The following is a 57,671-nucleotide window of genomic DNA, read 5'->3' on the forward strand; positions in this document are numbered from 1 at the left end:
ATCCTCTCTCCCTTCTCTCTTCGCCCCCCCCCCAACTGTCTACCCCCCCACTTTCGCGTACCACCAATCTTTGGACGTGCTTGTACTACCTACTTGCGATGTAGAACTTTGAACAGGTACAGGGGCAAGTAAGCATCGGGCGTCGCTAAAGTTCCTCCCAAGGTACAGGAGTTGTAGTATTTGTCTCCCAATCACTGCGCAGAATTGCATAGGCGACGGACGCGCGCGGCTCGGCGCCTTCTACCGGCCAGCCTTGGCGATAATAGGCTTCCTTAACCCAACCAGCTTTAAGAAAGGTGTGGCGCATAGCAAGGTTATCGTCCCGAGTCTGCCCTTCAAAACGATGAATCCTTGGTTTTTGCTCAAAAATCCATGATGTAGCTGCGTTAAGTACGTCTACTCCGAACCCTCGTCCTTGCCACTGGGAGGCTAGTCGTAGATCGAATACCGGGGTGTCATCGCACAGGTCCTCGAAACGAATGTAGCCGATACGACCGTGCTCAGAGTATTCAATCCAGTAAGAATCGCGTTCCTCGTTCTGAAAAGCTCCAGAATCGAGCGCTTCTTCAACCTGCTGGCGGGACACAATGGGAGCCATGTGGTATGGCCACTCGTGCCCGGTCAGAAAAGCTATCATCTCTTCTCTATTGATAACAGGGTCAATTCGCACCAATGAAATGGGTTCAGTGTTCATTGCGCTCTCGCCTTTCAAAGAAACATCTCTAGATGGTACTAGACAATCAGATTCACATATCTCAATGCTACTGTAAGGAGCAAGCAGTAGATCCAGCCCCCGTCATCTCACTCCATATCAACTATGCACAGACCTCAGCCCCAGCAGCACCAGTTGACCCATGAAATCATCCAGACCCTCACTGAGCGTGCAGCTCCCGGTGAGCGACTCCTTGAAATTCTTCAGGTAGGTACAAGCTCCATAGTTGCGCTCACAGAACACGTGGCTATCCGTATTGCGCGCGATAGTGATACCGCCCGCACCCTCATCAAGAAACAGCAACTCGTAGACGCCCTACCCGAGTTTTCATTCGCCCTACCCCGATCGGCAGGGCCTGCTATAGAACAGGACGGTATCGTAGCCGTCCCTACTATTCGCTTACGAGGTAAGCCTCACCCGGCGGGTAGTGGTGACCCAAAAGTGCTTGCGGCCCTTCTTGACGAGATTCAAGCAACCCCAGTAGAGCCTTTTTCCCATCTGCTGGCAGAACGCCACGCATTTTGCGTGCCTCCGACCCGCTCCAGATAGTAGCCTTTGATCTTTTGCACGGCCGTTCTCACAGGACGCTTACTCAAACTGTAGCTAAAGCAGAACAAGCATTACTGAAGCACACGCTCTAACCCCACCCATATGGCATAATGACCAGGTTAGACACACTGACTTTTCGAGGAGACCCCGTGGGTGTTGAGAGCGAACGTTTTGCCCGGTTGAGGCTACTTTTTAAGAACGAGGGCCTGCAGAAACTCCAGGACGCCACCGTCATGGTGCTGGGTCTTGGCGGCGTTGGTTCAGCCTGCGCTGAGGCACTGGCCCGCGGCGGTGTGGGCAACCTGATTGTGCTGGACCGCGACGTGGTTGAAGAAAGCAACATCAACCGGCAGGCCCTGGCCTTTACCTCCACCCTGGGTAAGGTTAAGGCCGAGGTCATGGAAGGCATGATTAAGGAGATTCAACCCGACTGCACCGTTACCGCCGAGCGGGTCTTTCTCACCCCCGATAACCTGGCTGAGACCCTGGATAAGTTCCCCCGCCCCGACTACGTCATTGACTGCATCGACACCATCACCCAGAAGCTGGCCGTCTACCAGTGGGCTGCCGAGCGGGGCCTGAACCTGGTAGCATCCATGGGCGCGGCGAACCGCCTTGACCCGACCATGCTCCAGTTCGCTAATATCCGCCGCACCTACAACTGTTCTATGTCGAAGGTGGTTCGCGCTGAGTGCCGCAAGCACCAGATTTACGGGCTTGAGGTGCTCTTTTCCACCGAGTTGCCCTTCAAGGTGGAGAAGGCCCCGGGTGCAAAGGCTAAGGGTGAGACTCTGGGGTCGATGAGCTATATGCCCCCGATTATGGGGCAGATGTTGGCGGGTAAGGTGATTCGCCAGCTGTCCGGCATGGAAGAGATCCCGGCACCTCCCTACCTGGGTTGCCAGGTGGAAGAGAAGGACGCCGCAGATCAGCGCCTGACGCAACCCCGCTAGCATGCTGCTCGATACCCACTTTCACTATGACTTCCTGGCCCCGGCGCTTCGGCCAGCATTTGACGAGGCGCTGCGGGCCCAAGGCGTCCAGGTGGTTGCCCAGACCCTTAAACCCTCAGCCTACCGGGAGCTCCGGCAGGTGGCTGACTCGGCTGCTCCCCTGCTATCTCTTGGTTTTCACCCCTGGCAGGTAGCTTCGCCTGCCCAGGTTGAGGATGAGCTTGAGATTTTTGAGGCTGAGGTGACGAGCACCCGGCTGATTGGTGAGATTGGTTTAGATTTTCTGCCCCGCCGTCTGGAGGCCTCCCCTGCTGACCTGCAGGTAGAGGTCCTACGCCGCATTGTGCGTGCGGTTCTCCAGGCTGCCGAGGGGCTACCGGCTGAGAAGCCCTATGTGCTGTCTGTGCACGCCGTCCGCGCAACAACTGCGCTACTTGATCTTTGTGAGGAGCTTGATGTGCCCAGCTCCCCTATCGTTCCGGTGGTTCACCGGTTTGGGGGAACGTGTGACGAGCTGACCCGGCTGGTGAGGGCAGGTGGGTGCATTTCGGTTCATCCGCAGATGGTTGAGAGCAAGCGCGGACGGGCGTACATCCGTCAGGTGCCCGCAGACCGCCTGCTTTTGGAGACGGACCTACCCGAGCAACCTACCGATGCGCTTGACGTCCAGCTTTTTGCGCAGGGTGTGGGCGGACGCCTGCGCCGCCTGGTCGAGCGCATTTCGGCTGAGCGCGGCGAGGACTTTGCCCCCATTCTGTTAGAGAATCAGAGGCGCCTCTACTCCTAGGGACCAGTTCTCTCTCATATTCCTTGGTCTTCACACATACAATAGCGATTTTTCTGGTCCCTACTGCTGAAAAAGTGCATACAAAAAGACCGTCTCTGTCAATCTATCGAACAGAAGCGGTCTTGGTGGTGGAGGTAAGGGGATTCGAACCCCTGACCTTCTGCATGCCATGCAGACGCGCTACCAACTGCGCCATACCCCCGTGGAGCTAAGGGGATTCGAACCCCTGACCTTCTGCATGCCATGCAGACGCGCTACCAACTGCGCCATAGCCCCTTATTCTTTTATCCCCCGCTCTCGCGGCGACTGTTCTATCTTATGGCACCCACAAGGGCTCATGCAAATCGAGAACCCACCAGCACCTATGAACTGCATCACATAATATTCACGGGCTGTTCATTCCCTGTTAACGAAAGGACGCCCAACCCTACTCCCCCGATATCGGGAAGGCGGGTGAGGCGTCCTCACAGAAGAATCTAGTCTTCGCGCTGGTTCATCAGATCCGCTTCGGGAGTGATGATCTCGAAGTCAGCTTCGGCGCCTTCGGTATCGACAGCACCGGCTTCGCTGTCTAGGCCCAGGTCGATGCGGGGGGCGTCGCCCCAGAGACGGTCAAGGGCGTAGAAGGCGCGGTCTTCTTCGTGCTGTACGTGTACCACGATGTCGCCAAAGTCCAGGAGCACCCAGCGGCCCTCTGCGCGGCCTTCGCGACGCAGGGGCTTGAGGCCCAGTTCTTCACGGAGCTTATCTTCAACCTCATCAACAATGGCGTTGACCAGGCGTTCGTTGTGGGCTGAGACAACCAAGAAGCCGTCAATCAAACCCATAATGTCAGAAGCGTCGACAGCCAGCAGGTTAGTACCCTGCATGTCGTCGGCCGCGCGTGCGGCTACCTTCAACGCTTCAATAGACTCTGCAGCTGCAGTCATTTCGCCCTTTCCGAGCAAATCATTCCCCAAACCTTTTGGGGTCTCATTCAACTAAATCTTTAACTGAAGAAAAGGAACCACACGGTGGCCAGCACAAGCACGAGAAGCAGGAGGCCCACGATGGCTACGATTGCGCCGCTGAATCGCCCTTCTGATGTTTCTGGGCTGTAGGTTGCCGCTGCTTCTTGTTCCACTTCGGCAAGGTCGCCGGAGGTGGCTTCGTCCGTCTGTTTGACAGTGCCTGCGAAGTTGAAGCGCTGAGCGCCTTCTTCCTGGTCGGGGCCGGGGGCCACCGCCGGGGGTTCAGGTGCAGACTCGGTGGTCTCTTCGTCCTCTTCTGCCTGCGGCTCGTAGGTGTACCCTTCGGGGGCCTCGGCAGTTTCTTCAGAACTATCAGAGTCTACCGCACCGGTGCTATCACTGGCTAGGGTGCTAGCGGCTGGGTCAGTCACATCGGCGCTGTCGATTTCAGTGAGGTCAAGGCCCTGAGCATCGACCGCGCGGACGGGGGCGGGCAGGTCCGGGGTGTGCTGGCCGGCGGTGAAGAGCTCGGTAACGGGCCCACTCTGGTTATCTTCGGCTAAATCCTCTTCGGCTTCTTCTTCGGGGTGGGTCGCCCTATATTTATCGTCCTTGGCCTGGGCGCGGGCGATGATAGCGGCAATCGCCTCAGGATTTGTGGTGACGACGGGTTCCTCAGCCTCAGGCTCTTCTACCTGCAGCTCATCAACGCTCACGAAATCACTTTCACCGGTGATTTCGCCAGCGGCAGCGGCGAAGTCTACCTGCTCGGTAGCTTCAGCCTGCTCGGAGTAGTCAGCGCCGAGAACCTGCCGGTCAATGTGGGCCAGGGGGTCTTCGACCACAGTGGCACGGGTGCTGTCGAAATCAACGTCGAGTTTCTCGCCCTCACCGGTGCTGATGCTGCCCATCTGCGACAGGTCAACCAGGGAGCGGGCTGCGTCCTGCTCTACCTCTACACCCTCGAGGGCCCCCATAAACATGGGCACCTCGGGCAGCTCTTCGTCCCCCCGCTGCATGGCGCGCAGGTATTCAGCAACCTCTTCGTAGTAGCGGCTCAGACGGCGCGGGCCCATGGGACGGGTCGGGGGCGGGATTTCTAGCCCGTCCTCTGTGACGTAGCTTTCGGTGAGGTAGGCGGGTGTCTCATCGTTCTGGCCGTCCGCGGCCTGATCGGGTCGTGTGCTCACAGTGTTTCCTTGAGTGGGATGCCTGGTTCTTGTGGTTAATGCTACCAAGCCAGACAGGTGGTGAAGGTTCTTAGCTGAGGTGGTCTTTGGTTTTATTTCAACCGGGGCAGGCCAGCTACGTAGCCGCCGCCCGGGGTGCCTGTGTCGTCGCCGATGTAGAGGTGGTATTTGTGGATGTACTGCACTACCCCGTCGGGTACCAGGTACCAGACAGGCAGGTCATTGCGAGCCCGGTCGCGGATGTCGGTCGATGAGATGGCCATAGCCGGAATCTCAATGACACGGACGCGCCCCTGCGCTTCTTCGGGCACGGTCAGTTCGTGGCCGGGGCGGGTGACCGCCACGAAGGTGGCGAGGTCCCACATCTTGTGGGCGTCCTTCCAGGTGGTAATTTGGCTCATGGCGTCGGCACCGGTGATGAAGAAGAGCTCGTCGTTGGGGCGCTCGGCTCGCAGGTCGGTGAGGGTGTCGATGGTGAAGGTGGGACCCTGGCGGTCAATGTCGACCCGGCTCACGGTGAAGCGGGGGTTGGAAGCGGTGGCAATCACCGTCATTAGGTAGCGGTGCTCGGGGGCGGTGACCTGTTTGTTGGCCTTCTGCCAGGGGTTACCTGTGGGCACGAAAATTACTTCGTCGAGGCTGAGCACAGCAGCGACTTCGCTGGCTGCAACCAGGTGCCCGTGGTGAATGGGGTCGAAGGTGCCACCCATGACCCCCACGCGGGTGGTGGCGGGGTCGGGTTCGGGGATACCGAGCTCACGTCGGATTTCATGGGCGGGACGAATCACGGGTCTCCTGCTCGCTTTTGTATGTACGGCTTCGGCGCGGGCCCGCTCCCCCGGTTACCGGGGTGGTGCGGGCACCGCGCCGAAGTGTGGTGGAGAAAAGTTTAACGCTTGTGCTTGCTCTGGTAGTCGCGCAGGGCCTCGGTCTCTTCGTGGGAGAGGTGGTCTGCTGCGTGGTCGGGGCGTACAACGCCGCGGCCTGAGAATGAGATGGTAATGAGGAAGAGAATACCGAAGACAATGAAGCCGATGATGGCGAACCAGTAGGTGGGCATGCCGAGTAGTTCGAGCTGGTGGCTACCTTCTTCTGAGGCAAGTACGGTGGCGCCTGATGCAAGTACAGATGAGAACATGTGTGTGTACCTTTCGAGGCTGGGCGGTGTGTGGCCGCGCCAGTGCGGTCAAGTATGGGTTTATTACCATGCTACCGGGTTTCGCGCTCTATGAGCGGGACTTTACCCGGTAGCAGGTGCGATTTTTCTGCTTTTAGTCGCGGCTGTGCCAGTCGCCGCGAACAATCCACTTGGTGGTGGTGAGCTGTTCTAGGCCCATGGGGCCGCGGGCGTGCAGTTTCTGGGTCGAGATGCCGACCTCAGCGCCCAGGCCGAACTGGCCGCCGTCCGTAAACCGGGTTGAGGCGTTCACGTACACTGCCGCGGAGTCAACGTCGCGAATAAATTTCTCGGCATTGGCGATGTCGTTGGTCAGAATCGCCTCGGAGTGGCCGGTGGAGTATTCGCGAATATGGGCGATAGCGGCGCGCACATCGGGCACGGTCTTCACCGCCAGGTCTAGAGAGCCGTATTCGGTTGCCCAGTCCTCCTCGGTTGCCTCTACCGCATCTACGCCCTCGGGCAGGATGGCGCGGGTGGTGGCGTCCGTATGCAGGGTCACCCCGGCCTTGACCAGGGCTGCAAGGACGCCCGGGGCGGCTTCCGCACCCTCGGCCAGGAGCAGGGTTTCTACGGTATTGCAGGTACCGGGCCGCTGGGTCTTGGCGTTGACCAGAATCTCAGCAGATTTTTCCGGGTCGGCGGTAACATCGAGGAAGATGTGGCAGTTGCCCTCGCCGGTCTCAATCACCGGCACCTTAGCGTTCTGCACCACTGACTGAATCAGGCTGTGCCCGCCGCGGGGAATCAGCACATCTATGTGACCGCGGGCCAGCATCAGGGCAGCAGCGCCCTCACGGCCAAACTCGTCCACCGACTGCACCGAGTCAATCGGCAGGCCGGTAGCGTGCAGGGCATCGCGGATAATACGAACAATCACCTGGTTGCTCTTGGCAGCAGCTGAACCACCGCGCAGCATCACCGCATTACCGGCCTTAATAGCTAGGCCAGCGATATCAACCGTTACGTTGGGGCGGGCCTCATAGATAGCGCCCACCACACCCAGGGGCACCCGCACCTGCTGCATCCGCAGGCCGTTCGGCAGGGTTGAACCACGCACCAGCTCCCCCACCGGGTCGGGCAGGGCAACCAGCTCACGCAGGGCGTCCGCAAGCTCAACTACCCGGTGCTCGGTCAAGCGCAGGCGGTCCAGCATGGCTTCGCTCATACCGGCTTCCCGCTCCCGTTCAAGATCCTGGGCGTTCTGCTCGATAATCACCGCCGAATGCTTTTCCAGGGAATCCGCCACGGCCAGCAGGGCCCGGTTCTTCCACCGGGTATCGGCCTTGGCCAGACGGCGGGAGGCGATACGGGCATCCACCGCCATATCGGTGACCTGCCGCATCACATCGTCACTCACGTGTACCTGCTCGCCCATGAGCATCTCCTTATGTATAGGGGTTTGAACAACCTTGAAACTATCCTACCGGCGCACCCGCGCAAGGGCCCAGTATTACTGGGGGCCGGTGATTACTACTGGGAGGGGGCCACCAGCGCAATATTATCGGCGTGCGCTACCGTACCGTCGTAGGTCTCCCCCATAGTTCGCTGAATCTGCTCGGTGTGCAGACCCACCATCTGGGCGGTCTCACCGGCAGTATAAGAACTCAGGGCATGAGCCAGCACCTCGCCGCCCTCATCAACAATCGCCACGGGGCTACCGCCCTCAAAGGAGCCCTGTACGCCCAGCACACCGGCTGCCAGCAGAGAACGGCGGCGGCGCAGGGCAGCAGCAGCACCCGCATCCACGGTAATTGAGCCCTCAATATCGGCCAGGTGCTCCAGCCAAAGGGTCTGCACCGGGCGGCGCTCGCCGGTGGCGTAGAACCAGGTGCCGACGTCCTCACCGGCAAAAGCCGCGCGAGCATTTGCCGCGCTGGTCACCAGGGCAGGAATTCCGGACGCCGCCGCCACCTGAGCAGCCTTCACCTTTGTGACCATGCCGCCGGAGCCAACCCCGGCGGCACCCACCGAACCGATGGACATATCAGCTAGCTCAGACGCATCACGCACACTACCTACTCGCTCGCCACCCTCGTCCGGGTGGCGAGTATAAAGAGCATCAACATCTGAGAGCAGCAACAGGGCGTCAGCCTTGACGGTGTGGGCCACGAGGGCCGCAATTCGGTCGTTATCGCCGAAACGGATTTCACGGGTGGCTACCGCATCGTTCTCGTTGATAATGGGCATGACCCCCAAATCGAGTAGGCGCTCTAGCTGGCGGTGGGCGTTCTGGTAGCGGTCCCGGGCCATGAGGTCTTCGGCGGTCAGCAGTACCTGGGAGACGGTAACGCCATAGCGGGTAAAGATATCGGTGTAGCGGCTCATCAGCAGGGACTGGCCGACGGACGCCGCCGCCTGCTGGGTTGCCAGATCTTTAGGACGGCGCGATAGGCCCAGCGGAGCCAGGCCAGCTGCAATAGCACCGGAGGACACAAAGACCAGCTCGATTGAGGGGTGCTCTTTTTTCTTCTTAGCCAGCACATCGGAGATAGTGGCAATGGCCAGCTCATCCAGGGAGTTTTCGATGGAGGTCAGGGACGAAGAGCCAACCTTCACCACGATCCGCTTAGCCCGTGGCATGTCGGAGCGTTCGATGATGGGGCTGCGGCGGTGCTTGCCGCGTGACTCGGCGCTGGCCTGGAAAGCGTCCTTCAAATCCAATTGATTAGCTCCCTTAAAGTGTCAACTTTAGCTTCTATGAATATACAGCAGAGTCGCCCCGGGAACACTACCCGGGGCGACTACTGACACATAATGAAACACTAGTAGAGCGAACTAATGTGCTCTAACCAACTCGCAACTTATTCTTCCTCCGCCGCGCGCTTGGCAGCCCGCTTTTCAGCCTTAGCTGCCCTGGCCTTGGCGGCGCGGGCCTCGTCGACAGACTCGGTCCAGATACCCGCCACGCGCTCAGCCTCAAGCTCGGCACGGGCCTCAGCCTTGGCGTCCATGCGCTCGTGGAACTCAGCCTTGCGCTGGGCGCGGGTGGGGCGAATGATTTCCTCAAGGCGGGCGTCGGTACCGCGAGGGGATGAGAGCAGCTCGGCACCGCCAACCATGGTGGGCTCCCAGTCAAAGACCACGGCATCCACTTCTTCACCGATCACTACGGCGTCACCGGCAACAGCACCGGCCTTGAAGAGCTCATCTTCAACGCCCAGGCGGTTGAGGCGGTCAGCCAGGTAGCCCACGGCTTCGTCGTTGTTGAAGTCGGTCTGCTTGATCCAGCGCTCGGGCTTCTCACCGATCACGCGGAAGAGGGGCTCAAGGTTGCGCTCTTCCTTGCGGATGATGAATTCCTGGCGCTTCTTGGAGCGGAAGCCCTTGGGCTTGACCACGGCAACGTCTTCTGCGGGGGCGCTCTTGCTCTTCTTGCGGGCCTTGCGGTCAGCTTCAACCAGCTCTGCCATGGCAAAGGTCAGCTGCTTAAGGCCCTCGTGGGAGGCCGTTGAGATTTCAAAGACCCGGTAGCCGCGCTCTTCAAACATGGGGCGGACGAACTCAGCCAGCTCGCGCGCTTCGGGCACGTCAATCTTGTTGAGCACGATAATCTGGGGGCGCTCGTTGAGGGGCACAGTGACGCCGGCGGTGGGGTCAACCTCGTAGTTTTCAAGTTCCCCACGAATCACGTCGAAGTCGCTGATGGGGTCGCGGTTGGGCTCTAGGGTGGCGCAGTCAATGACGTGCACCAGGGCGCTGGAGCGTTCCACGTGGCGCAGGAAGCGGTGGCCCAGGCCCTTACCTTCGGAGGCGCCTTCAATTAGGCCGGGAACGTCGGCTACGGTATAGCGGGTATCGCCAGCCTGCACCACACCCAGGTTGGGAATCAGTGTGGTGAAGGGGTAGTCAGCGATCTTGGGGCGGGCAGCTGAAATTGCTGCAATGAGGGAGGACTTACCGGCTGAGGGGTAGCCCACTAGGGCGATATCTGCGATGGACTTGAGTTCCAGCACGATATCGCGGGTTGAACCGGGAATACCGAGCAGGGCAAAGCCGGGGGCCTTGCGCTTGGTGGAGGCAAGGGCAGCGTTGCCCTTACCGCCGATACCGCCTTCAGCTGCAACGAATTCGTCACCGATGCGCACCAGGTCGGCCAGCACGTTGCCGTCGCGGTCCTTGACCACGGTGCCCTGAGGTACGGGCAGAATCAGATCTTGGCCGTTGAAGCCGTGGGACATGTCGCCACGCCCGATGTCGCCGTTAGGAGCGCTCTGGTGGGGGCTGTGGTGGTATTCGAGCAGGGTGGTGGTCTGGGCGTCTACGCGCAGGATAACGTCGCCGCCCTTACCGCCGTTACCACCGTTAGGGCCGCCGAGGGGCTTAAACTTCTCACGGCGAACCGAGACACAGCCGTGCCCACCGTGCCCACCGGTTACGTGTAGGACCACGCGATCTACAAATTCTGCCACGAGTGCAAGCTCCTTCAAAAAAAGTTTGGTTTGGTTATCTAGTCTACAGGGTCGCCCCGGTGCCGGTCCCCCTCTGGTTTACGAGCGGACGCCCGCGGGGCGGCTTTACGGAGGCGAGGTACGCAAAAGGGCGATTACGAGTTACCCCGTAATCGCCCTTCTACTGAGGTGAGGTGATTAGACCTTACTCAGCGGCTGCAAGGATGTTGACTACCTTGCGGCCCTTGCGGGTACCGAATTCGACCTTGCCTGCTGCCAGAGCGAACAGGGTGTCGTCGCCACCGCGGCCTACGTTGTTGCCGGGGTGGAAGTGGGTGCCGCGCTGACGAACGAGGATTTCGCCTGCGTTGACGGTCTCGCCGCCGTAGCGCTTAACACCGAGGTACTGGGGGTTTGAGTCACGGCCGTTACGGGTGGAGCTTGCGCCCTTCTTATGTGCCATTGATGCCTACCTTAGGTCAAAGAATGTTGGGATAAAACCAGTCTAAGCTGAACTTAAGCGTTGATCGCGGTGATCTTAACGGTGGTCAGTTCGGCGCGGAAGCCTTGACGCTTCTTGTAACCGGTCTTGTTCTTGTACTTCTGAATAACGATCTTGGGACCGCGGAGGTCTTCAATCTTTTCTGCGGTGACCTTGGCTGAAGCCAGGGACTTTGCATCAACGGTGACCTTGTCGCCGTCAACCAGCATCAGCACGGGCAGCTCAATGGTGCTACCGGGCTCGCCAGCGACGCGGTCAAGGGTAACCAGGTCTCCAACTGAGACCTTTTCCTGGCGGCCGCCAGCGCGGACAATTGCGTATGCCACTTGGGAACTCACTTCTTCTTGACGTCATTTTAATGGTTCAAAACGAATCTTCCTGAAAGGAACTCGGGCTCAACAGCAAGGTGGTGACCCGGTTTGCTCAGTGTGCACCGGGCGGTTTCAGGTTCTGTCGTTTTGAGATGGTGTGGCCTTATCCCGGGTGGAATATGCCTAGCTGAGTCCACGCTAACGCTTGCTTGTGGAAACAGCACCGACTCACCAGTCTACGTGGTGAGTCGGTGCTGAGCAAGATATGTGGTGAACCCCTCAGGGTGCAGTAAGGGGTATGGGCGACGGTGAATCAGGCTCGCGCTCGCTGCCGCCCCTCTCGCTGGTTCGCTTCGCTCACAAGCGATTCACGCCAGCCGCCGAGCCAGCAGCTTCGCTGCGAGCCTGATTCACCTATCATTACCTTCTTACTTACCGGCCCGCTTGATATCTGCTGCTGAGACGCCGACGCCGAGCATGACGGGGGCGTCATCACTGGATGCGGCGGGCTTAGTAACCTGGTCGATGCTGGCGACTACGGAGCTACCGGTTGCGGCCTGGACCTCTTCGGTGCGTACCTCGGTGGAGCCTGCACCTGAGCTGACGGCGCGGCGGGAGCGGCGCTTCTTGCGGGGCGCTTCGCTTGCGGCAGCTGAGGGGGCGGACGCTTCGGCGGGGGTTTCGCTGGGTGCTTCGACCTTCTTGCCAGGGGTGGCGACACCAGTGACGGCCGGGTCTGCTACGACCTCGATGGGGGCGACGTACTTGACGTCGGAGCTTGAGGCGCGGCGGGGCTTGCGGGTGCGGCCCTTACCTGATTCGTCCTGGTTTCGGGTGCCGCGGCGGTCGGTGCGGTCTGCACGGCCGGCTCGGTCGTTCCGGCCAGAGCGCTCACCTGAGGTAGCTGATTCTTCGCCGTCACGAGGTTCGTAGTCGCGTCCGGCCTTCTGGGAGGCTCGGGCACGGGCTTCGCCTGCGCGGATGGCGTCGAGTCGGGATGAGTTCTGGGTGAAGCGGGAGTCAACTTCGGGGTCTACGTCCATAGACGCGTCGGAGTTGGCTGAGAAGTCATCTGCTGAAATCTCTTCGCGCTTCTTACCGCCCCGGCGCTTGGACTGGTGACGGCCCTTTGATCGCTCCTCGGAAGGCCCTTCGGCCTCCTTCTCAGCGTTGCCATCAGTGTCAAAGACGGCAGCCAAAGATTCGAGGGTGAAGGAGCCCTGCTCCCCCATGCTCTCTTCGGTTTCGGCGTCCGCCCCGGTGGGCAGCTCAATGACCTCGTCGCCGATGGTGAGCACCTGCTCGCCGCGGACGTCCTGGTTCTGCTGGTTTTCCAGCTCCAGGCCGGCCTCGGCGCGGCGGTTGCGCTTGCGGCGCTTGCGCTTGCGGGCTGACTTTGACTCGGTTTCTTCCTGCTCGTCCTCGTGGTGGGCACTGGCGGCAACGATGTTGGCCAGGGCAGCCTTACGGGCCTCGGTCTTCTGCTCGGTCTCTTCGTCAACCTCGGTGAAGTCGCGACGGTTCTGGGTCTTCTGGTTACGATAGCGCTTGCGGTCATCGCGTTCGGCGCGGTGGATGAAGTCGCTAGCGCCACCGGAGCGGCCTTTCAGGGGCTGGTCGTGCACGAGGATACCGCGGCCGGCGCAGGCTTCACAGGGTTCGGAGAAGACTTCGAGCAGGCCGGTACCCATGCGCTTTCGGGTCATCTGCACCAGCCCCAAGGAGGTTACTTCGGCAACCTGGTGCTTGGTGCGGTCACGGCCCAGGCACTCTACCAAGCGGCGGAGTACCAGGTCGCGGTTAGATTCGAGCACCATGTCGATGAAGTCGATGACCACGATGCCGCCGATGTCGCGCAGGCGCAGCTGGCGCACGATTTCTTCGGCCGCTTCGAGGTTGTTCTTAGTGACGGTTTCTTCGAGGTTACCACCGGAGCCGGTGAACTTGCCGGTGTTCACGTCCACCACGGTCATAGCTTCGGTGCGGTCGATGACCAGGGAGCCGCCGGAGGGCAGGTAGACCTTGCGGTCCAGGGCCTTGGCCAGCTGTTCTTCGATGCGGTAGTGGTCGAAGAGGTCATCATCCTCTTCCCACTTCTTCAGGCGGTCCAGCAGGTCGGGGGCAACGTAGGTGACGTAGGCTTCGATGGAGTCCCAGGCGTCGGTGCCCTGCACCATCATGGAGGTGAAGTCTTCGTTGAAGACATCGCGCACGGTCTTGATGGTCAGGTCGGGTTCCTGGTAGAGCAGTTCGGGGGCCAGCACCTTGCGGGATTCGCTCTTGGCCTTGATTTCTTCCCACTGCACGCGCAGGCGGTTGATGTCGTTGCTCAGCTCTTCTTCGCTGGCACCTTCTGCGGCGGTTCGGACGATGACGCCTGCGTCCTCGGGCAGGCGATCCTTGAGGATCTTCTTCAGGCGCTGACGCTCAACGTCGGGCAGTTTGCGGGAGATGCCGGTCATGGAGCCGCCGGGTACGTAGACCAGGTAGCGGCCGGGCAGGGAGACCTGGCTGGTCAGGCGGGCGCCCTTGTGGCCGACGGGGTCTTTGGTGACCTGCACGAGTACTGAGTCGCCTGCCTTGAGGGCGTTTTCGATCTTGCGGGGGGCACCGTCGAGGCCGGTGACGTCCCAGTTCACTTCGCCGGCGTAGAGCACGGCGTTGCGGCCGCGGCCAATATCGACGAAGGCAGCTTCCATGGAAGGCAGAACGTTCTGGACCTTGCCCAGGTAGACGTTGCCGATTAGGGAGTCCTGCTGGGTCTTGGAGACAAAGTGCTCAGCCAGTACGCCGTCTTCGAGCACGCCAATCTGGATGCGGTCGTCTTTCTGGCGAACCAGCATCTGGCGGTCGACGGACTCGCGGCGGGCCAGGAACTCAGCTTCGGTAATGATCTGGCGGCGGCGGCCAGTGGCGCGGGTTTCGCGGCGGCGAATGCGCTTGGCTTCCAGGCGGGTTGAGCCGCGGACGCCGGTAACCCGGTTGGTGCTGTGGGAGTCAGACAGGCGGGGGGCACGCACCTTAACAATGGTGTCCTCAGGATCGCCCTCGGTACCGCCCTCAAATTCGAAATCAGCGTCCCCGCGGCGGCGGCGACGGCGGCGGTGGGAGGTGATTTCGGGGTCTAAGTCAGCCAGGCGACGCTCACGGCGCTCAGCTTCTTCGGCCTCGCGGCGGGCTTCCTTTTCGGCCCGCAGCTGCTCCATGATTTCGTCCATGTTCGGCGAGTAGAAGAGCAGGTTGTTTGAGCTCACAGCCGCGTTGACCTGGGCTAGCTCTTCTTCTTTGAGCTCGCGCAGGCTCTTCTGAGGAGCGGTAGGCTCTTCAACGGTTTCGGCAGGGGCTTCCTCGGTTTCAGCGTCTGCAAGCTCTGTCTCAGTTTCTGCTGCCTCTTCGGTGGTTTCTCCAGCCTGTGTAATGGCCTTCGCTTCGGGGCCCTTGGCCTGGGCCTTTTCGACCTCGGTGCTTACTTCGGCAACCTGTTCAGTGGCTGCGGTAGCTTCTGCAGCCTGGGTTTCTTCGAGGTTTTCTACAACCTCGGACTGTTCGCTGCTCATCAGCGTTCACTCTCCTTGTGTTCATATGCCCCTGCCGCACCAGTGGTCTTGCCTGTAGTCGACGATCCCTACCCTGAGGGTGGTCCGCCGAAATCCTTGACTACCCGGCTCAACCGTGGGCTCCTTGGCATACTCGGCAGGTCAAGGCTTCTGTGCTCCATGCCGAGGGGAACCGGGCCAGCGGCAACAACCCGAGGCAGCGCTAGGGCTGCACTTGATGGGGCTTGACGGTAAGGACGCCTGCGGGTAGGCAGTGCGTCACCGGCCGTTTCGGGGTGCCTGCTGGGTAGTGCTACCGCGTGCGGGCGGCACACTACCACCCCCATTCTCTCACACCCGGGCTCTTTTCACCCCATCTAGAACCGAACTTACCCCACCCCGAGCCGCCCTGCCCAAAGCAGCCCGCCCCGGGCGTCCTTACCTGGGAACTTAGTAAAGAAAACCTGCCCCACCCCGCAAAACCGGGCGGGCTTGGAGCCTGCCCCGTAGTATGGGGAAAGAAAGTTTTATACAGCCTAAGGATTCACTGTGCCTACCCCCGTGAACACCCCCGATACTGAGAGCGGTATCAGCCAGGCCCAGCTCGATCGCAGGCTCGGCTGGTTCACCCTCATTCCCGGCCTACTGGCCTTCGGATCCACCGCTATGCTGGTCTACGAGCGCCTGCAGATTTACATGGACGCCGCCCACCGGTCGGTCTGCGATATCAATGCCCTGCTCAACTGTGGTACCGTCATGCGTACCTGGCAGGCTGAAGCCTTCGGCTTCCCCAACCCCTTTATCGGTATCGCCGGTTACGCTATCGTGCTGGCTATCGCTACCGCCCTGATTGCCGGGGCGTCCTTCGCCCGCTGGTACTGGATAGCCATGCAGGTTGGCCATACCCTGGCCATGGCCTTTGTGCTCTGGCTCTGGTACAACACCACCTTCGATATCAACGCCCTCTGCCTCTTCTGCATGGTGGTGTGGATTATGCAAACCGCAATCTTCGTGAAGGTTACCACCCGCAATATCCATGCAGGGGTTATCCCAGCTTCTGAGAGCATCCGTCAGGCGGCCCCCAACTGGACCTGGTTCTCCATCATTCTGGTCTACATCTTGATTTTCGGTATTATCTTTATCCGCTTCTTCGATGTGATCGTGGGGATGTTCTAAACCCCTCCCCACAGCATAAGGCCGGGGCCCTCCTACTGAGGGCCCCGGCCTTTTAATCTGAATAAATCAGCGGGGTACTTAGGCGCCGAACCAGAGCGCGATTTCTCGTTCTGCCGACTCGAGTGAGTCTGAGCCGTGTACCAGGTTCTTCTGTACGCTCTCGCCCCAGTCACGGCCAAAGTCGCCGCGGATGGTGCCGGGGGCAGCGGTGGTGGGGTTTGAGGAACCCATGAGAGTACGGGCCCCCTCAAGCACGCCGTTGCCTTCAAGCACGAGAGCGACTACAGGGCCTGAGCCCATGTAAGAGACCAGGGGCTCGTAGAAGGGCTTACCCTCGTGTTCCGCATAGTGCTGCTCGAGCAGCTCACGGGAGGGAACCAGCATCTTCAACTCAGCGATGCGGTAGCCCTTACGCTCAAAACGGGCCAGTACCTGGCCAGTGAGGTTACGCTCCACACCGTCGGGCTTGACCAGAATCAGGGTACGCTCGGTCATGACAATCTCCTTTGATAGGTCAGGGTGAGTTTTCACCCTAACCCTATCAGAGACCCCGCTAGGCGGGGTTAGCTTTCTCCCATTCCTCCTGCTCTTTGGCGCGGACGGCGTTCTCGGCATCCAGGCGGGCACCGCGGGTGACCCCGTACCAGTAGGCCACAGCAAAAGCCGCTCCCACAAAGAACATGGAGGGCAGGGCAAAGCCCACCAGAATCAGAGCAACCTGCAGACCGTAGCCCAGGTGGTAGCCCCAGGGCTTCTTCAGGAAGGCCGGGGTGGCCAGCAGGGCTGCCACCAGAGCCAGACCCAGCGCCCAAATGACCACCTTGACCCAGGTGGGGTCGTTGAAGTGGTGGCCAAAGATGGCCAGGGTGGCAAAGAAGGCAACTAGGGCTTCGAGCGAGAGCACCATCGAGGTGAACATGACCTTGATAGAGCGCTGCTTTTTCGGCTGGCCCGGGCGCCATTCGCGCTGGGCGCGTGTCATTCTCGCCATCATCTCTCCTTTACAGTCCGAGCAGGGTGCTAGCTTCGCCCACCACGGTAATAGAGCCGGTGACCAGTACCGCGGAGTTCAGGTTGGGCACATCGGCTGCTGCCGTCACCGCTGCGGACAGAGCATCGGGAATGTTCTCGTAGGTCTCGATGGCGTCTTCGTCAAAACCAGCGTCGAGGGCCAGCTCAGCAAGCTCTTCCGGGGCAATGGCGCGCGGGGAGTCTGACTTGGTCAGGTGTAGCACGGTGCGCCAATCTGCCCGGTCAACGTACTCGTCAAAGAGCAGGTTCAGCATGGTCGCAGCGTCCTTTTCACCCAGGATACCCACCACCAGGTGCAGTTCTTCAAAGCTGAAGGACTCCTTGAAGGCCGCTGCCGAAGCAGCGACCCCGTGGGGGTTGTGGGCGGCATCGAGTACCACGGGCGGCTCGGTGCGGGCTACCTCTAGGCGGCCCGGCGAGCGTACCTCACCAAAGGCCAGCTTGATGAGGTCGAGGCTCAGTTCCTTCTCTCCCCCGCCCAAGAAGGCCTCAACCGCTGCCAGGGCCACGGCGGCGTTCTGGGCCTGGTGGGCACCAAAGAGGGGAAGGGCTATGTCTTCGTAGCGGCCAGCTAGTCCCTGGATGGTGAGTAACTGACCGCCCACACCGGCGGTGCGGTCGACAGCGCCGAACTCTACGCCTTCAAAGCGGTAGTCGGCCTTGTGGGCGCGGGCGGCTTCGAGCAAGACCTGGGCGGCGGACGGGTCCTGGGCGGCAGAGATGAGGAAGCCACCGTCCTTAATAATCCCTGCCTTCTCACCGGCAATCTCGGCGAGAGTCTCCCCCAGCATGTCGGTATGGTCTAGGCCGATGGGGGTAACCACCGATACGGTAGCGTCGGCGACGTTGGTGGCGTCCCAGGAGCCCCCAATGCCCACCTCAAGTACCATCACGTCCACCGGCTCGTCAGCGAAAATCGCAAAAGCCAGGATGGTAAGGGCTTCAAAGTAGGTGATGCGGGGGGCACCGGCTGCCTCAAGTTCAGCGTCCACAATCTGCAGATAGGGCTGAATCTCGCCCCAGATACGCACAAAGGTGGAATCTGCCACGGGCGCCCCATCAATCGAGATCCGCTCGGTGACCTTGGAAATATGGGGGCTGGTGTAGCGGCCCACACGAATGTCGTGCGCCATGAGCAGGCGCTCAATCATGCGGGCGGTTGAAGTTTTGCCGTTGGTACCGGTGATGTGGATAACCGGGGCTGCCTTGTTGGGTTCACCCAGAATTTCCACGGCGCGGGTCATGGCGTCGAGGCGGGGGGCCATCTTGTGCTCGGGGGCACGAGCCAGCAGGTCGGCGTAGACCGAGGCTACGCCGAGGGCGTCGTCAGCGCGAGCGCCCTCGGCAGCAATCTCGGCAAACACGGGGTCAAGCTCCATGTTGTCCTTGGTCATTTATGCCTTCTTCACGGTCGCTGAGAATTCAGCGCCCTCGAGGTAGGTTACTGAAACAGCCAGGGTCTCACCGGCCACTAGTTCCTCGTGCTTCTTGATAGCCTCAAGATCGGCAGCGGGGGCGGTGATGGTCAGCTCGATACGGTCTGAGACGTTGAGGCCGGCGTCCTTGCGCTCGGACTGGATGGCGCGGACGGCGTCGCGGGCAGTACCCTCGGCGCGCAGCTCGTCGGTCAGGGTGGTGTCGAGCACCATGAAGCCGCCGCCGGGCAGAACCGAGACGGCGCGCTCTGCGGCGCCGTCGGTTTCTGCGACCACGGTTTCAAGCTCGTACTCACCCGGCTCCAGAGCCATGTTGTCGGCACCAACCACAACGGTGCCGTCCTCGGTGACCTTCCAGTCCCCGCTCTTAGAAGCCTTGATGGCAACCTGCACCTGCTTGCCCAGACGGGGGCCTGCAGCACGGGCATTGACCTTGAGCTGCTGGGAGATACCGAAGTCAGCGGGAGCCACCTCGGCAGCGTCCAGAAGCTCAACCGCCTTGATGTTGAGCTCATCAGCGATGATTGACTCGAAGGTACCGGCCAGGTCCTTGCCATCGGCAACCGCCACGGTCAGGGCAGCCAGGGGCTGGCGCACGCGCAACTTGTGGGCCTTGCGCAGGGCAGAACCGGCAGAAGCGACAGCGCGGGTGGTCTCCATCAGGGCCAGCAGCTCTGACTCGTCCTTGAAATCCGCAGGTGAGGGCAGGTCGGTCAGGTGAACCGAACGCTCCCCGGTCAGACCGCGGTAGATTTCTTCGGTGGTCAGGGGCAGCAGGGGGGCCGCCATCTTCACAAAAGTCACCAGGGCGGTGTAGAGCACATCGAAGGCCGCGGTGTCTTCGTTGAAGAAGCGCTCGCGGGAGCGGCGCACATACCAGTTGGTCAGGGCGTCGGTGTAGGTGCGCAGGGCCTCGCAGGCGGCAGATACATCGTAGGCGTCCATGGCCTCGGTGACCTCGGCAACCAGCTGGCGGGTCTTACCCAGGATGAAGCGGTCCATCACGTGCTCGGCCTCGGTGACCAGCTTGGCCTCGTAGCCTGCACCGCCGTTGGCGGCGTTGGTGTAGAGGGCGAAGAAGTGGTAGACGTTCCATAGGGGCAGCATCACCTGGCGGACGCCCTCGCGGATGCCCTGCTCGGTCACAATCAGGTTGCCGCCGCGCAGAATCGGGGACGACATCAGGAACCAGCGCATGGCGTCTGAACCGTCGCGGTCCAGAACCTCGGAGACGTCCGGGTAGTTACGCAGGGACTTAGACATCTTCTGGCCGTCCGAGCCCAGCACAATGCCGTGGGCAATGACATTCTCAAAGGCGGTGCGGTCAAAGAGGGCGGTGGCCAGAATGTGCATGGTGTAGAACCAGCCACGGGTCTGACCGATGTACTCAACGATGAAATCTGCCGGGTAGTGGGCCTCGAACCACTCTTTGTTTTCGAAGGGGTAGTGGAACTGGGCGAAGGGCATAGAACCGGAGTCGAACCAGACGTCCAGTACGTCCTCCACGCGGCGCATGGTGGACTTGCCGGTAGGGTCATCCGGGTTGGGGCGGGTCAGCTCGTCGATGTAGGGGCGGTGCAGGTCGACTTCGCCGTCCTTATTCAGGGGCAGGCGGCCGAAGTCGGCTTCCAGCTCAGCCAGGGAGCCGTAGACGTCGGTGCGGGGGTAGTTGGGGTCGTCCGATACCCAGACCGGGATGGGTGAGCCCCAGAAGCGGTTGCGGGAGATGGACCAGTCGCGGGCGTTCTCAACCCACTTACCGAACTGACCGTGCTTGACGTTCTCGGGGATCCAGTTGATGTCCTCATTCAGCTCGCTCATGCGGCCCTTGAAGTCGGTCACGCGCACGTACCAGGAGGTGATGGCACGGTAAACCAGGGGGGTGCGGCAGCGCCAGCAGTGGGGGTAGGAGTGAACGTAGGACTTTTCGCGAATCAGCACGCCGTCAGCCTTGAGGGTGTTGATGATAGTGCGGTTAGCCTCGAAAATCTGGACGCCGGCAATCTCAGCCAGGGGGGCGCCCTCGGCCAGGGAAGAGTCGGCGAAGAGGTCCAGGAACTTGGCGCCCTCGTCGATGGACAGAATCACGGGGATACCGTAACCCTCACAGACCTTCTGGTCATCCTCACCGTAGGCGGGTGCCTGGTGGACCAGACCGGTACCGTCGGTGGTGGTCACGTAGTCGGCGACCAGAATCTGCCAGGCCTTCTCGGTGCCGAACTTTTCTGCGTCGGTGAAGTAGTCCCACAGGGGTGCGTAGCGCACGCCTTCGAGCTGGGTGCCGGTGTAGGTGGCAAGGACGGCCTCGCGGGCGGCGTCCGCGGGATTCTCAGCCTCCCCGTAGCCCAGGTCCTTGGCGTATTCGCCCAGCAGGTCGGCAGCCAGCAGGAAGCGGCGTCCTTCCAGCTCACCGGCGCCGGGTACGACGGCGTAGCTAATCTCGGGGCCAGCGGCCAGAGCCTGGTTGGTGGGCAGGGTCCAGGGGGTGGTGGTCCAGGCCAGGGCTTCAACACCGGCCAGTTCGGCGGCGACCTCGGGGTGCTTGGCCAGGGTGGCGTCGTCGGTGATGCGGAAAGCCACGGTGACGGAGGGGTCCTGACGTTCCTTGTAGACGTCATCGTCCATGCGCAGCTCGTGGTTGGAGAGCGGGGTTTCGTCCTTCCAGCAGTAGGGCAGCACACGGAAGCCCTCGTAGGTCAGGCCCTTATCGTGCAGCTGCTTGAAAGCCCAGATAACAGACTCCATGTACTCCACATTCAGAGTCTTGTAGTCATTTTCAAAGTCCACCCAGCGGGCCTGGCGGGTAACGTACTCTTCCCACTCCTTGGTGTACTTGAGTACCGAGGCCCGGGCAGCGTCGTTGAAGTTGTCGATGCCCATCTCGATGATCTGCTGCTTATCGGTCATCCCCAGCTGCTTCATGGCTTCGAGCTCTGCGGGCAGGCCGTGGGTGTCCCAGCCGAAGCGGCGCTCGACCTTGTGGCCGCGCTGGGTCTGGTAGCGGGCGACCAGGTCCTTGACGTAGCCGGTCAGCAGGTGGCCGTAGTGGGGCAGGCCGTTAGCAAAGGGAGGGCCATCGTTGAAGACGAACTCGTTGGCGCCATTCTCGCCGGCGTCGCGGTTATCAATGGATGCCTGGAAAGTTCCGTCATTCTTCCAGTAATCAAGCACTGCTTCTTCGAGTGCGGGGAAAGAGGGGGAAGCGGCCACAAAGCTGGCTCCGCTTGCGCTTGCCTTAGGATAAACAGGCTTGTTGGTCATGGTTGCGCCCTTAGGTTCTTGTCTGCCTAGTACTTGGGGTGCAAGGACGCCTGCCCTCCCCCGTCCGCTCGACGGGGCCAGGAACCTGCGCGGTACCACCTTGCTTACGTCAACCGGCCCGACCCCACCCCGAGCCGCACCGAAAAAGTGCGGGCGGGTATGGGTCTGCGCTGGGGCAACCTACCGTCTCGTGAGATGAGGTAGATTGCGCCCAGCGCAGGGTCGAACCGGTTATCAGTCGCTTCATGACAGCTGTTTCGGGCTTACCCGTCCGGGTCTACTGGGGCTATATCTATTCCGCGCACTCCCCTCGTCGCAACGAATTTACGGGGGTGTGCAGGTATAACCTGTTCTTCCGGATTGCTCGCCGGTGATGGCCGGGTCATTGCAACTGTTACCTATTTTAGGGGTAGCGGCGGTGGCTGTCTAACGGGTTTTCGCGTTTTCTAGCGTGCACCTACCGCTGGTTTTGGTGAATTACAGAGATGTGAGTACAAGATATGGTGCAGGTGCGGACGCCCCACCCCAAGATAGCGGGTCACCTCGCCGCATCAGGGTGAGCAGGGGAACCTAAATTACAATTCTTGCCCCGCTCTCACCTTTGGGGCGCACATACCTGCGGGCGGCGTCCGCGCACTCCCCTATTTCGCGACCGTCCACCAGACTCTCAAAGTGCTTACTCCCCTGGTGGACGCTCCGAGAGTCTGGTGGCCCCTTAGAGCCGGCGGGCACGACTGAAAGCTCGCTCTACCTTACTTTTAAGGTCGTGCGGACGCCGGGTGAGCTCGTCCCACGTTACTCGAACCACATCCCACCCCTGCCCGCGTAATAGAGCCTCACGTTCGTTCTGCAACCCGAAGACGTCCTCACGTTCACCAAACTCGGTGTACTTCACCTGCCCATCAAACTCCATGATGATACCCAGCTCAGGCCACGCGAAATCCACCCTGAACTGCTGCCCATATACCCCAATCACGTGCTGCTCAACAGGCCGAGGCAAACCACACCTCATCAAGAAAAGCCGCAGCAAACTTTCCCCCGGCGACTCGCTGAGAGGGCTTACAATATCTGCAATTATGCGAGCCTGCACAGAACCATGACCAGACAGCCCCCGTAAGGCCTGTGTCAGTTTTTGGTGCTCAATCTTCCGCAAAGAACTATCCGCAAGCACAAGCGACTCTTCAAATTTCATCACCCTCATACAGTGAAGAACCGTATCGAGCGGTGCGGTTACATCCACACCTAAACTTTTCTCGATTTCATACCGGCTGTTTCTATGCCGCACAACCCGTGGTGAAGGGGTACCGTGTGCCTGCCCCACTGTATGGATAGCAGTAGGTATATGAAGTAGCCACATACCGTGTACCACTGCCGCTGAATGGTGGGATAGCACCGAGGTTTTGAGGCTGCTTCTGCCATACCCGATGACACGGGACAGGTACTGCTGACTAGGGTAAAGCTGAGAGTGGAAACCGCTTTCCATATAGCTTCCATACCCAAGCCGCTGGTACTCGCCGCGAGCAACTGCGCGGGCAAGGGCATCCTTGTTCATACCTCGTGCGAATAGATCCTGTGTGGTCTGCACAGCCAAAGCAATTTCTTCTGGAGATTTCATGGTCAGATTGTGCGCTGATCCGGGCACATTTCGCTAGATAGGCACCTCCTGTGGATAGCACTTTACGCACCAGTGCACGGTGCGCGCGTTTAAAACGGTGCAGCCGTGAAGCAGTATGACGCAGCTGAGCTAAATGTCCACAAGAATCTTGCACCGCCCATTTGAGACTTAAGCACTACGAGAGTCTTGTGGGCGCTCAAGATGAACACGCCCCTGATACACCGCTAGACTTGGGTTCAAGCACTACCCAGGAGAACCCCATGCCCCTCATTAATGTCTCGTACGCTTCTATCCAGTCTGAGCATAAAAAAGCCGAGCTGATTGCCGAACTCACCCGCACCTATGCCCGGGTGATGGGCGCCAAGGAAAGCTCGGTGTGGGTGGTACTCAACGAGGTGCCGCGCACTGACTGGGGCGTGGGTGGGCAGACCCTGGCAGGGGTTGATGCTGCGGCAGCTAAGGGCCAGGACGCCCCTGTTGAGGTTCGCCAGGCACAGCAGGAAGACCTACCCACCCTGGCAGCCATTGAGGCAGAGTGCTTCCCGCAGGCAGAGGCAGCAAGTGAGAGCGATTTACGCGCCAGGTTTGAGGTCTTTGGGGAGCACTTCTGGGTACTTGAGGCTGACGGTCAAATTGTTTCTTTTATCGACGGGATGGTGACGGACTCCCCCTTTATCTCTGATGATCTCTACGAGAACCCCCAGGCCCACACCAGGCACGGTGCCTACCAGAGTGTGTTTGGTGTTAATACCCTCCCTGCCTACCGGGGCCGGGGGTATGCGCGTACCCTGATGGAGAAGCTCATAGAACAGGCCAAGGAGCAGGGGCGAAGCGGGGTAATCCTTACCTGCAAGAAGGAGCTGATTGGCTTCTACCAGAACCTGGGCTTTGAACTGGATGGGGTCTCAGAATCAACCCACGGCGGGGCGATTTGGCACGATATGACCCTGGATCTGTCTTAACTAACCACTGTATGTAACCTAAAGCTTCATCAATTGAAACCCACCTACCGTGGGGGCCGCGGGCCGTGCCACAATGGTGTTTATGCGTATTTTGTCTATTCAGTCCGCTGTTGCCTACGGTCACGTAGGTAATTCAGCCGCCGTCTTCCCCCTGCAGCGCCTTGGCCACGAGGTCATGCCCGTCAATACCGTTCTCTTCTCAAACCACACCGGCTACGGTGCCTGGCGCGGCCCGCTGATTTCGGGCGACGATGTCCGCGACATCGTCACCGGCATTGAAGAGCGCGGGGGGCTAACCGACACAGCCCTGGTGATTTCTGGCTACCAGGGCGGCTCTTCCATCGGCGACGCCATCCTCGATGCCGTTGCCAAGACCCGGGCAGCTAGCCCGGGCGTCCTTTACTCCTGCGATCCGGTGCTGGGCAATGCCACCAGTGGCTGCTTTGTATCCCCCGAGGTGCAGGAGCTGATTCGTGACCGCGTGATTCAGCATGCCGATATCATCACCCCCAACCAGTTTGAGCTGGGTTTTGTGACCGGCACCGACCCTAAGACCCTGGACGAGGTGCTTGAGTCTGTGGCTGCAGCCCAGAAGATTGGCCCCCAGACCGTGCTGGTGACCAGCGTAAACACCCCTGAAACTCCCGAGGATTCAATCCAGATGCTGGCTGTTTCGGGCGATGAGGCCTGGCTAATTACTACCCCACGTCTGCCCATGAAGGCTAATGGCTCAGGCGACGTTACCCAGGCCCTGTTTGCCTCCCACTTCGCGTCGGGTAAGAGCCTGAAGGAGGCCCTGGAACTCACCACTGCCAGCGTCTATGAACTGCTGAAGAATACCCTGGCCTCAGGCCAGCGTGAACTGCAGCTAATCGAGTCCCAGCAGGCCTATGTTGAACCTGCTGAGACCTTCGAGGCGGTAGCGGTTAAGCGCTAAGAGCAGGGGCAGGTCCGCCTTAGTTCTCGAAGGTGAAGCCGCAGTTTAACTCAGTAGAGTGGCAGCTGGTATAGGCTAGGGAATTTTGGCCACCCAGAGGCCCCAGGATGGCAACTTGCCGTACCTGGCCTTCCTCATCTCGGCCCAGAACAAGGTTGGCCTGCCCGTCTGCTCCAAGACGCAGGCCGGCGGCGGGTTTACCGGCATCATCGAAGAAGGGCTGAATCTCGAACCGCGGTTTCTCTACCGGCGCGGAGGGTAGAGTACCCTCCTGGCTGTAGCCGGTCTCGGTGGGGGCCAGGACGACCACGGACCTATCCGTTGCCAGGTAGATGTTGCCGAAGCGGTCGATATTGGAGCCCCTTTCAAGATTCCAGGTCATATTGCCCATTTCGGTGTGCCTAGTGATAAAGGCGTAGGTATTGCCCAGGCCCTCGTAGAAGTTGATGGGCTGACCGTCTAGGTAAACGGCGTAGGCCAGTTGCATCTGGGAGGGGGCTGACCCCGGGTTCATATCCCAGCCATAGGTGCGAATCTCCACCGGCCCGAGGGTGGGGTGGGTGACTTCAATGGTTTCGTAGTGGGTGCAACGGTCTAGGCAGTCGTCCTCAACATACTGAGGTGCGGCTGTTACTGACGAGCTTGAAGGCCTAGGGGGGCTTGCCGGTGCAGTCGCAGAGGTAGAAACGGTAGAGCTCTGAGCCGATGTCTGCGTTGGGGTTTCTCCCACCGGGGCTTCACCGCTACCGGCGCAGGCGGCCAGGAAGGGCACGAGGGCCAGCATTCCAAGGGCAGGACGCCAGCAGGCGGGGCGGTCGGTGAGGGTGGGGCGGGTGCGGGGGTTGCGCTTCACGGTCATCATCTCCTTTGATTAATGGTCGGTTACCGCAGTTGGCTCCCTCTTCCCATACTAAGCAAACTGGCTAGTTGCTTTCAAGAAGATGGCGCGGGTTCACCCCGCCCCCTACCCCCGTTCCGGCTAGGAGGCTGCAAGGCGGCGAATCACCTTATACTGGGCCGCCTGGGCTACCGGGCGCATGGTGATGTGGTCCAGGTTGATGTGCTGCGGGACATTGACAGCAAAGGTGACGGTCTGGGCGACGTCCTCAGCCAGCAGGGGCTTCTCAACGCCAGCGTAGACCTTAGCGGCAGCTTCGTCCGACCCCAGGCGGTTACGGGAGAACTCTTCGGTGTGCACCATGCCGGGGCGCACCTCAATCACGCGCACGTTGTGTTCGGCCTCTTCCAGGCGCAGGGTTTCGGTCAGGGCTCGTTCACCAAACTTGGCGGCATTGTATCCCGCTCCCCCTTCGTAGCCGGCCTCGGCTGCGGTTGAGGTCAGGTTGAGCACGGTACCCTGACCGTTCTCGCGCAGGGCTGGCAGGAAGGCCTTGATCATATTGAGGGTGCCAATCACGTTGAGTTCAAACATGGCCGACCAGCCAGCAGGGTCAGCGTTAGCTACAGAATCAGCCCCGATAGCACCACCGGAGATATTAACCAGGGCATCGAGGCGGCCGCCGGTTTCCCCCAGAATCTCCTGGGCGCGGGCAGCTACCGCGTTGGCGTCCGTAATATCGAGGACGACCGGGCGCACCTGGGTGCGCGAGGCAAGTTCTTCGAGGCGGTCGGCGCGGCGGGCTACAGCGTAGACCGTCCAGCCGGTAGCGGCCATTAGCTCGGCGGTGGCACGGCCAATACCAGAGGAGGCACCGGTCACCACAGCGACCTTACCGGCCTGGGCATCGGGAGCAAAGGGATTAGCGGGAAGTGATGTAGTAGTCATAGCACTAGCCTAACCTGCAACATAGTTTTATTCGTGAGAGAATAGGCCACATGGCTGAAATCAACCAGGGCACAGACACGCCCGCAGAAAACACCGTAGAAATTACCGTCCCCGCGAAGCCCGGCCTTGAAGGCCTCGAAAAGAAGTTCACCGAGAACTGGGCCACCAACAAGACCTACGCCTTCGACCCCAACACCACCCGCGAGCAGGTCTACTCCATCGACACCCCGCCGCCCACCGCGTCCGGCTCCCTGCACGTCGGTCACATGTTCTCCTACACCCAGACCGATGTCATCGCCCGCTACCAGCGCATGAAGGGCAAGAACGTCTTCTACCCCCTGGGCTGGGACGACAACGGACTGCCTACCGAACGCCGCGTGCAGAACTACTACGGCGTACTCTGCGACCCGGCTATCCCCTACGACCCCGATTTCAAGGCTCCCGAAAAGCCCGCCAAGAACCAGCGCGACTGGCCCCGTATCTCCCGCCAGAACTTCATCGAGCTGTGCGAGATCCTGGCGGTAGAAGACGAAAAGGTCTTCGAAGAGCTCTTCACCACCCTGGGTCTGTCCGTCGACTGGTCCCACACCTACCGCACCATCGACGCCCACTCCCGCAAGGTCTCCCAGCTGGCCTTCCTGAACGACCTTAAGAGCGGAGACGCCTACATGGCAGAGGCCCCCACCATGTGGGACGTCACCTTCCGCACCGCTGTAGCCCAGGCAGAACTTGAAGACAAGGAACGCCCCGGCGCCTACCACCGCATCTCCTTCCACCGCGAGAACGGCGAGAAAGTCTGGATCGAGACCACCCGTCCCGAACTCCTGCCCTCCTGCGTCGCCCTGGTCGCCCACCCCAACGACGAGCGATACAAGCCCCTCTTCGGCACCAAGGTCACCTCTCCCCTGTTCGGTGTAGAGGTCGAAATCAAGGCCCACCCCCTGGCCCAGCCCGATAAGGGTGCCGGCATCGCCATGATCTGTACCTTCGGCGACACCACCGACGTCACCTGGTGGCGTGAACTGCAGCTGCCCACCCGCGCCCTCATTGGCCGCGACGGCCGCTTCGCCACCGACACCCCCGAGTGGATTACCTCCGCCGAGGGCCGCGAACGCTACGAGCGCATGGCAGGTGCAACCGTCTTCACAGCCCAGAAGACCGTCGTTGAAATGCTGGTCGAAGCCGGTGAAATGGACGGCGCCCCCAAGCCCATCACCCACCCGGTCAAGTTCTACGAAAAGGGCGACAAGCCCCTTGAAATCGTGGCCTCCCGCCAGTGGTATATCCGCAACGGTGGCCGTGACGCCGGCCGCCGCGACGCTCTGGTTGAGCGCGGCCGCGAAATCACCTGGCACCCGGCCTTCATGCGCTCCCGCTACGAAAACTGGGTTGAGGGTCTCAACGGTGACTGGCTGATTTCCCGCCAGCGCTTCTTCGGCGTGCCCTTCCCCATCTGGTACAAGCTCGACGCTGACGGCGAACCCAACTACGACGAGCCGATTATCCCCAGTGAAGATATGCTCCCTGTCGACCCCGCTTCGGACGCCGCCCCCGGCTACACCGAAGACCAGCGCGGCGTGCCCGGCGGCTTCATCGCCGACCCCGACGTCCTCGACACCTGGGCCACCTCCTCCCTGACCCCGCAGATTGCCACCGGCTGGGCCGTGGACGAGAACCTGCACAAGGTCACCTTCCCCATGGACCTGCGCCCCCAGGGCCACGACATCATCCGAACCTGGCTCTTCTCCACCGTGGTACGCTCCAACTCCCTGGAGAACTCCGTGCCTTGGACCGACACCGCCCTTTCCGGCTGGATCCTGGACCCGGACCGCAAGAAGATGTCCAAGTCCAAGGGCAACGTGGTGGTCCCCAACGAGGTCCTTGAAAAGTACGGTTCGGACGCCGTGCGCTACTGGGCAGCCAGCGCCAAGCTGGGTGCCGATACCGCCTATGACGAAGCCCAGATGAAGATTGGCCGCCGCCTGGCCATCAAGCTGCTGAACGCCTCCAAGTTCGTGCTCGGCCTGGGCGCCACCGCTAACTCGGTCATCACCGACCAGGCTGCAGCAAGCGTCCTGACCAACGAGCTTGACCGTTCCCTGCTAACCCGCCTAGCCGCCCTGGTTGAAGAAGCCACCGCCGCCTTTGAGAACTACGAGTATGCCCGTGCTCTGCAGATCTCAGAGACCTTCTTCTGGCACTTCACCGACGACTTCGTCGAACTCATCAAGGACCGCGCCTACGGCAACGTCGGTGAAGCCGAGCAGGCCTCCGTCCTGGCAGCCCTGGCCACCACCCTCGACGCCATGCTGCGCCTCTTTGCCCCCTTCCTGCCCTTCGTCACCGACGAAATCTGGTCCTGGTGGCGAGTAGGCTCCGTGCACCGCGCCCCCTGGCCTACCACCGACGGCTTTGCCGCCGCCGTTGCGGACGCCGACCCCGCCGTCCTGCCCACCGTAGCAGCTGCCCTGGGCGGCCTGCGCAAGGCCAAGTCAGAGGCCCAGGTCAAGCAGCGCACCGAGGTCGAAACCGCAACCATCACCGGTTCAGCTGAAGACATCACCCGCATTCGTGGCGGTCTCAGCGACCTCAAGGCAGCAGGTAACGCCCGTGACCTCACCCTCACCGAAGCAGAGGGCGAGCTGGCCGTCACTGACGTTGTGCTGATTACTGAGGAAGAAAACTAATGTTACTGGGCCTACATACCCCCCTAGGCTGCTAACCTTTACATAAGGCCCGGTTCCAGTTTGTCTGGAACCGGGCCTTTTTGTGTAGTCGACAATAGGGGCGTTTAGTGCCCGCTAGTTACTATTTTTCGGTGGTGAAAATCGGGCCGACGTTGCGGGGGCGCTTGATTTCGAAGAAACCGGGGTAAGAGGCCAGAGCCACAGCGCCGTCGAAGACCTTAGCGGCTTCTTCGCCGGTGGGGGCAGGTGACATCACGGGGCCAAAGAAAGTCACACCGTTGATGCTCATCAGGGGCACACCGATGTCATCGCCACCGGCAGAGTCTAGACCTGCACGGGTTGAGGCCCGCATCTGCTCGTCGTATTCCTCGGTAAAGGCAACCTGGGCTAGTTCGGCAGGAAGACCCGCCTCAGCCAAGGCAACTTCGATAGCCTTCTCAAAGTAGGTGCCCTCTTTGTTCTTCTGGTGGTGAATTTGCTCGCCCAGGGCGGTGTAGAGTTCATCGAGTTTCTCCTGGCCGTACTGCTGGGCCACGGCGGTAGCCACGCGGGCAGGTCCCCAGGTGTTGTCGATGTGCTTGCGGTAATCCGGGTCAAGGTCGCGGCCCTCATTCAGGACGGCGAGTGAGAAGGGGTGCCAGGTGACGGCAACATCGCGCTGGGTCTCAACTTCCTTAATCCATCGGGAGGTTATCCAGCACCAGGGGCAGGTAGGGTCAAACCAAAAATCAACGGTATTTTCAGCCACGGGTTGTCCTTTCAATCAGGGGGGTGGGTACAAGAGCTGGCTGCCAGCGCGCAGAAGCACCGACAGCAGGTAAGACTTTTAGGCAGATTTTTTCTCGGGGGCTTCGAGCACCAGAATCGGGTCCTTCTCTCCCGACACAACAGCCTCGTCAATAATGACCGAGGTGATGTCTGAACGGCTGGGTACATCGAACATGACCGGCTGCAGAATCGACTCCATAATGGAGCGCAAACCGCGGGCCCCGGTATCTCGCTCAACAGCCTGGCGGGCAATAGCTGCCACGGCGGCGTCCTCAAAAATCAGCTCAACCCCGTCGAGGGCAAACATGCGCTTGTACTGCTTGACAAGGGCGTTCTTAGGCTCGGTCAGAATCCGCTTCAAATCAGACTCAGTGAGCTTACCCAGGGTTGCCAGCACGGGCAGGCGGCCAATGAACTCGGGAATCAGACCGAACTTGAGCAGATCCTCGGGCATGAGTTTGGTGAGAATATCGCTCTCTTGAGCGGCCTGGTCAATAGATGCGCCAAAGCCAATGCCCTTGCGGCCCACTCGCCCGCCCACAATCTCTTCGATACCGGCAAAAGCACCGGCGACGATGAAGAGGATATTGGCGGTATTAATCTTGAGGAAGTCCTGCTGGGGGTGCTTCCGCCCGCCCTGCGGGGGAACAGCTGCCTCGGTGCCCTCAAGAATCTTGAGCAGGGCCTGCTGCACACCCTCACCCGAGACATCTCGGGTGATGGAGGGGTTATCGGCCTTACGGGAAATCTTATCGATTTCATCGATATAGATAATGCCGCGTTGGGCCTTTTCAATATCACCGTCAGCAGCCTGGATGAGCTTGAGCAGGATGTTTTCGACGTCCTCACCCACGTAGCCGGCTTCGGTCAGGCTGGTGGCATCGGCAACGGCAAAAGGTACGTTGAGTTTCTTGGCCAGGGTCTGTGCCAGGTAGGTCTTACCTGAGCCGGTGGGGCCAACCAAGAGAATATTAGACTTGGCAATCTCTACGTCTTCGCCCTCGGTAGCCAAAAGCTCCTTGGCCTCAAAGGCAGGGCTCTGCTGGGCCCGAATGCGCTTGTAGTGGTTGTAGACGGCAACAGAGAGGGCACGCTTGGCGGCCTCCTGGCCAATCACGTACTCCTGCATGTGGTCAAAGATTTCACGCGGGGTTGGGAGCTCTTCAACAGCACCCAAATCTTTCACATCGGCGAGCTCTTCTTCGAGAATCTCGTTGCACAGTTCAATGCATTCATCGCAGATGTAAATGTTGGGGCCGGCGATCAGTTTACGAACCTGTCGCTGGTTCTTCCCACAAAATGAGCATTTGGGAAGAGTGGTGCTATCGCCTAGGCGAGCCATAGACCCTACCTTTCCTTGGGTTCCTCTACCTAATCTACCGTGAAAACCTGCCTAGCCCAACATGTGACGGTTCAAGCAAGGTTACGTCTTTATGACTTAACAGTTGCCCCGGGCGGGCTATTCCTTCACTACGCTCGGCAGACAGCAGGACGCCGCCCCCGCCCGTCCCTGCCCTTTGGCAGGTGGGGCGGGAGGCGGCGTCCGCACTGAGTCTGAACGTGAGCAGTGTTTAGTCGTGCTTCTCAGCGGTGTTGAAAGAGGGCTTGACGGCCTTGCGGGATTCAAGCACCTGGTCAACGATGCCGTACTCGAGGGCACCCTTAGCGGTCAGAATGTTATCGCGCTCGATGGACTTATCGACCTCTTCAAAGGTCTTACCGGAGTGCAGGGCCAGGGTCTGGGCGGTCCACTCACGCATGCGCATCACCTCGTTGGCGTGGATCTCGATATCAGAAGCCTGGCCACCCTGCTGGCCCGAGAGGGCGGGCTGGTGAATCAGCACGCGGGCATTGGGCAGGGCGAGGCGCTTACCGGGGGTACCGGCTGCCAGCAGGACGGCGGCAGCTGAGGCAGCCTGGCCCAGGCAGACGGTCTGAATTTCGGGGCGGATGTACTGCATGGTGTCGTAGATAGCAGTCATCGCGGTGAAGGAGCCACCGGGTGAGTTGATGTAGAGGGTGATGTCGCGGTCGGGATCCTGGGACTCAAGCACCAGCAGCTGGGCCATGATGTCGTCGGCTGAGGCGTCGTCGACCTGCACACCCAGGAAGATGATGCGGTCTTCAAAGAGCTTGGCGTAGGGGTCCTGGCGCTTGTAACCGTAGGGGGTTCGCTCTTCGAAGTTGGGGAGCACGTAGCGGTCGGTGGGCATACCGGCAGGTGCGGTTGATGAAGGAAGGTGAATCATTCGTTTCTCCTGTATAAGTTTTATGCCGGTTTACTTGTCGGTGGCGCTGGTGGCCGGGCCGATCTTGTCGAGGATCTTATCGAAGAAGCCATAAGCCAGGCCCTCTTCGGCGGTGAACCAGTTGTCGCGGTCGTTATCGCGCAGGATGGTCTCAACGGTCTGGCCGGTACGCTCTGCGGTGATTTCGCTCAGGCGCTTCTTCATGTCGAGAATCAGCTGGGCCTGGGTGCGGATGTCAGAGGCGGTACCGCCAATACCACCGGAGGGCTGATGCATGAGGATGCGGGCGTTGGGGGTGGCGTAGCGCTTACCGGGGGCGCCTGCGGTGAGCAGGAACTGGCCCATGGAAGCTGCCATACCGGTCACGACGGTCACGACGTCGTTGGGGATCAACTGCATGGTGTCGTAGATTGCCATACCCGCGGTGACGGAACCGCCGGGTGAGTTGATGTAGAGGTAGATATCTGCCTCGGGGTCTTCAGCTGAAAGCAGCAGGAGCTGGGAGCAGATACGGTTAGCGTTGGAGTCGCGCACCTCGGAGCCCAGCCAGATGATGCGTTCCTTGAGCAGGCGGTTGTAGACGTAGTCGTCCTGGCCGCCCATGGGGATTTCCATGGCGGGGGCCTGGTGCGCTTCAGGGGTGAAGGACATGTGTTCCGCTCCTTGTGTCGGTTGCAGCACCCGCGCGGACGCCGGTGCCAAAGATTTGCTTGACACTTAGGTTATCGCTTTTGGGGCTCTAAAAATTGCCTTTTGCCCCTCAGTTCGCTGTTGGCATGTGCCCGCTACGCTCTGAGCAAGAGCAAGCGGGCACGGGGCTTAGTGGTAGCAGGCGATGGGGCCGCTGGGCCCCTGAATCACTTGGATGGGGGTGTTGAAGATTTCGGTGAGCAGGTCATCTTGCATGATCTCTGCAACGGTTCCGAAGCGGGCGAGTTTGCCGTCCTTGATAGCGCAGATGTAGTCGGCGTAGCGGGCGGCAAAATTGATGTCGTGCAGCACCACGATGATGGTGCGGCCCAGGGTGCGGGCGGCGTTGTGCAGGTGCTGCATCATCTGCACGGAGTGAGAGATGTCGAGGTTATTGAGGGGCTCATCAAGAAGTACATAGTCGGTTTCTTGGCAGAGCACCATGGCTACGTAGGCCCGCTGCCGCTGGCCGCCTGAGAGTTCATCGAGGTAGCGGTTTTCGAGGGTGGTGAGATTAAGAAAGTCGATGTAACGGGAAATAATCTCTTCGTCTTCGGCGGTGAGTCGCCCCCCGGTATAGGGGAAGCGCCCGAAGCCCACGAGCTGGCGCACGGTGAGTTTGGTGACGAAGTGGTTTTCCTGCCGCAGAATCGAGACGACTTTAGCCAGGTCTTTGGACTTGGTGGTAGCCACGTTCAGGCCACCGATTTCGATGGTGCCTGCGTCAATATCGAGTAGACGGCCCACCATGGTGAGCAGGGTGGACTTGCCAGCCCCGTTTGGGCCGACCAGGGCGGTGATTCCGCCCGCGGGCAGTTGAACGTCGACCGGGCCGATGTTGGTTTCACCGGAGTAGCTTTTTGCGACCTGGTGGAGGGTAATCATAGTTTGCCCTTTCGGAGAATCACGATCAGGAAGGTGAGGCCACCGATGAGCTCGATGATAATGCCTACCACGCCCTGGGCCGAGAAGATGTGGTTCATGATGAAGTAAGAGACCGCCAGAATGGCAAAGGAGAGCACGGTTGCCATGGGGAAAAGGTAGCGGTGGTCGTAGGTGTCTGCGAACTGATAGGTAAGGGTTGCGACCAAAAAACCGAGAAAGGTCAGCGGGCCGACCAGGGCGGTTGAAACAGCCATCATCAGGGCGACAACAACCAGCACAATGATGGACTCACGGCGGTGGTTGATGCCCAGGTTGGTGGCTGCGGGTGCCCCCAGGGAGAGGGCATTGAGGGTACGGGACTTTGCGTAGAGCACCGCAACGCTGAGGACGACCAGGGGCAGAGCTACCGGGTAGTAGGCCGGGTCGGCGTTGTTAACCGAGGCGAAGAGACGGGCTGTGAGAATATCGAACTCACTGGGGGTTAGCATACGCTGCATGAAGGTTGAAACTGACCCCAGTCCCACACCCAGCACCACACCGACCAGGAGCATGACGTGCATGTTGGCCCGCTTGCCGGTCAGCAGCCAGGAGTAGAGCAAGAGGCTCAAAGCCACCATCATGACCAGCTGAAAAATAAAGGTGTCGAGGGTGCGGGCAGCAATCAGCCCGGCTGCCCCGGTGAAATAGATGGTTGCGGTGTGAATCGCGGCGTAGAGGGCCTGAAAGCCCAGAATGCCGGGGGTGATAATGCGGTTGTTGGTCACCGTCTGAAAAGCCACCGTTGCCACAGCCTGGCAGACAGCTGCTACAGCCATCGCAATTAGGGCATTGGAGCGGCGCTCTGCAATGAGCCACCATTTGGGGCTACCGGTCTCAAAGGGGTTGGCGTAAGCTAAGAGACCGAAGGCTGCCAGCGCAGCTGCAGCGGTAAGCGCTGCCAGGAGCACCCAGTAGGTGCGGGCAGCAGCCGGGGTTTTGAAAGCCCCAGCACTACGGGAGGTGCCAGCCCTGCGGGAGGCAGGGCGGGCGTCCGCACCGGTGCTCATCTCGGGCAGGGCGGACGCACCCACCCGGCTTTCTTTACTTGCCTGCTGATACACGGGGCCGCCCCTTCACAATCAGACCAATAAAAACAAGAGCACCCACGATACCCAGAATCACCGACACCGGGATTTCGAAGGGGGCTATAATAGTGCGCCCAATCAGGTCGCAGATTGTCACAACCCCGATACCGGTCAGGGCAACCCAGGGCAGGTTGGAGCGCAAATCATCACCGCGGAACATACTGACGATGTTGGGAACGATTAGCCCCAGGAAGGGCAGGGAACCGACCACAACGGTCACCACACCGGTGGCGATAGCAATCAGGGCGGTGCCCACCAGCATAATCTGGGCGTAGTTGAGCCCTACGTTCGTGGCGAATTCCTGGCCCAGACCGGCGACGGTCAGGCGGTCGGCGTACCAGAAAATGACGGCGACCACCAGGAGCACCAGCCAGAGTACCTCGTACTGGCCCTTAATCACAGACGTAAAACTACCCGCGAACCACACGCCCAGGTTCTGCAGCAGATTGGTCTGGAGGGCAAAGAAGGTGGTGAAGGCCGAAACAACGGCACCCAGCATCATGCCCACGATGGGGACAATCAGGGATGACCTGAGTGAAACCCTGCGCAGGAAGAGGAAGAAGACCATCGACCCGATAAAAGCAAAGACGATGGCAGCCGTCATCTGTTGCAAGAGGTTAGCTGCCGGGAAGAAATAGAGCATAAAGAGCAGGCCCAGGCTAGCCCACTCGGTGGTGCCGGTGGTGGTGGGTTCCACGAACTTATTTTGGGTCAGCATCTGCATCACCAGCCCGCACATGGCCATGGCTGCCCCGGCCAGTACCAGGGCAATAGTTCGAGGTATGCGGGTAATGGCGAACATGGTAGCGCCGTCAGCCTTGTTGAAGATGTCGTACTCCCCCGTGAACAAGGAGAGCACGAGCAGGGCAACAATGCCCAGGCTGGCTAGCAGGAATTTGCCGCTGACCAGGGAGTTCCTGGTACGACTAACTCGGGTGGTTTCGGTGGTCGTCATAAAAGCTCTCAAGGAGTCACCCCGCCGCGAGGGCAGGATGACTCCTTTTTCATAGGTTAATGGGTCTCAGCCGGTGCCTTACTTGGCGGCTTCGAACTTATCGGCGAGATCGTTGAGGATCTCGGTGTAGGTGATGATGGATTCGTTGGTGTAGGTATCAGCCGGAGCGTAGGCAATCTGGTTCTTGGTGATTGCGGTGACGTTGGCCAGGGCTGAGCTACCGGCGATGACGTCTGCGGCAGCGGGTGAACCTTCACCGGTGCTGGTGCCAGCATCGCGGTCAAGAACCAGCAGCCAGTCGGGGTTGGCTTCTGCGATAGCCTCAACCGAGATATCGTCGCCCTGGTGGTTGTCAGATGAGCCTTCAACTTCGAGGGCGGGCTTGAGGCTCAGCATGTCGAAGATGGGGCCGTAGGTGCGACCGATGGAGGGGGCAATGTAGCCGATTTCGCCGCCGGAGACGTTGACGGCCATAACGGTGGATTCGCCGTCGTAGGCGGCCTTAGCGCGGGCTAGAGCGGCGTCGAAGTCTGCGATGAGCTGGTCGGCCTCAGCCTGCTTGCCGAAGACCTCGCCCAGTAGGGTGACCTGGCGCTTGAGCTCTTCGTCCAGGGGCTGGCCGTCGCGGGGTTCAAGTTCGAGAATGGCAGCCTGGGGGTTGAGCTCCTTGAGGGCGTCATAGTGCTGGGAGAAGCGCTGACCGTTGACAATCAAATCAGGCTCTTCGGCAGCCAGCAGTTCAAGGTTGGGCTCGCGGTGGGTGCCAATGTCGGTGATAGACGAGTCGTTCTTGTAGGTCTCAACCGTTGCAGGAATCAGGGTGATGGGGGCTGCAACCAAATCGATGCCCCAGGCTTCGAGAACCTCAAAGGTGCGGTTATCGGTGGCCGCTACCTTCTGAGGGGGAACAGTCACGGTAACCTCACCGTAGTTATCAGTGATGGTGACAGTGCTAACAGGCTGGCTAGCGGAAGCTGAGGTAGACGCGCTTGATTCGTTGGAGGCGTCAGTGCTGCCTGCGCCACAGGCGGTAAGCGCCAGTGCTAGAACGGAAGTGGCTGCAAGCAGGGAGATACGGTTGGCCTTCACGGGTTTTCCTATATCTGGTAGTGGTGTGTACTTGGTAAGCCTCAACATCTTGTAAGGCTTGACTTGCCTAAGATTAGTTAGCCCCACCTTACTTATGCAACTCAAAAAACCCCCTATTACGAAATATTTTTTAACTTATTTGCTGTATTTGATTTCTAATCACCCAGGTCACCCTCTTTTAGGCAGCGGACGCCAGCGCCCGCGTCCGCCTTTTCCCACGGGTTTTCCCCGCAGGCAGCACAAAGCCCCCGCAAGAACCACCCAATCGGGGTCTTGCGGGGACTTGAGCTAGAAAAGTTTTAGAGCCTCTCAAGAGGCAAAAACTTATTCGGCGTCTGCGGTCTCACCCAGGAAGGAGGAGAGGTCAACAGCCTTGCCGTCAGCGTCCTTAACCTCAGCCTGAGCCAGAACAGCTGCCAGAGCCTTTGAACGGCGAACCTCGCCAACAATCATGCCGGACTGGCCTGAGCCGTCGAGCATCTGAGCAAACTGGTTGGGGTCCATACCGTACTGCTGGCTCATGGTGATGATGTAATCAATGAGTTCAGCCTGCTCGACAGAAACTTCTTCCTTCTCAGCAATAGCGTCGAGGATGATTTCGTTCTTGAAAGCACGCTCGGTGTTCTCGCGAACCTCTGCGCGGTGCTCTTCGGTGTCGTGGTCATCGTCCTGGCCGGGGGTGTTGAAGTGCTGAGCCAGCTGGTCTTCAATAACCTTCTCGGGAACAGGGATTTCAACCAGTTCAACCAGAGCGTCAAGAACCTTGTCGCGTGCTTCTGCACCCTGCTCGGCGACCTTGGAATCAGCAGCCTGCTTCTTCAGGTCTTCCTTCAGTTCAGCGATGGTGTCGAACTCTGAAGCCAGCTGAGCGAAGTCGTCGTCAGCCTCGGGCAGCTCGCGCTCCTTCACAGCGGTGACCTCAACCTTAACGGTTGCTTCTTCACCTGCGTGCTCGCCACCGGCAAGCTTGGTGACGAAAGTGGCGTCCTCACCAGCGGAGAGACCGAGAACAGCCTCATCCAGACCGTCCAGCATGGTGCCGGAGCCAACCTGGTAGGACAGGTCGTTAGCGGCGTCAACCTCTTCGCCGTCAATTTCAGCGGCGATATTGATGGTCAGGAAGTCCTCGTCAGATGCGGGGCGATCAACAGCCTTCAGGGTGCCGAAGCGGCCGCGCAGGGCATCGAGAGCCTTCTGCTCGTCTTCTTCGGTAACCTCTACGCTTGCAACCTCAACCTTGATACCTGAGTAGTCAGGCAGTTCGATCTCGGGGCGGACGGTGACCTCGATAGTCAGCTTAACATCAGCTTCGCGGTTGCCCTCTTCAGGCTTTGAAACGATGTCGAGCTCGGGCTGAGCCAGGGGGGTCAGCTCGTTCTCAACCAGGGCTTGCTGGTAGAAGTTGTTCAGAGCATCGTTCAGAGCGTTCTCAACAACAAAGTCAAAGCCTGCACGCTGATCGATGAGAGCCTTAGGGGTCTTACCCTTACGGAAACCGGGAACCGAAATCTGGTTAGCCAGTGACTTGTAGGTACGGTCAAGGTAGGTCTTGAACTCAGCGAAGGGAACCTCGACCTCAATCTTTGCGAGGGTCGGGTTGATCTTCTCGACGGCAGTCTTCACGTCCGTTGATCTCCTGATAACTTGATTGGAACCGCCACCCGGAAAAGAGTGGGGCTAGATATAACGCTCTATAGAAAAACCCGCCGTTTCCGGCGGGTCGTTCTATTTCACGTCGGGGTGACAGGATTCGAACCTGCGATCTCCTGCTCCCAAAGCAGGCGCGTTAGCCAAGCTACGCCACACCCCGATTTGCACGGAAGGCACCACCCAGTTTAGCGGTTCAACCGCCCAAAACCTAACTCGCACCCCGATTACGCCCAGGGCGTGTTGAGAAACGCCAGCGTCCCCCTGATTTGACAAGGCCCCGTTCGACCAGGTTTACTGGAACACGTCCACAACACTGGGCACCCCATTCGGGGATGTAGCTTAATGGTAAAGCCTCAGTCTTCCAAACTGATTACGCGGGTTCGATTCCCGTCATCCCCTCTCTCGCGGCTGTAGCTCAATGGTAGAGCGCACGCTTCCCAAGCCTGATACGCGGGTTCGATTCCCGTCAGCCGCTCGCTATCGCTCGGGACTGGCGGAAGTCATTCCAACACCTCTTGAGTGCTCGTTCACTCGCACCCGGTGCTTCCATCCCGTCAGCCGCTCGCTTCACGGTCACTCTTCGGAGTGGCCGTTTTTGCTTCCTTAGAAAAACCGGCGAGCAACAGGGGCAGGCGCATCCAACAGCTCCACTAGGTTGCGCACCTTCACGCTTCCCCTCGCCACCTTCTGACCTCGGCGGTGGCGGTTCACCCAGGCAGCCTGCAAACCCGCCCGAGCCGGAGCGGCAACGTCCGCAATATAGTTATCGCCCACATGCACAGCAAAAGCCGGGTCCACCTCTAGTTGGGCACAAACAAACCGGAAAATATAGGGGTCGGGCTTACTCATCCCCACCCTCTCCGAAGAAAACAGGGGCATATCGTGCAAGCCGATAGCATCGAGCTTCTTCTGCTCAGTGAGCTGGGACCCATTAGAAAGCACCGCCACCTGCAGATGCCCAAACCGGTGGCCAAGCTCCTCAAAAAACCGATCAACCTCAGCAAAAGGGGCCCAGGCCTTACGGGTTTCCTCCTGTAGGGTCGCCAAAAACTTCTGAGCCCGGTCAGCACTCTGTTGTTCCCCCGTCATCAGGTGCAAGAGACTGGACGTGCGAAACAGGCGATTTTCGTCAAAAACCTGCTCACCAGCCAAATAGCGCTGAAAATCCTCACGCTGAATATCGGCCCAGGCCTGGAAGTAGCTCTGGGTGTCGTCGATCTCTCCCTCAAAACCAAACTCCCGAACAGCCCGGTTAAAACCTACCGCAGTTGCTGTATCGCTATCGAGCAGGGTGCCATCTAGGTCGAAGAGCACCAGGTTGGCCTGCCCTAGCAAGTATCCGGTATCGCGCATAGTAGCCCTTCGATGTCGTGATGGCGTTTAACTCTTCACCAGCATATACGTTGGCCCCTATCATTAGAGGGACACCCCACCGTCAAAGGAGACAGTATGTGCCCCCGCCAGCTCTACCCCCTCCCCCACAGCTTCCAGCCCCGCGGCTTCTGCCAGCACTGAGGCTTCAGAGACAGCGGCCGCAGTACCTTCAAGTTCGCCCGAAACAGCTGCCCAGACTACCGCGGCACCGGCACCTTCAGCTACTGAGACACCTACCTCCCAGCCAGCGGCCCCTGCTCCCGCCGAAACCCCGATACAGGTCATCAACCCGCCGGTTAACAGCGGGGAGACCACCCTCATCACCGACCTCGCTCCCTACCAGACCAGCATCGACGGGGCAACCCCCGTCGGCGACGGCAAGGTCTACTTCCAAACAGCGGACGGCGCCGCCCGGTGCGATAACGGTGTGCACTGGTTTGCGCTGAGCAACTCTATCAAGGACTTCAGCGGCTAAGACTCCTTCTCAGCTCAGTCAGATTTCACCCGGGGTATGCCTACCGAGGTGGGCCAGCAGGTATCTTTCCCCTAGGATAGGGAGTAGACACCCGCACCTTTTAACCACAAGATTGACTCCCCCATGGCTTTAGCACCCACCCCCGCTCGTTTCGCCCCAGCCCGCGCCCTGCTTGCTACCGGTGTCCTGATACTGACAGGCTGCGGGAGCAGCCAGACCGCCACCTCAAACACCAGTGTGCCCGCAGACACAGAGGTGCGCGTCTCAAGCAGTGCGGCCCCGAGCCCATCAGCTAGCGCTACCCCCAGCCCCACCGCTGAACCCAGAACAGAAACAGCCAGCGCAGCACCTGCCCCGGTTGAGACCGCAGCACCGTCCCCTAGCGCCACGGCCCTGACTCCCCCGGTCAACGATGGCTTTACCATCGATCCGGTTTCTCTGGTAACCACCGATCTTGTCACGGGAACCCCGGTAGCTGACCTTGCAGCCTACAACTTTGCGGCGGCAGACCAGCCCTCTGTCGTCTTCCAGACTCCTGACCCCCAGGTTGCCTGCCTGATGCAGACCTACGGGGTATTTTGCATGACCGATGACTCAAAGAACTGGGTCCTACAGTCGGTATCAATGGGGCCCGGTGATACCCAGCCCCGCACGGTTCAGGCCCGCGGCCGGGCTGCCACCCACGACTGGTTCAAGACCAACACGGTGCTGCCCGAGGGGCAGTCCATCAGCTGGATGGGCATGACCTGCACGACCACCGGCCCGGTGAGTGTACAGTGCAACGACGGCACCACCGGCTTTAACCTCTCTGACCTAGCAGACCGCTAGAACCTAGAAACAAGTAGGGCCCCGGCGATACATCCGGGGCCCTACTTTTCTCGTTTGAGCCTACAGCTAGGCTAGCTACCTAGTGCTGGCAGCCCGGGCACCAGTAGAGCTTGCGCCCAGCCACTTCTTCCAGCGCGATAGTTGCCCCGCAGCGGGAGCAGATCTGGCCCTGGCGGTGGTACACGTAGTTAGCGTGATCTGGCCAGGCCTCGGTTTCCGGTATACCGGGCCTGTCGGCGGGCTCGGTGGTAATGATGCGACCTAGGCGCACACCGATTTCCAGTAGGTGCTTGTTATCGTTCCAGAGGGCTTCAAGCTGCTGGCGGCTGCATTCTTTAGCCGGAGTAAAGGGGTCAATGCCGGTACGGTAGAGGGATTCTGCGCGAAAGATGTTTCCTACCCCCGAGATGGCCTTCTGATCCATAAGAACTACACCGATAGGCCGACTGGTCTTAGCCGCCGTAGCGTAAAAGGCGGCAGGGTCGGCGTCCTGGTTCAGGGGGTCGGGGCCCAGCTTGGCACGCACTTCCCCCACTTCCTCGGGAGTGAGGGTTCGGCAGATGGTGGGTCCCACCAGGTCTGCCCAGCCGTGCTCTGAAACCAGGCGGACGCGGGTGGTCGGCCGGGGTGCAGGAGGTTCGGCGGAGAGTTCAGAGCGGTGGTCCTCTTGTTCACCAATTTTACGGGGAGCACCAATCGAGGAGGCTCCTGTAAAGTACTCGTCGCCCCCAAAGGTAAACGCCCCGTAGATTCCCAAGTGGACGTTGAGGTAGAGCTCGTTGGAGAAACGGGCGAAGAGGTGCTTGCCATGGGCGAAAGCCGAGTCGAAGGTATGGCCGTCGAGCAGGGCGGCGCCGTCCGCAAATCTTCCCTGGGGGCTGGTGACCGCCAGCTGGGAACCGGCAAAAACGTCGGTGAGCTGGCGGGCCAGGCGGTGGATTGAATGGCCTTCTGGCATTAGTTCTCGTAGCTGTCGACCTGCTTGCCGGCGATGGCGCCGGTCTGCTCGTATTCGGCCATCTGACCGATGCGGCGGGCGTGGCGCTCTTCGTTGGTCCACTCGGTGGTGAGGAAGACCTTGATGATCTCGAGGGCTTCTTCCTTGGTGTGCTGGCGGCCGCCCACTGCAACGACCTGGGCGTTGTTGTGCTCGCGGGCCAGGGCTGCGGTGTCGTGGTTCCAGGCCAGAGCCGCACGGATGCCTTCAACCTTATTAGCGGCCATCTGCTCACCATTGCCGGAGCCACCCAGCACAATGCCCAGGGAGTCAAGTCCCGCTGCTCGGTCTGCGCGGACGGCGAGCGCCGCGTTGATGCAGAAGCTGGGGTAGTCGTCGAGGGCATCGTATTCAGCGGGGCCGTGGTCGACCATCTCGTAGCCGGCCTCGGTGAGTGCTTCGATGAGGTAGTGGCTAAGTTCTAGGCCTGCGTGGTCGGTTGCTATGTGTACACGCACGGTGTCTCCTTTGGTCGTGGTGGGTGGGGGCCGGGTGACCGCACTGAAATTTAGTTATGTGAATCACTGCCAAGCGCATAGAATTGGAAGCGTATGTGCTGCGGTGTGTCTATATACGATTGTAGGTCACGTGCAGCTCCCCTGTGGCTTGTTTTCTGTGGTTTGCAGATGGGCAGGCCTCTAACTTCAGATTTGATTGACAAGGATTCCTCATGCCTGGAATGAATTTGACCCGTGCCGAAGCTGAGAAGAGAGCATCTGTGGTTCAGCGTGTGCATTCGTACACGGTTGAACTTGATCTAACGCGCGGTGAGCGGGTCTTTGGTTCTCGTACGGTGGTGCGTTTTGATGCGGTTGCCGGGAGCGAAACCTTTATCGATGCGATTACCGATACGGTGCACAGTATTGAGCTCAATGGTGAGTCGGTGCCGGTGACCGCTGCTGACGGTGTGCGTATTGCCCTGCCGGCGCTGGCTGAGAGCAATAAGCTGGTAATTGACGCCGATATGCTCTACACCAATACCGGTGAGGGTTTGCACCGCTTTGTGGACCCGGTGGACGGCGAAGTTTACCTCTACTCGCAGTTTGAGGTGCCTGATTCCCGCCGTGTTTACCCGGTTTTTGAGCAGCCTGATTTGAAGGCTGAGTTTGAATTTATTGTGACTGCCCCTGCCCACTGGGTAGTGGTGTCTAATCAGCCTGAGACTTCTGTTGAAGAGGTAGCGGACGGCAAGAAGTGGGCTTTTGCGCCTACCCCGCGTATCTCGTCCTACATCACCGCGATTATTGCTGGCCCCTACGCTAGCGTGCACTCCTCACTCACTAACAGCGAGGGCCGCGAGGTGAAGCTGGGCTGCTACGCCCGCCAGTCCTTGATGGAGTACCTGGATGCCGATGAGGTCTTCCACATCACCCGCCAAGGTTTTGAGTTCTTTGAAGAGCAGTTCTCAACCCCCTACCCCTTTGAGAAGTACGACCAGCTGTTTGTGCCCGAGTTTAACGCCGGTGCTATGGAGAATGCCGGTGCTGTGACCTTCTTGGAGAACTACATTTTCCGCTCTAAGGTGACCGAGGCGATTGTCGAGCGCCGCGCTATCACCATTTTGCACGAGCTGGCCCACATGTGGTTTGGCGACCTGGTTACCATGAAGTGGTGGAACGATCTGTGGCTCAACGAGTCTTTTGCTGAGTTTATGTCGACTCTGGCCGCTGCTGAGAACACCCGTTTTGCGCCTGAAGCCTGGGCTACGTTCTCGGCCTCAGAGAAGACCTGGGCCTACAACCAGGATCAGCTCTCATCTACCCACCCCATTGTTGCCCCGATTCGTGACCTGCAGGACGTGCAGGTCAACTTCGATGGCATCACCTACGCTAAGGGCGCCTCTGTGCTGCGTCAGCTGGTGGCCTGGGTGGGGCAGGATAACTTTATGGCCGCCCTCAAGGTCTACTTCGAGAAGCATGCCTACGGCAACACGGTACTCGATGACCTGCTCGATGAGCTGGAGGCGACCAGCGGACGCGACGTGCGCGCCTGGTCTAAGCTCTGGCTGGAGACCGCAGGGGTCAATACCCTGGCTACCGAGGTCGAAGAGGCAGAGGACGGCACTATTACCCGCCTGGCCCTGCGCCAGACCTACGCTGAGGGCTTTGAGACCCTGCGCCCCCACCGCCTGGTCATTGGCTTCTACAACCTTGACGGTGAGGTGCTCACCCGCACCGACCGCCTAGAAATCGATGTGGATGGCGAGGTTACCGAGGTGCCCCTGGCTGTTGGTGCCAAGCGCCCCGATTTGATTCTGGTGAACGACGAAGATTTGGCCTATGCCAAGATTCGCCTCGATGAGCGGTCTCGCGCCACCGCTGTAACCCACCTGGGTGCCATTGACTCCTCCGTTGCCCGCGGTGTGGTCTGGGGTTCCCTCTGGGACACCGTACGTGATGCCGAAATGCCTGCCCGTCAGTTTGTTGAGCTGGTTCTGGGGAATATCGGGTCAGAGACTAACTCCACCGCCGTCCGCACCCAGCTTCTCAACCTTGAGAATACCCTGCGGGCTTACCTTAACCCCGCTCACGCTGAGGCTGTTCGGGCTGAGGCAGCTGACCGTATTTGGCAGCTGGCTCAGGCTGCTGAGGCCGGTTCTGATAATCAGTTCCAGTTGGTCGGTACCTTCGCCCGTCTGGCCCACACGGCAGACCAGCTCGATGCTGTAGCTGCCCTGCTCGATGGTACTACCGTTCTGGAGGGTCTGGAGATTGATACCGACCTGCGCTGGACCCTGCTGGGATCTCTGGCCGCGGGCGGACGCGTCAGCGCAGCAGAGATTGACGCTGCCCTGGCTAAGGACAACACCTCTAACGGCCAGCAGGCAGCTGCTACCGCTAAAGCTGCTATCCCCACCGCTGAGGCCAAGGCTGAGACCTGGCGGGCCGTGGTGGAGACCGGCGAGCTCTCCAACATCGTGCAGCGCTCCGCTATTCTCGGCTTCTATCGCGGTGCCCCCGAGTTCTCAGAGCCCTACATCGACCGCTACTTCGAGGCTATTGAGGGGGTCTGGCGCGAGCGCTCCCACGAGATTTCAAGCCAGATTATCAGTGGGCTCTTCCCCCTCTTCTACACTCAGGAGGTCTTGGACAAGGCTGAGGCCTACCTCGCTACCCTGTCTGAGGACGCCGCGGCCCTCAAGCGTCAGGTAGCAGAAGGACGCGACTCCCTGGCTCGCGCGCTGAAAGTTCAGGCTGCAGACCGCTAGGTTCTGGGCCGTGAGGTAACTGCTGACGATAAGGGGGCGGGAGTAGACTGGTGGGTATGAATTTACCCAACCCAGCCTTCCGCCCCTTATCTGCGCCCGGCGAGGCCAGCGTCCAGATCTCACCCGCGACCGAAGCGGTCGATGAGCGCTCTTTCTACTACCAGGTGGGCGGGCGACCGGTTTTTGAGAAGCTCTGCCGCGAGTTCTACTCCCGTGTGGCAGCTGACCCGGAATTTCGTGCCATGTACCCCGAGGAAGACCTGGGGCCGGCAGAGCGTCGGCTCTTTATGTTCTTGGAGCAGTACTGGGGCGGGCCCAAGACCTACCAGGCAGAGCGCGGCCACCCGCGTCTGCGCATGCGCCACAACCCCTTCTACATCGGCCCCAAGGAGCGGGACACCTGGCTGAAGTACATGCGGGAGGCCATGGACACCCTAGAACTAGCTCCCCTGCACGACGCCGAAATGTGGGCCTACTTTGACCGGGCAGCCCACGCCATGCAGAACCGGGCCCAGTAGCTCAGTTTTAGGCTGAGGCAGCCGAGTAAACCAGTACGTGCCCAGCCCGGGCCGAGATGCGGGACCAGCGTCCGCTGGCGAAAACGGGCATGGGTTCAGTAGCCCGCGGCGGCAGGAACCCGAGTACCTCAAGGGCAAAAGCAGCCCCGGTGGGTAGGCTCACTGTCGTATCGGGGGCCTGCAGGGGTGAAGACCAGATACGGGAGCGGACGGTTGCCACCACCGCATGCCCCGGGTTAGCGGGCAAGGCCCCGTCTACCGCAGCAATACCTTCCTGGGCCGCTGCCCGGGCATGGTCAGAGAGGTAAAACCCTTTCTTCTCCCAGTCGCTGCGCGGAGCGGTACGCCCGGCCCAAGGGGCGGTCACGGTAACCGGCGGCAGGGCCAGGGCCAGACCGGCCTCTTCAATACGGGCAAGCCGATCAAGAAGAGCCGACGCTTCAACCGTAAGATCAACCTCAGCAGGCTGGGCCAGTTTGATAGCGCGCAGACCAATCACCGTGGGAGTCGAATCGAGCAGAGTTTCAGGTGCAAGCACACACACCGACACCCCCAGCACCTCACCGTTAGCCTGCAGGCGGACGGCAGCCTGGGGGTCAACAGAACGGGCACGAGTCAGATAGGTCGCCAGGTCACGCGCAGTTGTAGCGTCAGGCAGGTAAACGTAGTCGGTGTAGTCAGAGAGTTTTATCTCGGTCATATCACTAGCTTTCAAACGAGTTTATGCGGTCTAGTCATCCACCACCCTATCGCAGAAACTCAGTTGCGCCTCCAGGGGGATAAGAAAAATGGGGCTACCTGTGAGAGAGTGTAACTATGAGTCACGAAACCCTAGATAGTCTCTCCCCTACCCAAAAATTACTGGCCATGCTCAAGCTCACCCCCGGTGGAGCGTCCGCCCACGAGCATGTCTTTAGCGCCCTGACCCTCACCAAGGAATCCCCGCGCATTTTCGGCGGGCAGGTGCTCGCCCAGGCTGTTATGGCTGCTGCCCATACGGTCGACGGTAAAACCCTGCACTCCCTGCACGGCTATTTTCTGCGCCCCGGTGACGTAGAAGGCGATCTCTCCTACGGGGCAGAAGCCCTCAACGACGCCAGGTCGTTTTCCACCCGCAGGGTACAGGCCTACCAGGGCGGGCAACCAATCTTTTCATGTATTGCTTCCTTCCAGGTGCCTGCCCCAGGGCCAGACCACGGCGCCAGTATGCCGCAGGACGTTCCCGCGCCCGAGGGTCTGCCCACCGCAGCGGACCTGCTGGGGCATCTACAGGTCCCCATTGCCCAGAAAGTTGCCTTCTCCCGCCCCTTCGACGTCCGGCATGTGATTTCCCCGCTGTACACCACTCCCGGGGAAGAGAGGCAGCCGGTAAATATGGTCTGGTTCAAAACCTTCGAGGCTTTGCCCGATGATCCTGCCCTGCATCAGGCCGCCCTGGCCTATGCATCGGACTATACCCAGCTTGAACCGGTTCTACGGCGGCACGGCAAGACCTGGCTTGAACTCGGTATGAAGGTGGCCTCGCTGGATCACGCGATATGGTTCCACCGCCCTGCCCGCGCCGATGAGTGGTTGCTCCTGGTGCAGGAGTCCCCCAGCGCCCAGGACTCCCGCGGCCTCTCTGTGGGTAAGGTCTTCACCTGCGACGGCCTGCACGTAGCCACCGTAACCCAAGAAGCCATGATTAGGTTGCCAGAGTACCGCGATCAGTAAACAGGTAAAGAAAATCCCTCCCGCCGGTGAAGGTGGGAGGGATCTTTGCTAGCTCATCGAATTCGCTCCGCTCATATGTTCACATTCGCTCGCCTCGTGCGTGCTCGCGCGCTCGCACCCGGCTAGCTCATCGCGTCAACTTGCGGTGAACGACGCGGTGCGGCTTCGCAGCCTCGGGGCCAAGACGCTCAATCTTGTTCTTCTCGTAGGACTCGAAGTTACCCTCGAACCAGTACCAGTTGTCGGGCTGTTCGTCGGTGCCTTCCCAAGCCAGGATGTGGGTTGCTACTCTGTCGAGGAACCAGCGGTCGTGGGAGACCACGACGGCACAGCCGGGGAATTCCAGCAGGGCATTTTCGAGGGAGGTGAGGGTTTCGACGTCCAGGTCGTTGGTGGGTTCGTCGAGCAGCAGCAGGTTGCCGCCCTGCTTGAGGGTCAGGGCTAGATTGAGGCGGTTGCGCTCACCACCGGAGAGCACACCTGCCTTCTTCTGCTGGTCGGGGCCCTTGAAGCCGAAAGCTGAGACGTAGGCGCGTGAGGGCATTTCTACCTGGCCTACCTGGATGTAATCCAGGCCGTCTGAGACAACCTCCCACAGCGACTTTTCGGGGTCGATGTTGGCGCGGTTCTGGTCAACGTATGAAATCTTAACGGTTTCACCGATCTTCAGGTTGCCGCCGTCGAGGGGTTCAAGGCCAACGATGGTCTTGAAGAGGGTTGACTTACCCACACCGTTGGGGCCGATGACGCCGACGATGCCGTTACGGGGCAGGGAGAAGGAAAGACCGTTGATGAGGGAGCGGCCGTCGAAGCCCTTCTGCAGGTTTTCTGCTTCGATGACGACGTTACCCAGGCGGGGTCCCGGGGGAATCTGGATTTCTTCGAAATCTAGCTTGCGGGTCTTCTCAGCCTCTGCAGCCATCTCTTCGTAGCGGGCCAGACGGGCCTTCGACTTAGCCTGACGGCCCTTGGTGTTGGAGCGAACCCACTCAAGTTCTTCTTCCAGGCGCTTAGCGAGCTTGGCGTCCTTCTTACCCTGAACTTCAAGGCGAGCGCGCTTCTTGTCCAGGTAAGTGGAGTAGTTGCCCTCGTAGGGGTAGAGGTTACCGCGGTCTACTTCTGCGATCCATTCTGCAACGTGATCGAGGAAGTAACGGTCGTGGGTAATGGCGATTACTGCGCCCTCGTAGGACTGCAGGTGCTGTTCCAGCCAAAGGACGGATTCGGCATCCAGGTGGTTGGTGGGCTCGTCGAGCAGTAGCAGGTCGGGCTTCTGGAGCAGGAGCTTGCAGAGAGCTACGCGGCGGCGTTCACCACCGGAGAGGTGGGTAACAGGTGAGTCTCCGGGAGGGCAGCGCAGGGCGTCCATAGCCTGTTCCAGCTGGGAGTCGATGTCCCAGGCGTTGGCAGCGTCGATGGCTTCCTGCAGCTTGCCCATTTCTTCCATGAGCGCGTCGAAGTCAGCATCGGGGTTGGCCATCTCTTCTGAGATTTCGTTGTAGCGAACAATCTTTTCGTAGATTTCGCCGACGCCTTCCTGGACGTTACCCAGGACGGTCTTTTCTTCGTTCAGCGGGGGCTCCTGCATGAGAATGCCCACGGTGTAGCCTTCTGAAAGTCGTGCTTCACCGTTGGAGGGGGTATCGAGACCCGCCATGATTTTCAGGATGGTTGACTTACCGGCACCGTTGGGGCCGACCATACCGATTTTTGCACCGGGGAAGAACGACATTGATACGTCGTTAAGGATGACTTTGTCGCCTACAGTTTTGCGGGCTTTGGTCATGGTGTAGATAAATTCTGCCATGCGTTTAAGCCTACCGGTTGATGTCAAGCTGTTGGGGGTTTAGGGCAGGGCATCTGCCAAGAATCTTGGTGTGAGTTTGCCCTGCCCCGCCCTTTAGCTGGTCAGAGCCTCCACAGCCTCGTCGTCTGCTGCCTTCTCAGTGAGCCCCTGGTCAGAAACCTGATAGCCGTTTTCGGGAGAATGGCTGCCTTGGGGGTCTTCTTCAACAGCTGGTAGAGAGCTATAGCCGTGGTTGAGTTTCTGTTCTCCGGCTACCTGTTCGTTGAACTTGCGATCGGTTTCATCGACATCCGGTTTTCGGTCAGTGACACGGGCAAAATTGGCTAGCCCGTAGTTGAGGTCGTGCCCAATGCTGGTGGCGTCTACTTCGATACTGGTGCCGGGTGAGCCGTCCGACCGTTCAAACTGTTTGACGCGCAGGCGTCCGGTAACCAGCACCGGGTGCCCTACCTGTAGGCTCCGGGCGCTGTTATACGCCAGAGCTCTAAAGGAGTTGACGGTGTACCAGTTGGTTGTGCCTTCTTTCCAGGTACCGCTGGTGGCATCAAACCAGCGGGGTGTGGAGGCAATACGGAAGTTCGTTACCGGGATATTGCCGTTGGGCAGAAATTTTTGGGTGGGTGCCGTTGCGATAAAGCCTCGGATAGTGACGGTGTCGGTCATGACTCCTCCTTGAGTTGTGGGTGGACCGGGTGTCTCAAGGGTTACATCAGCAGAGGCCTATGAGCCAGAAAAATGGTGGCTGTGGATAACGTATGTGCTGCTATTGCACGGGAAAGGGCAGAAAATTGGTGAAGCTGTGACGCGGGCAAGAGCTTTCATGACAGATTTTGTTCACACCCCTGTTGCACGACTGCGCTCCCCCTCTAGGCTCATATCACCTGCCCGCTAAGGCACCGGGGCAGGCGTCCGCATCTACCAGTACAAAGGAGACAGCACAGTGACCGATACACGTGTTCCCGATGAGCCTGCCTGGGTACGGAATGACCGTACCCGCACCTACTTTGAACAGGAATGGCAGAATGTGCCACGTACAAGCGAGGCCCTTTTCGAGCACCTCTGCCTACTGGTGTTCCAAAGCGGCCTGTGGTGGTCGACAGTTTTAGCAAAACGGGAGGAGCTGAACCGGGCCTTACACAATTTTCAACCCGATCGTTTGGCTGCCATGGCTGAAGTCGATATCGCTGGTTACCTTGAAAGCGATATCGGCATTAGAAACCAGTCTAAAACTTCGGGCCTGCATCAATAATGCGAGAGTGTTGAAAGAGTCTCGGGTAAATCTAGCAGATCTCTTTGCTGAGGCATTTCCAGAGGAATTACTGTGCCCGTGCACCGAAGCACTCCCCCGAACCACCGCTGAAACCGATACCCTGGCTCGCGAGTTACGGGCTCTTGGGTTTCAACGTTTAGGGCCGGTGGTTGTATGCGCGGTGGCTCAGGCTGCCGGCTATATCCGTTTAGGAACACACCCGCTTAGCCGGCGTGGTCAAAGTAGGCTTGCACTGCCTGACTAGCTACCTCGTACCCTACCTGCTGGTCCTCGAACCCCTTGCTCAACAGGGCAATGGAGTAGGTAGTACTTTCGGTTCTAACAACGCCGACAGAGCTGATATGCCATTCGCCAGTGTCTTCCTGGATCCAGCCATTTTTAACCGATACGTCGGTGACAGGTTCCCCCAGTACGGTCTGCCCGTATTGGGAGCCCACGCCCCAGGTTTGTGACCAGTCGAGCGGAACCATTTTTTCGAGAAGGAACTGCGCGTCGGTAGCATTGACCCACTCAACAGTATCGACGATGGCACGCATGATGCGCACCTGGTCCTCGGCCCAGGTTTGGTTATCGCCCCAGGTTCCCGCAGATTGGGTCTCCGTTACACCCAGCAACTCATAGGTCTTGTTGAGGGATTCAGCGCTGGCCTCAGATTGTCCGTCATCAGCCCCAAACCTACGGTAAATCTCAATGGTTGCGTTGTTATCGGAGTAGGTAATGGACGCTTCGACAAGAGCTTTTTCGTCGTCGGTCAGTTCCCGTTGTTCGAAGGCAGCCAGCCTGAGCAGGGTGAGAGAAATAGGGACTTTGACAATAGATGCTTCATAAGCCCACTGATCTCCCTTATGCAGGAAGAGCTTACCGGTGGTGTGGTTATAGACGGCAAGGCTGAGGGTAATGCCGTAGTCTGCTTCGAGCTGGTCAAGTGCCTGGTTGATGTCTACGTCATGGGCCTCGTTGGTGTGTTCATCACCAGTGGCGGTGAGCTGGATTCGCTCTTCAGCGGGGCCACAGGCAACAAGTAGAGTGCTCAGGGCTAGGGTGAGCCCGGTCCCTGCCAGTATGGTTCGGCGGGGCAGGACGGGGGCGGACGCGGGTGCGCCGCTGAGCGTTTCAGGCAGGTTGGCTGTAGACATGCCCTCTAGTGTATTCCGAAAGTATTTGATTTTCCTGTGTGTAAACCACATACGCTGCCTGTGGCTTTTACAACCATCACTAATAATGTTTTAAAGTTGCGTTTTTCACTTATTGGGGTCGGATTGGGGGTCAAATCTTTGCTAAAAAGCATCACCCGCCCCACAAGCATCTGCGTTTATGCTTGTGGGGCGGGTGTTATACTAGCGCCCCAGGAGGGAGTCGAAACCTTATCCCATATTTTTCTACCTGGGCTTATTTATCTGTGACTAGGTGTTTTGATGGTTAGGCTACCCTACAAATACCCCTGTTTACCGGCAAGATGTTGCGGAAATGTTGCGGAAATTTTGCTGGCTGTTTGGTGGGCTTTGAGAGCTGTTCGGGGTGCCCCGTCTGAGGGGTGGTGCAGCGGTAGCGGGAGCCCGTTTTAAGGGGGTGCGTAAGGGCTCTTTCTGTAGCGTTAGCTCGCGTGCGGTGCGGGTGCTGGTGTGCTTATTCTGGTGGCGTGGGTACTCAGAGCCCGCGTGAGTGATATTCAGGCAGTCGATGCCCCGGCCCGTAGTGATACGACGCCGGGGCCTTGATGTATCTGGACGGCTGGCTGGTGGCGAGCGCAGCCGGTGGCTCTATGGGCTGGTGCTGGTAATTGGGAATGCTTACTAGAGGCCGTGAGGGGAAATGACTATACCCGAAAGGGGTCAGGTCTCTGTAGAGGGGGGGGCACCCGGGGGTAAAGGGTACGCGTTGAATGCGTCCCCTTTCATTGGTGGGGAGTTGGCTTAGGGGGGGGTGCGAACTTTCTCATACCCTTTGGGTGGTTCGATAGGCGAGGTTCGGCGGGGCTCTGTATATAGAGAATGACGGCCGCGAGCTGCTGGTGTTAGCGCTCGCGGCCGCCTGTTGCCCTGTGGTGCCTGTGCTGCCCTTAGTCTCGCGCAGAGGTGGGGGCTTGTGCGGTTAGGCGGTGGTGCCGGTGAGGTCAGAGAGTGACCAGCCGAATGCCTCAAGCGGTAGCGTATGGCTTACCCCGGGAGTGAAGCGCAGCGGGGCGGTCTCTTCTACGAGGTAGGGCAGGGCAGTTTTATCGGGGCGCGGCGGGGTGAGCTTGCCTAAGCAGACATCACGGGCGGTTTCAATAATGGGCCAGTAGTTGAGGGTAAACCCGCCGTCTGTGGGGGTTATGACCTTGTGCTCTATCAGTAGGTTGAACTTGAGGTCGTCGAAGATTGACCCGGCCCCGGGCTCTGTCTGGGCTAGGGCGTGGGCGTTGCTGAGAAACCCATCTGTAAGGCGCAGGTGACTTGAGACGTAGCTATGCAGGTTGAAAGCGTTGATACATACCTGTTCCGGTAGGGCTGCTATTGACTCGTCACGGAAAAACGCGCCGGTTAGTCGCCAGTATTCGGGGTACTTCTGTTCAAGCTCTGGTGAGCCGTAGAGCCCGCCGGGGTTGGTGAGGATATAGGCGGCGTCTTGACCGGCTAGAGGGCCCTTGCTGATGGTGCGGCCGTGAGCGTACCTGAGATACCCGGCGGCGAGCGCAGCTGTAAGTGTGGAGTGTTCTAGGGCTGTGGGGTCGTTGTAGAGGCTGGCTGCTAGGTGGGTGATGTTGGCAGGGATAAGGCCGCCGGTGTGGTGGTGGTTGGCGGTGTGGTGTATTCGGGCTAGTTGTTCCCATTGTTCTAGGGTGAGGGGGTCAAAGGTGGGTTGGGGGTCTAGCGTGAATACGGGGCGGGCTGCTGGCTGCTCTGCTGGCTGGTGGTCTTTGGTGGCGCTCGCGGCCTTGTGGGTGGGGTGTGTGGTGAGGCGTAGGCCGGTGGGTGTGGTGGTGAGTTTTGCCCGGCGTCGGCGTCCGGCGCGATTGGTGCAGGTTGCAGGGGCGGTTGTTGCGGTCATTTCATAGAACCTTTCTATGTGGATATGTGGGCGGTTCGCCCGGTAGGCAGTGGCGCAGATGAACTCTTGAGCCGTTGGGTAGGGGTATGCCCACCGCGCAGGGGTTGGTTGCAGCGGTGGGGCCTCAAGTGGTCTAGTTTTACGGATTCGCCTTGTCTTGGTTCTATGAGCGAGACCCTAGAGAAGTTGCAGCGGCTATGTCTGGTGTGACGGCCAGCGCCTTGTGTGGCGGCCGTGCTTATCTAGGGACTCATAGAACAGGGTACAAGGGCTAAGGGGCGGTATGGGGCATGTTCTCGCGGGGTGGGCTGTGACATGGGGAAAAACCTAAAACCCGGGCGCAGTCAGAGGGCCCATACGCGAAGCGGTGATAGATGGGGGCCGGTAGGGGTTGCCCCGGGGTGACTTAAAGCCACCCCTAGGGATAGGTCGGCGGGCTGGCTTAGGTGGCTGTGCTGCTGGTTTTGACCCCGTAGGCGTCGGGTCGCCGGTGCCCTGCCTTTATCTCTGAGTAACAGGCAATGCAGCGGGCAAGCGGCTGCCAGGGGTGAGCAGGGCAAGGGCCAGCGCTGCCCCCTTGAGCCTCTAGAGAGTCACCTTGAGTAGTGCCAGCGGTGGCGAGCGCAGCCGGTGGCGCTATGGGCTGGGTGGTGAGGTGTTCTAGGGTCTGTGGGAGTTGGTCGAAGCTGTGCCAGGGGGTGCGGTGGCGGGCTAGGTGGTCTGCTAGTAGCCATGCGGCGGAGATGGTGAGGGCGTCTGTTGCCGGGGCGGGGTTTTGCTGGTGGGGTTTGGTGTGGTGATTGCTTGGAGCTGCTGGGCGATGGTGGTTTGGGTTAGTTGCAGGTCTGGGCGTTTGATTCTGAAAAAGGTTTCTAGGTTGCTGGCTTGTATTGCGGCGGTGGTGTTGCTCATTGGCATTGGTGGTGTTTCCTCTCTTATTTGTGCTTACCCGTTGCCCGTTTTTGCTTTTGTGGTGGGGTGGGCAGGGTGTTTGTGGGCTTTGGGGTGCTGGCCTGTCTGCATGTACCAGTGGGCCCGGTGCTCTTGTGCGTGGTTTATGCCGTGATGGGGCGGCGTCGTGGCAGTCCCGGGCGGCCGGGGTGTGTGGGGCGTAGGTGGCGGTGGTTGCCTGTGGTGGGGTGCCCGGCTTTGCGGGCGCGGCGGGCTGCTAGGTAGCGTCTGAGGCCGGGGTCTAGGTATTCCGGTGAAAGGCCGGTCTGTAGTTGCTTCTTGCAGTTCAGGCACAGGTTTTTGTATTTGCCGGTTCGGTGCAGTCTGAGAGTGTGCCCTGAACGGTCATGGGTTCGGTTGCAGCGCTCGCAGGGGTGGGCGGTGGTGGCTGGCTTAAAGGTGTTGCTCTCCCATTTGCAGGTGCGGCATTGGCCTTGATGTTTGCCGCTTTGGAATACTGCCAGCGGGTCGCCGGTGAGGGTTGTGGAGCGCTGGCAGGTGCGGCATGTGCCGGGGCTGGTAGGGCTGGGCATGGTGTGGGTGTCCTTTCTGGTCTTTGGTGGCGGCGAGCGCCGGTGTGAGTTGTGGTTATGCGGCTTTGGGGGTGGGTTGGAGTTGGGCCAGGGTTTCTAGGACGTCGAGTTGGCCGGGTATGTGGGCGTATTCGGGCTCTGGGCTTGTGGTTTGTCCGCTGCCGGGGGTGAGGGGCTGTGCGCCTTTGTGCGGGGTTGGAATTATCCCGGGTGCCCCATGGTGCCTAGAGGGTGGTTCTAGGGACTGTGGGGGCAAATGCTGGGCGCTGGTGCTGGTGTTTGCCTCTGAGCGTCGCGGTTCGGTGGCATTGGTAGGGGTTGGCGTGGCTTCTGCTGCCTCTTGCGGCGTCGCCGGTACCGGGCCCTGGACGTCCGGGGTGTCAGTGGAGCGGGTGCCAGCGCTGGCAGGGGTGGCGCTCGCGGTCTTGCTGATGGTCTTGAGCCATTCGAGGGCTTTGCCGATGGTGACGGCTGAGGCTGGGATAGCGTCGGGGGTCAGGGTGGCGGCGACGGTAGGGCCGTAGAGCGCGGTAATGGACTGCTGTAGGCGGGTGAAGTCCCCGGCGTTGCGGTGGCCGGTTGGTTCAGCAGCTAGGCCGGTGATGATTTGAGCGGCGGCGGTGACGTGTTCGGCCTGTTGGGTGTTTTCCACAGCCGGGGCGGTGGTGGTGTGCTCGTTGCCGTCGCCCGCCTCTAACTTCTTATTTACTAACTTCTTATTACTACCTTTATGGGTGGTCATTTTGACCATGGGATAGTGGTCATTTTGACCATGGGGCCCTGGTCGATTTGGCCTGTAAGGGGTAGGGTTAGTGGTCATTTTGACCATGGGGTTAGTGGTCATTTTGGCCGGGGGTTGTGGATAACTTGCGCCCTCTATATCGTCCCCCGCTGCCACCGGCTCAGAGGCGAGCGCGGGGGCGTCTATCTGGTTGGCAAGGACTACATCTAGGTGAACCTTGACGGCGTTTGAGGTACGCCCGCCACTGCCTTTCTGGTCGCCCTCACGGTAGCGGCTGCTGATGGTGATGTAACCGGCCTCTGATAACGCTTCATTCCCCCGGCGTATGGTCTTTTCACCCATGCCTAGAGCCTTAGAGATAGCCATACGTGACCAATACGAGACCCCGCGCGGGGCGTCGTTCTTCACAGGCTTATGCTCACGCTCGAACCAAGAATGCTCAATATAGTGAGCCAGCAAGACACGGGCGCTCGCGTTCACACCAGCGGCCCGTGTAGCTGCCCACACCTCATATCTACTCACGACTACTACCCCCTAGCCTTTCTCGAACCTCACAGGCCCCACACCGGGCCCCTAGCCACTGTTGCCGAATCATGCCGCTACCCCCACCGCTGGCACAGGCGCGGCTTCTACTGGCAGGGGGTGAGCCTCATAAACCACCGAATACGGGCGCAGCAGCTCACCGGGAGCCCCCGCACCCATCTGGGAGCGCTGCCAACGCGAGAGAGCGCGAGAGCCGCTAGGCTGCCCGCTCCCCCGCCCCGTAGGTGCTACCGGCACCTGTTCAGGCACTACCGCAAGACGTCGCGCTAAAGGCTGCCCGGGCTGCTGACCAGCTAGACCGCTACGGACGTCCCGGCCACTG

51 protein-coding genes and 5 tRNA genes (1 of these 56 cut by a window edge) are annotated in these 57,671 nt (G+C 59.9%); 15 read left to right on the top strand and 41 right to left on the bottom strand.

The features are described 5' to 3' along the window. Positions 1-145: 145 nt before the first annotated feature. Complete coding sequence (locus tag VSX42_RS04255; protein WP_326503120.1) at positions 146-694, bottom strand: GNAT family protein; 549 nt, start codon at positions 692-694, stop codon at positions 146-148. 153 nt (positions 695-847) lie between these two features. Between VSX42_RS04255 and VSX42_RS04260 the strand changes: the two genes are divergently transcribed. The 3 genes from VSX42_RS04260 (at position 848) to VSX42_RS04270 (ending at position 3,001) form a co-directional block, all read left to right on the top strand. Further along, a complete protein-coding gene (locus VSX42_RS04260) occupies positions 848-1,261 on the top strand; it encodes a hypothetical protein (RefSeq protein WP_326503121.1) in 414 nt (137 codons plus the stop codon). Between the two features lie 149 nt (positions 1,262-1,410). Next, positions 1,411-2,214: a tRNA threonylcarbamoyladenosine dehydratase gene (locus VSX42_RS04265; RefSeq protein WP_326503122.1), complete on the top strand. Its 804-nt coding sequence runs from the start codon at positions 1,411-1,413 to the stop codon at positions 2,212-2,214. A gap of 1 nt (position 2,215) precedes the next feature. After that, a complete protein-coding gene (locus VSX42_RS04270) occupies positions 2,216-3,001 on the top strand; it encodes a TatD family hydrolase (protein WP_326503123.1) in 786 nt (261 codons plus the stop codon). A 126-nt stretch (positions 3,002-3,127) separates the two neighbouring features. On the opposite strand, the gene VSX42_RS04275 is transcribed toward VSX42_RS04270, so the two are convergent. The 12 genes from VSX42_RS04275 to VSX42_RS04330 all read right to left on the bottom strand — a co-directional run bounded on the left by VSX42_RS04275 (position 3,128) and on the right by VSX42_RS04330 (position 15,079). Further along, a tRNA-Ala gene (locus tag VSX42_RS04275) sits at positions 3,128-3,203 on the bottom strand. Between the two features lies 1 nt (position 3,204). Then, positions 3,205-3,277 (bottom strand) — tRNA-Ala (locus VSX42_RS04280). A gap of 200 nt (positions 3,278-3,477) precedes the next feature. Next, on the bottom strand, positions 3,478-3,930 hold the full coding sequence (rsfS, locus tag VSX42_RS04285; RefSeq protein ID WP_135013821.1) for a ribosome silencing factor: 453 nt from the start codon (positions 3,928-3,930) through the stop codon (positions 3,478-3,480). A gap of 59 nt (positions 3,931-3,989) precedes the next feature. After that, positions 3,990-5,141, bottom strand: coding sequence for a hypothetical protein (locus VSX42_RS04290; protein WP_326503124.1), 1,152 nt, complete (start codon positions 5,139-5,141; stop codon positions 3,990-3,992). 92 nt (positions 5,142-5,233) lie between these two features. Further along, complete coding sequence (gene nadD / locus VSX42_RS04295) at positions 5,234-5,929, bottom strand: nicotinate-nucleotide adenylyltransferase (RefSeq protein WP_418950765.1); 696 nt, start codon at positions 5,927-5,929, stop codon at positions 5,234-5,236. A gap of 101 nt (positions 5,930-6,030) precedes the next feature. Further along, a complete protein-coding gene (locus VSX42_RS04300; protein ID WP_185174615.1) occupies positions 6,031-6,279 on the bottom strand; it encodes a hypothetical protein in 249 nt (82 codons plus the stop codon). 133 nt (positions 6,280-6,412) lie between these two features. Next, complete coding sequence (locus tag VSX42_RS04305; RefSeq protein WP_326503125.1) at positions 6,413-7,696, bottom strand: glutamate-5-semialdehyde dehydrogenase; 1,284 nt, start codon at positions 7,694-7,696, stop codon at positions 6,413-6,415. Between the two features lie 95 nt (positions 7,697-7,791). Continuing rightward, positions 7,792-8,901 carry a glutamate 5-kinase gene (gene proB, locus VSX42_RS04310; RefSeq protein ID WP_326503252.1) on the bottom strand — a complete coding sequence of 370 codons (1,110 nt, stop codon included), beginning with the start codon at positions 8,899-8,901 and terminating at the stop codon, positions 7,792-7,794. Positions 8,902-9,122: 221 nt separating this feature from the next. Then, a complete protein-coding gene (obgE, locus tag VSX42_RS04315) occupies positions 9,123-10,730 on the bottom strand; it encodes a GTPase ObgE (protein ID WP_326503126.1) in 1,608 nt (535 codons plus the stop codon). A 184-nt stretch (positions 10,731-10,914) separates the two neighbouring features. Next, positions 10,915-11,172, bottom strand: coding sequence for a 50S ribosomal protein L27 (rpmA, locus tag VSX42_RS04320; RefSeq protein ID WP_135013898.1), 258 nt, complete (start codon positions 11,170-11,172; stop codon positions 10,915-10,917). Between the two features lie 53 nt (positions 11,173-11,225). Then, a complete protein-coding gene (gene rplU / locus VSX42_RS04325) occupies positions 11,226-11,537 on the bottom strand; it encodes a 50S ribosomal protein L21 (RefSeq protein WP_135013897.1) in 312 nt (103 codons plus the stop codon). A gap of 413 nt (positions 11,538-11,950) precedes the next feature. Beyond that, positions 11,951-15,079, bottom strand: coding sequence for an Rne/Rng family ribonuclease (locus tag VSX42_RS04330; protein WP_326503127.1), 3,129 nt, complete (start codon positions 15,077-15,079; stop codon positions 11,951-11,953). A 528-nt stretch (positions 15,080-15,607) separates the two neighbouring features. Between VSX42_RS04330 and VSX42_RS04335 the strand changes: the two genes are divergently transcribed. Continuing rightward, on the top strand, positions 15,608-16,234 hold the full coding sequence (locus tag VSX42_RS04335; protein WP_326503128.1) for a vitamin K epoxide reductase family protein: 627 nt from the start codon (positions 15,608-15,610) through the stop codon (positions 16,232-16,234). Positions 16,235-16,312: 78 nt separating this feature from the next. On the opposite strand, the gene ndk is transcribed toward VSX42_RS04335, so the two are convergent. The 5 genes from ndk to VSX42_RS04360 all read right to left on the bottom strand — a co-directional run bounded on the left by ndk (position 16,313) and on the right by VSX42_RS04360 (position 22,909). Beyond that, positions 16,313-16,729, bottom strand: a complete 417-nt coding sequence (ndk, locus tag VSX42_RS04340) for a nucleoside-diphosphate kinase (protein WP_326503129.1) — start codon at positions 16,727-16,729, stop codon at positions 16,313-16,315. 58 nt (positions 16,730-16,787) lie between these two features. Then, positions 16,788-17,225, bottom strand: coding sequence for a DUF4233 domain-containing protein (locus VSX42_RS04345; RefSeq protein WP_326503253.1), 438 nt, complete (start codon positions 17,223-17,225; stop codon positions 16,788-16,790). 10 nt (positions 17,226-17,235) lie between these two features. Continuing rightward, positions 17,236-18,660, bottom strand: a complete 1,425-nt coding sequence (locus VSX42_RS04350; RefSeq protein ID WP_326503130.1) for a bifunctional folylpolyglutamate synthase/dihydrofolate synthase — start codon at positions 18,658-18,660, stop codon at positions 17,236-17,238. Then, entirely contained in the window at positions 18,661-21,963 is a 3,303-nt protein-coding gene (gene ileS, locus VSX42_RS04355; protein WP_326503131.1) for an isoleucine--tRNA ligase, read from the bottom strand. A gap of 715 nt (positions 21,964-22,678) precedes the next feature. Next, positions 22,679-22,909: a hypothetical protein gene (locus tag VSX42_RS04360; protein ID WP_326503132.1), complete on the bottom strand. Its 231-nt coding sequence runs from the start codon at positions 22,907-22,909 to the stop codon at positions 22,679-22,681. Positions 22,910-23,838: 929 nt separating this feature from the next. On the opposite strand from VSX42_RS04360, the gene VSX42_RS04365 reads away from it, so the two are divergent. Beyond that, positions 23,839-24,540: a GNAT family N-acetyltransferase gene (locus VSX42_RS04365; protein ID WP_326503133.1), complete on the top strand. Its 702-nt coding sequence runs from the start codon at positions 23,839-23,841 to the stop codon at positions 24,538-24,540. Between the two features lie 82 nt (positions 24,541-24,622). Continuing rightward, complete coding sequence (gene pdxY / locus VSX42_RS04370; RefSeq protein ID WP_326503134.1) at positions 24,623-25,477, top strand: pyridoxal kinase PdxY; 855 nt, start codon at positions 24,623-24,625, stop codon at positions 25,475-25,477. Between the two features lie 19 nt (positions 25,478-25,496). Here the strand turns inward: pdxY and VSX42_RS04375 are convergent, their stop codons facing one another. Both VSX42_RS04375 and VSX42_RS04380 read right to left on the bottom strand, forming a co-directional pair. Beyond that, positions 25,497-26,330: a hypothetical protein gene (locus VSX42_RS04375; protein WP_326503135.1), complete on the bottom strand. Its 834-nt coding sequence runs from the start codon at positions 26,328-26,330 to the stop codon at positions 25,497-25,499. A 126-nt stretch (positions 26,331-26,456) separates the two neighbouring features. Continuing rightward, positions 26,457-27,263, bottom strand: coding sequence for an SDR family oxidoreductase (locus tag VSX42_RS04380; RefSeq protein ID WP_326503136.1), 807 nt, complete (start codon positions 27,261-27,263; stop codon positions 26,457-26,459). A 50-nt stretch (positions 27,264-27,313) separates the two neighbouring features. Between VSX42_RS04380 and valS the strand changes: the two genes are divergently transcribed. Beyond that, a complete protein-coding gene (gene valS / locus VSX42_RS04385) occupies positions 27,314-29,950 on the top strand; it encodes a valine--tRNA ligase (protein ID WP_326503137.1) in 2,637 nt (878 codons plus the stop codon). Between the two features lie 121 nt (positions 29,951-30,071). On the opposite strand, the gene VSX42_RS04390 is transcribed toward valS, so the two are convergent. From VSX42_RS04390 to VSX42_RS04435, 10 genes are all read right to left on the bottom strand, one after another. Then, on the bottom strand, positions 30,072-30,698 hold the full coding sequence (locus VSX42_RS04390) for a DsbA family oxidoreductase (protein ID WP_326503138.1): 627 nt from the start codon (positions 30,696-30,698) through the stop codon (positions 30,072-30,074). A gap of 78 nt (positions 30,699-30,776) precedes the next feature. Beyond that, a complete protein-coding gene (gene clpX / locus VSX42_RS04395; protein ID WP_326503139.1) occupies positions 30,777-32,060 on the bottom strand; it encodes an ATP-dependent Clp protease ATP-binding subunit ClpX in 1,284 nt (427 codons plus the stop codon). Positions 32,061-32,289: 229 nt separating this feature from the next. Further along, entirely contained in the window at positions 32,290-32,967 is a 678-nt protein-coding gene (locus VSX42_RS04400) for an ATP-dependent Clp protease proteolytic subunit (protein WP_185174588.1), read from the bottom strand. Positions 32,968-32,997: 30 nt separating this feature from the next. Then, on the bottom strand, positions 32,998-33,618 hold the full coding sequence (locus VSX42_RS04405) for an ATP-dependent Clp protease proteolytic subunit (protein ID WP_326503140.1): 621 nt from the start codon (positions 33,616-33,618) through the stop codon (positions 32,998-33,000). A 168-nt stretch (positions 33,619-33,786) separates the two neighbouring features. Further along, a complete protein-coding gene (locus VSX42_RS04410; protein WP_326503141.1) occupies positions 33,787-34,542 on the bottom strand; it encodes an ABC transporter ATP-binding protein in 756 nt (251 codons plus the stop codon). After that, on the bottom strand, positions 34,539-35,642 hold the full coding sequence (locus VSX42_RS04415) for an iron chelate uptake ABC transporter family permease subunit (protein ID WP_326503142.1): 1,104 nt from the start codon (positions 35,640-35,642) through the stop codon (positions 34,539-34,541). Before VSX42_RS04415 ends, VSX42_RS04410 begins: the two co-directional genes overlap by 4 nt. Beyond that, positions 35,623-36,621: an ABC transporter permease gene (locus tag VSX42_RS04420; RefSeq protein ID WP_326503143.1), complete on the bottom strand. Its 999-nt coding sequence runs from the start codon at positions 36,619-36,621 to the stop codon at positions 35,623-35,625. Before VSX42_RS04420 ends, VSX42_RS04415 begins: the two co-directional genes overlap by 20 nt. 78 nt (positions 36,622-36,699) lie before the next feature. Continuing rightward, complete coding sequence (locus tag VSX42_RS04425) at positions 36,700-37,710, bottom strand: siderophore ABC transporter substrate-binding protein (RefSeq protein ID WP_326503144.1); 1,011 nt, start codon at positions 37,708-37,710, stop codon at positions 36,700-36,702. A gap of 324 nt (positions 37,711-38,034) precedes the next feature. After that, the gene (gene tig, locus VSX42_RS04430; RefSeq protein WP_326503145.1) at positions 38,035-39,333 is read right to left on the bottom strand and encodes a trigger factor; all 1,299 of its coding nucleotides are present in this window, start codon (positions 39,331-39,333) and stop codon (positions 38,035-38,037) included. Between the two features lie 112 nt (positions 39,334-39,445). Then, positions 39,446-39,520, bottom strand: a tRNA-Pro gene (locus VSX42_RS04435). Between the two features lie 168 nt (positions 39,521-39,688). Between VSX42_RS04435 and VSX42_RS04440 the strand changes: the two genes are divergently transcribed. After that, a tRNA-Gly gene (locus VSX42_RS04440) sits at positions 39,689-39,759 on the top strand. A 5-nt stretch (positions 39,760-39,764) separates the two neighbouring features. Further along, a tRNA-Gly gene (locus tag VSX42_RS04445) sits at positions 39,765-39,835 on the top strand. Between the two features lie 128 nt (positions 39,836-39,963). Here VSX42_RS04445 and VSX42_RS04450 read toward each other — a convergent pair. Both VSX42_RS04450 and VSX42_RS04455 read right to left on the bottom strand, forming a co-directional pair. Beyond that, positions 39,964-40,713 carry an HAD family hydrolase gene (locus tag VSX42_RS04450; RefSeq protein ID WP_326503146.1) on the bottom strand — a complete coding sequence of 250 codons (750 nt, stop codon included), beginning with the start codon at positions 40,711-40,713 and terminating at the stop codon, positions 39,964-39,966. Positions 40,714-40,776: 63 nt separating this feature from the next. After that, a complete protein-coding gene (locus VSX42_RS04455) occupies positions 40,777-41,058 on the bottom strand; it encodes a hypothetical protein (RefSeq protein WP_326503147.1) in 282 nt (93 codons plus the stop codon). A 274-nt stretch (positions 41,059-41,332) separates the two neighbouring features. On the opposite strand from VSX42_RS04455, the gene VSX42_RS04460 reads away from it, so the two are divergent. Beyond that, the gene (locus tag VSX42_RS04460) at positions 41,333-42,037 is read left to right on the top strand and encodes a hypothetical protein (protein WP_326503148.1); all 705 of its coding nucleotides are present in this window, start codon (positions 41,333-41,335) and stop codon (positions 42,035-42,037) included. A gap of 79 nt (positions 42,038-42,116) precedes the next feature. Here the strand turns inward: VSX42_RS04460 and VSX42_RS04465 are convergent, their stop codons facing one another. Both VSX42_RS04465 and VSX42_RS04470 read right to left on the bottom strand, forming a co-directional pair. Beyond that, the gene (locus tag VSX42_RS04465; protein ID WP_326503149.1) at positions 42,117-42,995 is read right to left on the bottom strand and encodes an Fpg/Nei family DNA glycosylase; all 879 of its coding nucleotides are present in this window, start codon (positions 42,993-42,995) and stop codon (positions 42,117-42,119) included. After that, positions 42,995-43,492 carry a ribose-5-phosphate isomerase gene (locus VSX42_RS04470; protein WP_326503150.1) on the bottom strand — a complete coding sequence of 166 codons (498 nt, stop codon included), beginning with the start codon at positions 43,490-43,492 and terminating at the stop codon, positions 42,995-42,997. The genes VSX42_RS04465 and VSX42_RS04470 overlap by 1 nt, the downstream gene beginning before the upstream one ends. Positions 43,493-43,704: 212 nt before the next feature. On the opposite strand from VSX42_RS04470, the gene pepN reads away from it, so the two are divergent. After that, a complete protein-coding gene (pepN, locus tag VSX42_RS04475) occupies positions 43,705-46,242 on the top strand; it encodes an aminopeptidase N (protein WP_326503151.1) in 2,538 nt (845 codons plus the stop codon). A gap of 56 nt (positions 46,243-46,298) precedes the next feature. Beyond that, positions 46,299-46,760: a globin gene (locus VSX42_RS04480; protein ID WP_326503152.1), complete on the top strand. Its 462-nt coding sequence runs from the start codon at positions 46,299-46,301 to the stop codon at positions 46,758-46,760. A gap of 7 nt (positions 46,761-46,767) precedes the next feature. On the opposite strand, the gene VSX42_RS04485 is transcribed toward VSX42_RS04480, so the two are convergent. Next, the gene (locus tag VSX42_RS04485; protein WP_326503153.1) at positions 46,768-47,460 is read right to left on the bottom strand and encodes a transcriptional regulator; all 693 of its coding nucleotides are present in this window, start codon (positions 47,458-47,460) and stop codon (positions 46,768-46,770) included. A 116-nt stretch (positions 47,461-47,576) separates the two neighbouring features. On the opposite strand from VSX42_RS04485, the gene VSX42_RS04490 reads away from it, so the two are divergent. Then, a complete protein-coding gene (locus VSX42_RS04490; RefSeq protein WP_326503154.1) occupies positions 47,577-48,473 on the top strand; it encodes an acyl-CoA thioesterase II in 897 nt (298 codons plus the stop codon). A gap of 127 nt (positions 48,474-48,600) precedes the next feature. Here the strand turns inward: VSX42_RS04490 and ettA are convergent, their stop codons facing one another. Both ettA and VSX42_RS04500 read right to left on the bottom strand, forming a co-directional pair. Beyond that, a complete protein-coding gene (gene ettA / locus VSX42_RS04495; protein WP_185174575.1) occupies positions 48,601-50,280 on the bottom strand; it encodes an energy-dependent translational throttle protein EttA in 1,680 nt (559 codons plus the stop codon). A 93-nt stretch (positions 50,281-50,373) separates the two neighbouring features. Further along, on the bottom strand, positions 50,374-50,943 hold the full coding sequence (locus VSX42_RS04500; protein ID WP_326503155.1) for a single-stranded DNA-binding protein: 570 nt from the start codon (positions 50,941-50,943) through the stop codon (positions 50,374-50,376). Positions 50,944-51,220: 277 nt separating this feature from the next. On the opposite strand from VSX42_RS04500, the gene VSX42_RS04505 reads away from it, so the two are divergent. Next, positions 51,221-51,529 carry a DNA-3-methyladenine glycosylase I gene (locus VSX42_RS04505; RefSeq protein ID WP_326503156.1) on the top strand — a complete coding sequence of 103 codons (309 nt, stop codon included), beginning with the start codon at positions 51,221-51,223 and terminating at the stop codon, positions 51,527-51,529. Between the two features lie 7 nt (positions 51,530-51,536). Then, a complete protein-coding gene (locus tag VSX42_RS10920) occupies positions 51,537-51,794 on the top strand; it encodes a hypothetical protein (protein ID WP_418950766.1) in 258 nt (85 codons plus the stop codon). Here VSX42_RS10920 and VSX42_RS04510 read toward each other — a convergent pair. The 4 genes from VSX42_RS04510 to VSX42_RS04525 form a co-directional block, all read right to left on the bottom strand. After that, on the bottom strand, positions 51,754-52,686 hold the full coding sequence (locus VSX42_RS04510; protein WP_326503157.1) for a serine hydrolase: 933 nt from the start codon (positions 52,684-52,686) through the stop codon (positions 51,754-51,756). The two genes, VSX42_RS10920 and VSX42_RS04510, sit on opposite strands and share 41 nt — an antisense overlap. 955 nt (positions 52,687-53,641) lie before the next feature. Then, complete coding sequence (locus VSX42_RS04515) at positions 53,642-54,580, bottom strand: hypothetical protein (protein WP_326503158.1); 939 nt, start codon at positions 54,578-54,580, stop codon at positions 53,642-53,644. Between the two features lie 1,539 nt (positions 54,581-56,119). Next, positions 56,120-57,328 (bottom strand): hypothetical protein, encoded by a 1,209-nt coding sequence (locus VSX42_RS04520; RefSeq protein WP_326503159.1) that lies wholly within the window; start codon positions 57,326-57,328, stop codon positions 56,120-56,122. Positions 57,329-57,397: 69 nt separating this feature from the next. After that, positions 57,398-57,671 carry the 3' portion of a MarR family winged helix-turn-helix transcriptional regulator gene (locus VSX42_RS04525; RefSeq protein ID WP_326503160.1) on the bottom strand. 653 nt of this gene lie beyond the right edge of the window, so only the last 274 of its 927 coding nucleotides appear in the window; its start codon lies off the right edge, out of view — the gene reads right to left on this strand; the stop codon is at positions 57,398-57,400.

It is taken from the genome of Rothia nasimurium (assembly GCF_035916755.1).
GTDB lineage: Bacteria > Actinomycetota > Actinomycetes > Actinomycetales > Micrococcaceae > Rothia.

What these genes read in the sequence shown, in the direction of transcription:
- VSX42_RS04255 (WP_326503120.1), bottom strand. Translation starts at nt 694, where the DNA reads ATGAACACTGAACCCATTTCATTGGTGCGAATTGACCCTGTTATCAAT.
- VSX42_RS04270 (WP_326503123.1), top strand. Translation starts at nt 2,216, where the DNA reads ATGCTGCTCGATACCCACTTTCACTATGACTTCCTGGCCCCGGCGCTT.
- rsfS (WP_135013821.1), bottom strand. Translation starts at nt 3,930, where the DNA reads ATGACTGCAGCTGCAGAGTCTATTGAAGCGTTGAAGGTAGCCGCACGC.
- VSX42_RS04300 (WP_185174615.1), bottom strand. Translation starts at nt 6,279, where the DNA reads ATGTTCTCATCTGTACTTGCATCAGGCGCCACCGTACTTGCCTCAGAA.
- VSX42_RS04305 (WP_326503125.1), bottom strand. Translation starts at nt 7,696, where the DNA reads ATGGGCGAGCAGGTACACGTGAGTGACGATGTGATGCGGCAGGTCACC.
- proB (WP_326503252.1), bottom strand. Translation starts at nt 8,901, where the DNA reads ATGCCACGGGCTAAGCGGATCGTGGTGAAGGTTGGCTCTTCGTCCCTG.
- rpmA (WP_135013898.1), bottom strand. Translation starts at nt 11,172, where the DNA reads ATGGCACATAAGAAGGGCGCAAGCTCCACCCGTAACGGCCGTGACTCA.
- VSX42_RS04330 (WP_326503127.1), bottom strand. Translation starts at nt 15,079, where the DNA reads ATGAGCAGCGAACAGTCCGAGGTTGTAGAAAACCTCGAAGAAACCCAG.
- ndk (WP_326503129.1), bottom strand. Translation starts at nt 16,729, where the DNA reads ATGACCGAGCGTACCCTGATTCTGGTCAAGCCCGACGGTGTGGAGCGT.
- VSX42_RS04345 (WP_326503253.1), bottom strand. Translation starts at nt 17,225, where the DNA reads ATGGCGAGAATGACACGCGCCCAGCGCGAATGGCGCCCGGGCCAGCCG.
- VSX42_RS04350 (WP_326503130.1), bottom strand. Translation starts at nt 18,660, where the DNA reads ATGACCAAGGACAACATGGAGCTTGACCCCGTGTTTGCCGAGATTGCT.
- ileS (WP_326503131.1), bottom strand. Translation starts at nt 21,963, where the DNA reads ATGACCAACAAGCCTGTTTATCCTAAGGCAAGCGCAAGCGGAGCCAGC.
- VSX42_RS04365 (WP_326503133.1), top strand. Translation starts at nt 23,839, where the DNA reads ATGCCCCTCATTAATGTCTCGTACGCTTCTATCCAGTCTGAGCATAAA.
- pdxY (WP_326503134.1), top strand. Translation starts at nt 24,623, where the DNA reads ATGCGTATTTTGTCTATTCAGTCCGCTGTTGCCTACGGTCACGTAGGT.
- VSX42_RS04380 (WP_326503136.1), bottom strand. Translation starts at nt 27,263, where the DNA reads ATGACTACTACATCACTTCCCGCTAATCCCTTTGCTCCCGATGCCCAG.
- valS (WP_326503137.1), top strand. Translation starts at nt 27,314, where the DNA reads ATGGCTGAAATCAACCAGGGCACAGACACGCCCGCAGAAAACACCGTA.
- clpX (WP_326503139.1), bottom strand. Translation starts at nt 32,060, where the DNA reads ATGGCTCGCCTAGGCGATAGCACCACTCTTCCCAAATGCTCATTTTGT.
- VSX42_RS04400 (WP_185174588.1), bottom strand. Translation starts at nt 32,967, where the DNA reads ATGATTCACCTTCCTTCATCAACCGCACCTGCCGGTATGCCCACCGAC.
- VSX42_RS04405 (WP_326503140.1), bottom strand. Translation starts at nt 33,618, where the DNA reads ATGTCCTTCACCCCTGAAGCGCACCAGGCCCCCGCCATGGAAATCCCC.
- VSX42_RS04410 (WP_326503141.1), bottom strand. Translation starts at nt 34,542, where the DNA reads ATGATTACCCTCCACCAGGTCGCAAAAAGCTACTCCGGTGAAACCAAC.
- VSX42_RS04420 (WP_326503143.1), bottom strand. Translation starts at nt 36,621, where the DNA reads ATGACGACCACCGAAACCACCCGAGTTAGTCGTACCAGGAACTCCCTG.
- VSX42_RS04450 (WP_326503146.1), bottom strand. Translation starts at nt 40,713, where the DNA reads ATGCGCGATACCGGATACTTGCTAGGGCAGGCCAACCTGGTGCTCTTC.
- VSX42_RS04460 (WP_326503148.1), top strand. Translation starts at nt 41,333, where the DNA reads ATGGCTTTAGCACCCACCCCCGCTCGTTTCGCCCCAGCCCGCGCCCTG.
- VSX42_RS04465 (WP_326503149.1), bottom strand. Translation starts at nt 42,995, where the DNA reads ATGCCAGAAGGCCATTCAATCCACCGCCTGGCCCGCCAGCTCACCGAC.
- pepN (WP_326503151.1), top strand. Translation starts at nt 43,705, where the DNA reads ATGCCTGGAATGAATTTGACCCGTGCCGAAGCTGAGAAGAGAGCATCT.
- VSX42_RS04480 (WP_326503152.1), top strand. Translation starts at nt 46,299, where the DNA reads ATGAATTTACCCAACCCAGCCTTCCGCCCCTTATCTGCGCCCGGCGAG.
- VSX42_RS04485 (WP_326503153.1), bottom strand. Translation starts at nt 47,460, where the DNA reads ATGACCGAGATAAAACTCTCTGACTACACCGACTACGTTTACCTGCCT.
- VSX42_RS04490 (WP_326503154.1), top strand. Translation starts at nt 47,577, where the DNA reads ATGAGTCACGAAACCCTAGATAGTCTCTCCCCTACCCAAAAATTACTG.
- ettA (WP_185174575.1), bottom strand. Translation starts at nt 50,280, where the DNA reads ATGGCAGAATTTATCTACACCATGACCAAAGCCCGCAAAACTGTAGGC.
- VSX42_RS04500 (WP_326503155.1), bottom strand. Translation starts at nt 50,943, where the DNA reads ATGACCGACACCGTCACTATCCGAGGCTTTATCGCAACGGCACCCACC.
- VSX42_RS04510 (WP_326503157.1), bottom strand. Translation starts at nt 52,686, where the DNA reads ATGTCTACAGCCAACCTGCCTGAAACGCTCAGCGGCGCACCCGCGTCC.
- VSX42_RS04515 (WP_326503158.1), bottom strand. Translation starts at nt 54,580, where the DNA reads ATGACCGCAACAACCGCCCCTGCAACCTGCACCAATCGCGCCGGACGC.